The organism is Peribacillus sp. NPDC097197 (genome assembly GCF_050278025.1).
In the GTDB taxonomy this organism is placed as follows: Bacteria; Bacillota; Bacilli; order Bacillales; family DSM-1321; genus Peribacillus.
Map to the genome: position 1 here is coordinate 1 of NZ_JBNNST010000022.1, position 54,133 is coordinate 54,133.

Sequence of the window (54,133 nt, forward strand, 5' to 3'; positions counted from 1 at the left end):
AGTAAATTATTATAGAAATAGAAAAACAGGTGGAGAAAAACAACTCGTTTTTCTCCACCTGTTTTATTTTAGGGACTTATTAGACAGCCCCTTTTGCATGTGGAGTATTCTTATAGTGCACGTGACCAATGTCGATGTTGGGCAATCGCCTCAATGAAACTAGCAGTGGATTTACCCTCTGCATCTGCAGTAATCGTGACAACTCCTGTAATAGGATCACCTGCTGGTATTCCTGCCTGGATCAGAATATCGGCTGCTTCTGTCCCTGCCCCAATCGCTTTGAAATGGTTATAAGCTTCGTCAACAAAATAGATGGCATCTTTTACAGCTTTCAATTGCTCAATGCTTTTCTTGCCACCCGCCACATAAACGGCATCATATAAAACCGAGTCTGCAGTCAGGAAGCTTTGACTCACCTCTAGTTGTTGCCCTTCTTCACTCGTAATCATTCCGCGATTCGTACTGATGATTTCAGCCATGATTCCAGCTGTTTTAAATGCGTCCATGACTTGGTCCATTTCAGAGCCCTTAAATCCATCGGCAGCCAATACAGCCACTTTACGCGTTGCAGGCGTAATGATCTTATTTTGCTCCTGGCTTAAAGCCGGTGAAGCCAATTCTACTTCCGATTCATTTTTATTGGTAGGAGGGTTTACACCGACTCCTTCCGCAATTTTTTCAGCCAATTTCAAGTCCACATTGCTGAACATCTCAACAATTTGTTGTTGGAGATCTTTACTTTTCACTTTACCCACTTCAAAATGGAAAGCTTCGATTATATGTTCTTTTTCCACGTCCGTCATACTATTCCAGAATAGTTTCGCTTGGCTGTAATGATCTTTAAAGCTTTCACTACGCTGACGCACTTTTCGGCCATCTACCTTCTCTTGGTAGTGAGCATATCCACCTTCCGCTTCCGATGCAGGTTCGGGAGAGTTATTGGCTAGCCCATTTTTATGGTAGCTGACTTGTCCTTGGTTGATCGTCATGCGATGCATACCATCACGTTGATTATTGTTAACCGGTGCTACTGAGCGGTTAATCGGAATCTCATGGAAATTCGGTCCACCCAAACGTGAAAGCTGGGTATCTGTATACGAGAATAGTCGTCCTTGAAGCAACGGATCATTGGAGAAATCAATGCCCGGTACGACATGCCCAGGGTGAAAAGCGATTTGTTCCGTCTCGGCGAAGAAATTATCCGTATTTTGGTTCAATACCATTTTCCCGATAATTTTCACTGGAATCTGTTCTTCCGGCCATAGTTTCGTAGGATCTAGGATGTCGAAGTCGAAGTTGAATTCATCTTCCTCCTTAATCATTTGCACACCAAATTCGAACTCGGGGTAATTTCCTGCTTCAATCGCTTCCCACAAGTCTTGACGGTGGAAATCAGAATTTTTCCCGGCAATCTTCTGAGCCTCGTCCCATACAAGGGATTTCACACCAAGAACAGGCTTCCAATGGAACTTGACGAAATGGGAGACGCCTTCTGCATTCACAAAACGGAAAGTATGGACACCGAATCCTTCCATCATGCGAAAGCTTCTAGGAATGGCTCTATCCGACAAATGCCACATTACCATGTGGGCTGTTTCTTCATTGTTCGCAACAAAATCCCAAAATGTATCATGGGCGCTTGCAGCTTGAGGTATTTCATTATGGGGTTCTGGTTTAACAGCATGGATCAAATCGGGGAATTTAATCGCATCCTGTATGAAAAATACCGGGATATTATTCCCAACCAGGTCATAGTTCCCCTCTTCGGTGTAAAACTTCGTTGAAAATCCACGGACATCCCGGACGGAATCTGCTGAGCCGCGTGAACCCGCTACAGTCGAGTAACGTACGAATACTGGTGTCTTAACAGAAGGGTCTTGTAGAAATTTTGCCTTTGTAAATTCCTTCATTGACTCATACACCTGGAAATAACCATGTGCGCCTGATCCACGTGCATGTACAATTCGCTCAGGAATACGCTCATGGTCAAAATGAGTCATTTTTTCACGGAAATGAAAGTCCTCCATCAACGTCGGACCACGGTCACCCGCCTTCAAAGAATGCTCATCTTCGGAAACCCGCAAACCTTGATTGGTTGTCATCTTTTTCCCGTTATCATCCACTCTATATTGTTCCAACTGTTGGTTCTTGCTTTGTTCATTATCTTTTTTCATCCTTGTCTTTCCCTCCAGTACCTTGTCGATAAAAGTCGATGTATAGTCCATTTCATGATGTATGTATGCTAAATAAGTATCTTATTCTTTAATACCACCCTAATTTCATCGATAAACAGGAATCACAAAAGTTATAGGACAAGAGTTCTTTAAAAGCTTAAGACAAATGACGACCTAGAGATGTATCCGCTACTCCTTCCATGTTTTTTTATAAAAAAATGGCTACGGAGATGCTGTTCTCCATAGCCATTACTCATGATAATCTTTTTGCTTCTTACACTTCGCCTTCCGCAAGCCAAGGGAAAAATCCATCTAGGAATTTCTCGGTCGCAGGCATGAAGTATGAGCCGTAATGATAGTCGGGGTCAAGTGTCATGATTACCCAAGTACCTTTTGTACTAACCTTGTCGATGTATAGGACAGCTCCGCCATCTTCCGTTGAAACCAGGATATCTGTCCCTGCCGGAGGCCAATACACCCCGTGTTGGTGCCATGTCGCATCGGCAAGTGTAAGATAGCGACTGAATAAATCATGATCGGGACGTTGCAACACTAAACCACTTTTGGCATCCTTATCAAGCCACCACCAAAAGTTCGTTTCTCTGAATTCCCAATTATGGCCTGGTAGCCATTCATTTAACTGTGGTCCAAAGGAAACGATGATCCCTCCCTCATCAGCAAAATCCATAATTTTCTTCATGGATTTCATGAGTAGGCCCATATGCAACTGGGAAGGAAGAAGGATTACATCAAATTCATCTATAGACGTTTTTTCTAAATCGGGAAGATAAATAAGTTTCTCAATGTATTTTCTGTATTTCGGTTCGGTATATGTCCGATTATGTTGCGAACTGCCTCCATCGATGACTGCAATTTTTCTCATCCCATTTCACCTCTCTCCTGAAGCGTTGAATACTCATCCCGTACCCATTGTATGAGTTGTGGACCAATGCGCTTTTTCGTTCCACTCGCATTCATCGCACCAAATAGGTCACTACCTGCATGAACCAAAATAGTGCCCTTTGTACTATTCCTGTCAATATACGTGATAGGTTCTCCGCCAGGTAAGGTCAACAGAACTTCCGCTCCTTCGGGAATTGGATGGTGCCCCCTTGCGAAAAATCCCGAAACTCCTTTATTATAAGTCATATCATCTTCCTCTACCCCGTCAAAGATTGGATGGCGATGATCGATTGAAACCTCATAATCCTTGTAACTATGAATGGTTTTAGGGATGAAGGAAGAACCTCCAGGTAACCAGTCCAAAAACAAATTCCCACTGAAAACGACAATCTTCTTATCATCCAAAAACTCACGAATGACTTCTTTATGTCTAAATAAGAATTTCTGATCGATTAACCCTTGAACGACCAAGCATTTATAAGGTTTTAAGTCTATATTGGGCAGTTCATATGTATCAACAAAGGTAAAGTCATCCTGATATTGCGGGTCATTCACCCTTGCCTTTCCAAAGTAACTTCCTGTGTCAAGCATCAGAAAGTCCGTTCTATTCTTATTCACTTTTTTTCCTCCTTCGTGTTGCTCTAACTCTAACAATGCTGTTGTGAGACTTTGTGTGAATAGATCCTTAAGGGGTACAAGATTGGGATGTTCCCCTGTACTTTACTGGAAAACCCTATCCGCCAAAGAAGGGACTAAAAGGACTTCCCTATAAGCATGATACGGACTATACAGTAATCGTACTTTAAATTTATCATCGTTGATAATCATTATCAATGGAAGTATTTTTTCCTTTTATAAAAAACCTCCAATTATAAAGGTTTCATGTCGATTATTATATTCTAGAATCGATTTATTTATTTTTTGAATAATAAAATTTGTGACTTTAGCAAGAAAGGATCTTAATTCTATAAAGCCATTTCCTTTGGAACCAAAGAAAAAGGATTTCTCCCCATGGAAGAAACCCTTTTTCTTTATTCCCGCTTTGCACACTCTTACAAGCCCTTGCTACTGTCTTTGCGATTCCATTTGAGCAGTTTTGGATCTTTAATTTTCATTTCCTTTTTATTCTCCCAATCCTCTTCCGTTCCGTCAGCCTCATACTCCTTAATTTCTTCAATAATCCATTTCTTCTTATCGGCATTATAAATCATGGAAAAGTCACGCACCGCTTTATAAGAAAGGTCATCCATTTTCTTTTTGTTTTTGAGTTTCATTTTGCTGTGATAGGACACTACAGCTACCGCTTCCGCTCTCCACTGATTATCAAAGTAACTGATATCCAAATCATCCAGATTAATGACGGCCCCTAAATATTGTGAATGTACTTCATCGACATAATTTTTGACCTGTTCAAAGTTTTCCGCAACAATGGAGGTATCATCTTTAATGTCATCTGAAACATTGGTAAGCTTCTTGGTATCAAAACTGCTGGTTTCAAATACGGCCCAGTCATGATTGAAAACATCGACAGCGGACATGACCGATTTTTGTACATCTTTATCATTTCTAGCCAAGGAATCAGGATCCACTACAAGCGTGACTTCCTTAGATCCACCCCAGACATCTATCTTATCCTTTTTCATGAAAGTACCCAGTTTGTTCTTTACTGTAGTGACCGTGTTATACGTCCCAGGCAAAAATGGACCATACGTGCCCTTCTTACTCTCTTTTACGGATTCCTTCAAGTCATCTACAGAAAGGGATAGTTGATCTTCATCATTTTGTCCCGTCACTTTAATGAATCCGGTTTTGACTCTCATTTTGTATTCCTTGAAAATGCCCCATTTTTTCCCCGACTCCACCAAGCTGACTTGCTGGTTGGTTGCCGAAAAATCCTTATCTTCTACTTGTTCATCCAATCCGTCCTTGATGGCATCAAAACTCGAGTCATTTTTGTTTAAGTACGTAGCAAATGCCTTAATGGATGCATTATTTACCACCGTTCCCTTTTTATCAGGATCGAGTAACTCCTTAAGTTGGTCCGTATCTTTCTTTTCAACTGCTTCTGTAAAGGATGCCACTACTTTTTTGGGTTTATTGTTTTGTTGAACGAAAAGCATGGTGACCAAGACCACGGCAATTAAGGCAACAGCGGAGACCCCACTTATAATCCAAGCTTTTTTCGACATATCTCACTGCTCCTTTAATATTTTGATCCTGCAGCAAAAATATTCGTTAATCTTTCTTGACCATCTTGTGATGAATTAACGTTCCACTTTCCATCCTCTTCTATCATATGAATCTTTAAATCTTCGCCTTCTTCTACTTCTTGGTTATTTATGATTTTATCGAATTTAGATATTAAATACTTTTTGGTACCTTTTTCATCGTATTTTTTCGTTTTTTCTCTATATTCATATTGGTATTCTGAAAGGTCTTCATATATGTTTCGCAATGAAACCGTTGAGAATTCAATTAGCACCACGGCTTTTCCATTTGCCTTGGCAGATGTGACCGTTTTAAACTCGGCCTTTTGTGACTGAGCCGATTTATAAGCAGCATAAAGTTTATCTACTTCTTCATCAGTCAATTTCCCCACAAAGTACCTTTTAATTTTCTCTTTGAATACCTTTTTCGCTTCTTCCTGTATAACCGCTTTATCAGCAGATACTAGTTTTTCATAATCACTATTGTCTTTATCCAGGTATATCGAATCAATATAAGCAGCTAACGCTTTCGCCGGGTCTTGAAGGGCATCAAAACTTTCAGCATAATCTGCCGTGTTCACCTTAATGATCACTTCTTCAATTTTCTTTTCATAGTCTTCTGAAGCCGCTTTTATCCCTATTTCATACTCTTTATCTTTTTCTACTTCAAAAAAGCCTGTGGTCGTTTTCGTTTTGCCGGCACCCAAATCGCCACTAGACTCAAACTCAATCCCTACGTTGGTGTTATATGCATCTGAAATGGCATTTGTCTCTTCATCGCCATCGTATAACTTAAATCCATCTCTTGTTGAGAGTCGAATGCCATCCTTTGATTTATTACTCAACTTAAATTTAACAGCCAGGACTCCTTTTTCTGTACCTTCTTCAGCCACACCATCATCTTTTCCAAGTAGCACAAAAGATGCATCCTCAATGGATACCTCTAAATCCTTATTCTTACTCTTGCTATCGCTCTTTTTTTCCGAAGATCCACTAGAACTGCTGCATGCAGATAACAACAGCATACAAATAAACAATAGCGAAATACCCCTTAACTTAGACACCATCAAAATTCCCCCCTATAAATAAGTAAAAGACCGCACACTTTCCAGCGAGATCTTTGGATAGGGAAAAAGAATACCGAGAACCATTAGTTAATGCAGATCAATGATTTAGACTAGTATGTATTGGATTCTTTTTCCACTTATCTTTATTTACCTCTAATCGACCTACCACAAACCCAAAAACAACCTATTTTATGAATATTTTGGTATAATTTTTATAGTTGAACAGGCATAAAGTATATAGGTCATATCCACTTCTTTACTTTCATGAGCCATTTTAACCATTCCCCTATTAAACCAGAAAGCCCGCTACGATTTTTTCCCATAAATTAAAACTGCACACAAAAAAAGATCATCCCTTAGGACGACCTTTATATCAATTGCTAACACTATGTAACTCACGGTAATAAGGTTCTTTGTATCTTCGCACATGTTTTTCGCGGGAAAACCAAGGATAGGATGTCCAGTGAAGTCTCCGGGTAGCTTCTGATGTGCCACTCCGTAAGAAAGGTGAATGTTTCCGTTGTTTCACTAGTATTAGAGCGAACCTGGCCTTACAAGAATCAGAAAAGATATATGTACGTCTTTTCCGGTTCTTCCTGCCATTTATCGTTTATTTGCCTCGGAAACCTTCAAAACCTTGCCTTTGACTTTCGTATTCTTCATCACTTTCAAGACCAGCGGACCTTTTCCATTCAATATCTCTACATAGGAAACATTATCCTGAATGGTTATAATGCCGATGTCCTCTGCATTTACTCCATCTATTTTTGCAATGGTACCCACGAAATCTACGGCCCTGATTTTCTTTTTCTTGCCGCCATTAAAATACAGCTTCATAATTTGTCTGTTAAGCTGTTCACTTTTACTTTTTTTAATTTTTGGCCGTGTCTTTAGCTTCGCTTCAAAATCATTCTTCATGTCCAAGATATATTCTTTTGATGGAGCCGGCATGGTAGGGATCGTAAATCCGATATAGCTTTGAATCTCGGTGAGGAACTTACCTTCGAATGGAGTCACAAATGTGATTGCCTTCCCCTGTTTACCCGCACGTCCTGTTCTACCTGTACGATGGACATAGCTTTCCTTTTCAAGTGGTAGGTCATAATTGATGACATGGGTGATATTATCAATATCAATTCCACGTGCCGCTACATCGGTCGCGACTAGATAGCGGAATTCACCTCTTCTGAACTCGTCCATCACTGCCAGGCGGTCCTCCTGAAGCATCCCTCCATGAATCATATCGCATGGATACTCTAATTCCACTAACTGCTCACATACTTGGTCGACCTTGTCTTTTGTGCGACAGAAAATGATGCAGCTATCTGGATTTTCGACAATCGTAACATCTCTAAGCAGGGTAAACTTTTCATCTTCCTTGACTTCAATAACAGCATGTTCGATTTTTTCAGTCGTTAAGCCGGTTGCCTTTATTTCAATATCCAAAGGTTCCTTCATATATTTATGGCACAGTTTTTTAATGCTATCTGGTAAAGTAGCGGAAAACAGCATCGTCACACGATCCTGCGGCAGTACTTTAATGATGGCTTCCACTTGCTCGATGAATCCCATATTTAACATTTCATCGGCTTCATCGATTACCAAATGGGTTAATCGGTCTAAAGCGAATGTACCTCTTTCAATATGATCAAGGACACGTCCAGGCGTACCCACAACCACGTGGCTCTTTTGCTTCAACTCCGCTTTTTGCTGGGCAAAGGGAGACTTCCCATATACCGCAGTTGCTTTAATCCGTTTAAATCGACCAATATTCGTAATGTCCTCCTTAATCTGTACGGCAAGCTCTCGCGTTGGTGTTAAAATGAGCGCCTGTGGCTTATTCTCCTGCCAATCGACCATATCACAGAGCGGTATGCCGAATGCAGCCGTTTTTCCGCTTCCCGTTTGCGACTTCACGACCAGGTCCCTTTTTTGCAAAGCAACAGGAATCACTTCACGTTGCACTTCCGTTGGATGCTGATAGCCTAGGCTTTCCAACGCCCGAACGATTTCATCACTTAATTTATAATCAATAAACTTAATTTCCGTCATATAACAGCCTCTTTTATTGTTTAGTATCTTGCTTTATTGTTTCCGTAATTGTTATTTCCTTATACTAAATTCTATTATACGCGATATGCATCAATAAACCTTATAATTCCTAAACCAATTCCTGCTTCAAAGACTTCCCTTCATGCCATCCGGGTATAATACTTTTTGAAAGACAAATAATAAGATGGTTCGATATATACTCAAAACAGCAAATCCAGTATAGAATTCACTATCAACAGTTATTGATTAATCAAAATGGATTATAAGCTTAATAATGTGCTAAAATATGTATGTAATGAATCAGTTAAATAACCTTAAAAGGAGAGATTAATGATGATAATCGTAGCAAATAAAATCAAAGTAAAAAAAGGAATGGGAGCAGTAATGGCACCAGGCTTTACGGCACCAGGCCCTCTAGATACGACAGAAGGCTTCGTTAAAGTTGAAGTATTGTTAACACAAAACTTAACGGACTACGACGAACTAAACGTGAATATGTACTGGGAAAACATGGACAGCTTTACTGCATGGAGAAACAGTGACGCGTTTAAAGCTGCACATAAACGTCCAGAACCTTCTTCAGATGAAGCTAAAAAAGAATCACCAATTATTGGTAGCGAAATTGTCACATATGAAATCGCTTCTGTAAAAGAAATCGCTAAATAATCAACTTCTCATTTAAATGAGGCTGTATCCTTACAGCCCCATTTTTCTTGTTTTTAGAAGCATGGCCGTTCATCTTTCAGCATAAAAAAACAGTATGTGTGTAAAAACATACTGTTTTTTCTATACATGGGGCCTTTCTCAGTTGGCCTCTGCTTTTTTGATTTGTTTACTTCTTAACTGACCACAGGCAGCATCTATATCCGTACCATGTTCCTGACGGATTTTACAATTCACGCCTCTCTTTTTCAGCGTATCATAAAATGCGAGCACTGACTCCTTCTCGCTTCTTTGATATTGACTGTGTTCATCTACAGGGTTATATGGAATCAAGTTTACATATAAACGATGTTTCTTGTCATCAAGCAATTCGGCAAGTTGTTCGGCTTCTTCTCGATGATCGTTGACGTCCCTCAATAGGATATACTCAATCGTAATTCTACGATTCGTTTTTTCCAAGTAATAATCCAATGACTTCATTAATTTTTCGATTGGAATGCCACGATTTATTTTCATGATTCTCGTTCTTAGTTCATTATTCGGGGCATGTAAAGAAATGGCCAAATTAACCTGTAATTGAGTATCGGTGAATTCATAGATTTTATTAGCCAGCCCACTCGTGGAAACAGTAATGCGTCTTGCTGCAATAGCCAACCCTTTATGGTCCATGATGACCTTCAAAAAGTCGATCATATTATCGAAATTATCAAAAGGCTCGCCAATCCCCATTACGACTACATGACTGACGATATCCCCTTGTCCCAACTGATCAAGATGGAGTTGAACATTCATGATCTGTTCCACTATTTCTCCAGCAGTTAAGTCACGGCTCTTCGCTAATAAACCGCTTGCGCAAAAACTACAGCCTATATTACAGCCTACTTGGGTCGTGACACAAACGGATATCCCATACTTATGGCGCATCATGACCGTTTCAATCAGGTTACCATCCAGTAATTTGAATAGAAACTTGATTGTCCCATCCGCCGACTCCTGTTTAACATGTTCAGTCAAAGTCTGGATGACAAAGTTTTCTTCCAGCAGTTGAATGCACTCTTTATTAACATCTGTCATTTCAGAGAAATCGGTAACGCGCGTCCGATAAAGCCATTCCCAGACTTGGGTTGCCCGGAATTTTTTATGGCCATGCTCCAAAAGCCAAGCTGTCAATTGTTCAAATGTTAATCCATAAATGGACTCTTTATTCATATGGTTACCCTCTTTTCATAACGTTAAGATTAAATTCTTTACCTAGCTAACGCTACCACCCATCATCGATTGGGTGATTATTTATGGTATGGCTCATTTCTATTTATCCGAAACGCCCGATAGATCTGTTCCAACAAAACTAACTTCATGAGTTGATGCGGAAAGGTCATTTTAGAAAAAGAAAGGGCGTAATCGCTTCTAGAAATCACATCGGCACTAAGCCCCAGTGAACCACCAATAATAAAGGCAAGTTTGCTTTTTCCATAAGTGGCAAGTTGGTCAATATGGGTCGCAAGTTGCTCAGAAGTGAGCTGCTTCCCATTGATTTCAAGCGTAATCACATAAGTATCCTGGCTGATTTTCGCCAAGATCCGTTCACCTTCTCTTTGCTTGACGATATCCATATCCGCTGCACTCAAGTTTTCTGGTGCCTTTTCATCAGGCACTTCTATAAAATCTATATTAGCATAGGCTCCTAGCCGTTTTGTATATTCGGCCATTCCTTGCTTTAAGTATTTTTCTTTGAGCTTGCCAACCGTAACGATCGTTATCTTCATATATATCCTCTGACTTTCCATATGTTTTTAGTTCAATTGTTGGAAGTACCTCCTATTATCATACCTTAGAGAGACCCATAAACAAAACAAGCAAATCCTTTCCAAATCCAAAAGTGAAGATTTAAGAGACTTACCTATAAAGAATATTGGACTATATTTGCTTCCTAAATAACAAAAAACCAGCCCTTCTAAAAGAAAGTGCCGGTGGTTTTTCATTATGACTTTTTCCAGTATTTTAGTCTTTCAAAATAGGTTACGAACAGGTTATCCACAAAACTTATCCACATATCCACAATTTCTATCCACATCTTGTATGGGAATATTAGTTCCCTACTAGATATATTGCCACGTTTCGACAATATTCACAGGTTGTTGATAACTTATTTTCTTCTGAAACCAGCGTTAATAACGGATACGTTTCACACTCATATACAACTTCATCAAGCGCCATATCAACGTGTTCCTGACAACAATATAGGTTCATTCCTCATTCTCCTTTTCATTTTTTATTGGCCAATCTATTGATGCCACTTATCCACAATTCGTTTAGTATTCATCATATTCGGCAAAATATCCACAAGTAATGGTATCAAACGATAATAAAAACACAAGCAAAAAAACAGGGAAAGCAAAACTCCCCTGCTTTATTGCTTTTAGATTTCTCCACTTGAAAGCTTAATTTCTGCGGTTTCCTTTTTCCCATCTCGGTAATAAGTGATTTTTACAGTGTCACCAATTTTCTTTTCATTGTACAGGTACTTCCTTAATTCAACGATATCATGAATTTTTTCATTATCCATACCAACAATTACATCAAATTCCTCTAGGCCTGCTTTTGCCGCTGGTGAGTTACTTTGAACGCCAGTCACAGCCACACCAGAGGTTACTTTGTTTGGCAATTTTAATGTATTTTGCTGATGGTACTGTGAAATTTCTTCCACTGATGCCAGGTTGACGCCTAAGTAGGCACGTTTCACTTCACCATATTTCTCAATATCACTGATAATAGGAATCGCTGAATCAATCGGGATGGATAGACCAATGCCTTCTACGGCATTTTCCGCAATCTTCATGGAATTGATCCCAATGACCTGACCGGACATGTTTACGAGGGCCCCGCCACTATTTCCTGGGTTAATCGCCGCATCGGTTTGGATAACTTCTGCATTCCAGTCTACCTGTCCGTCCTCATCGATATCCACTTCAATGGTACGCTCTACTCCTGAGATGATTCCTTGTGTAACGGATCCAGAGAATTGAAGTCCTAATGGGTTACCAATCGCTATGACTGGTTCACCTGGCTTTAATTTTTCGGTTGTGCCAAACTCTGCTACCGTCTTAACTTTATCCGCTTCCACTACCACGACAGCTAAATCCGTCCAAGGGTCACTTCCTTGTAGCTCGGCAGGTAGCTTGGTTCCATCACTTAACGTGACCTCTAACTCATTAGCATTCTCGATAACATGATTGTTCGTGACAATATAGGCTTTGCCACCATCCTTTTTATATACGACTCCAGATCCAGTACCCGCTTCGGCTGAACTGCTTTCGTTGCCTTTTCCGCCCCAGAAGGAAGTTTCCTGAATATTGGAGATGCCAACAACTGCATCGCTTGCCTTATCAACCGCACCCGTGACAGCACTTGTGACCTCTACGGAAACTTTCTGCTGAATTGGCTTGGCCTCTTCACCATCCGTTGAATTTTCCGTCTGGTTTGGGTTTGTTTCATCATTTAATACCCCACCGCCCGGGAATGCTAATAAAATCAGCAGAGCCCCAATGATGGCGCCTCCTAAGCCTGATAGAAAATAACCTGTACGGCTTCCTTTTTTCTGTTTATTTTGGTTCTCTTCGTTCTCCAAGACCGCTCCATCCTCTCTTTTTAGGAATGAATTATAGCAATTACTAGTGTTTGATATCCACCCTTAATTATACTCAATTAACAAGAAATATCTAAAAAAATGTATGCCATATTTAGCTTACTGCCTCTTTTTTTATCATCATTTTTCTATTCATTCAGTACTAACCAACCAATACCCTTTTTAATCCCCTTACTAACTAACCCATTAAAAATAAAAAAGGAATGAAGCAGGTTTCCCCACTCATTCCTTTACTCATTATAGTGTAACAAGCTCTGTTGGTCTTTTGGGATCCGTATCGTAGAGCGAAAACTGCTCGCCAACAATAATCCCTTTCGTTTTTAAGGTTTGCTCCACTGACATTCTTGCAAGGTCTTTCATATTATTATCCATACTTAAATGGGCCAAGTATATCCGTTTCGTCTTGTCCCCTGCCACTTCACTCATGGCAAGGGCAGCATCTTCATTGCATACATGTCCAACATCGCTTAAAATCCGGCGCTTGATGCTCCATGGATATCGACCCATCCGAAGCATGGACACATCATGGTTGCTCTCAAACACATAGGCATCAGCATTCGTGATGATGCCTTTCATCCGATCGCTGACATAACCTGTGTCGGTTATGACCACAAGTTTTTTTCCTCCCTGATGGAATACATAAAACATCGGCTCGGCAGCATCATGAGATACACCAAACGATTCAATATCAAGGCTTCCAAAGGTTTTGACTTGTTCCATTTCAAAGGCGAATTTCTGTTCAGGAGAAATCTCCCCGATGGAATGCTCCATTGCTTGCCATGTCTTTGTATTCGCATATATGGGGAGCTTATGTTTTCTAGCGACGACTCCCAGACCTTTAATGTGGTCGCTATGTTCATGCGTAACCAGGATTCCAGAAAGCTTGGACATATCTCGGCCGATATCCTGAAATAATCCTTCCAAGGCTTTCCCACTCAATCCCGCATCGACAAGGAAAGATTGGTCCTCCGTCTCCACGAACAAGGCATTTCCCGTACTCCCACTTGCGAGTACACTAAAATGCATAGTCATCTATACTCACTCCAGTATTTTTTCTTCTGTATTTAACTCAATCACTTCGCCATCGAACGCATTTACGAATAAATCCGTTTCATCGTTCACGACTACCCACCATGTCGGTACAAGAAGATGTGAGAACGATGTGGTTTGCAACGAATTATAAAACCCAAGCTTTACGTCCGTAACTTCGTCTTTTGATACGATATCACCATGACTATATAAGGCATAAACAGCATCCAGGTCGGAATACAGCTCCTTCGGTTTATTGAACTTTTCAATTCCCACTAAATATGTCTGCTCATAGGAGGTCACTTCGGCTTCCTTATTCAGATACAAAGTGACCTTTCCTTTACTGTTGTTAAAAAACATCTTATTGTCGGAAACCTGATAGCAAATGATGGTTTGATTATCCTTATCATAGCTCCAAAACCCATATTCACTTCCGTATAAAATGTGATCCTTCAGGAATATGGTAACATCCGCGGGATGAATTTCTTTGCCTAAACTGATGGGCGTTTTTAATGAACCGACCAGCTTATTCCCATCTATAATATTTACTTTCTGGTTGTTTAGATTCTTTAGTTCTTTCTTATCAAATGTTTTACTTTTTGCAATTAAGAATTGATCCTTTACCTTTTGCTTCGAGAGCGGAATGGTTTTGATCTCGTCTTCTTTTAGAACTTCCTCATAGGAAGACTCTGCAATGAATTCATATTGGTTATCATTGATTTTCTCAAGAAACTGATACAGTAAAAATATATTCAATATGAAAAATACCATTATGAATATGGATTTTGTATTATTCCAATCCATCGTTATCGCCTCCTGCATTTTCGTCAACAGGCGCAATCAACCACTTTTCACCGGAACGGTAATACCAAGTTGGTTCCAGTGTAACGAGAGTAACGAGTTTAGAGTCCAACGATTTGTTTAACTTATAACCTATTGAAATATCTTGCACACTATCGAGATCGATGTTCCCGTTCTCTTCCAGCTGGTTCAACACTTCATTTCCTGTAGGCAAGGTCACTACAGATCCTTCTGATGGCAAGACGGAAGCCAATGAGAAGTAGGGACGTTGATAACTATAAATATCTTCCTTCCCCCAAATCTGCTCGATTTCAGTCATTCCATATTCGTTGAAAGCTGGATAACCATCTATAAATAAACGGAATACCACACGCTGCTCATTTTCCGACATATAATCAAATCGGTAATTACTACCTTCCCACCCGGCATGATCATTGATGAAATCAATGCTTTTTTCCAACAGCTCACTAGAACTGCTGAACACTTTACTCTTTTGGGCAGGGTTTATATACGAGAGAATATAATTTTCATTGTTGACTGACAACAGTCTTGTTCCGTCCGAGTATTCCTCGCCTCGGGTTACCGTTTCTTGACGAACATATTTAGGATTACTGAATAAGGCATCTTTCAGATTCTTAACGTCCAGATAATCTATATAATATTGATATCGGTTGACTTCCACGGGCTTTTCCGGAACAAAAATCGTCCTTTTATCATGTAACGTATGAGCTGTATAGGTAGGATAACTTTTATTATAGAACTTCTCACTGAACTTTCTAAGGTCCTTAGTAGGGACCATTCCTTGATAGATTTGTTCATGATCATAAGAAACGAAATAAACGGCTGATTGGTCACCGCTGATATCCTTTTGCTTGATCACAATCCGGTCAAAGGTAAAACTCGACATGTCTTCGTCCTTTACATCCAGAACCGTTTTATATAAAGACATCGGTATGTCATCTGAAAAGTTGATTTCGATTGATCTATCCTCATGGACAAAATCATCGAAGTCCCTTTGAATCATCTTCAATGATACCTGCTTTATATCACTAAACGTCCATTGGGAAAACTCTTTCTCCATTCCTTCGATTTTTTTGGGATCGATTGTCTGGAAATGCTGGCCGTTACGATGAAAAAGAACACTGACAGGTTTTATGACATCACTGACAATTTGTTCATCACTCTTGATTTTAATCAAATCGGATTCATCGATTTTTTTATATTCAGGCTCGTACGTCCAAATACTCCATGTCAAGAAAACGCTTGTCCCAACTAAAATAATCAGTATGATACTTTTCGCACGTTCAAAATTCATGCCCAATCATCCTCTTCTTCCTGCTCGTAAGGAAGTGTAAAGAACACCGTAGTTCCTTTTCCATCCACACTTTCCGCCCAAATTTTGCCTCCATGGGCAACGACCATTTCCTTTGCAATCGCCAGCCCAAGTCCGGTCCCTCCAAGATTCCTTGCCCGAGCTTTATCCACTCGGTAAAATCGGTCAAAAATCTTATCGATCACTTTTTTAGGGATACCGACACCTTGATCGGTTACGCTAATTACGATAAAGTTTTCCTTTGGCCTGATACGGAATGTCACTTGACCTCCTTCAGGAGAATACTTCAAGGAATTCGAGATGATATTATAAAGAACCTGGGTGATCTTGTCTTCATCAATGTCGACAAAATACGCGTCCTTTGGTATGTCTCTTTTAAAAGTAATATCGTCATTTTTCGTCATTTCAAAACGATCGATAATATGGTCATAGAACTTATTCAGATTCACCCATCCGGTTTTAAGCCGGTAATCTTTACTGTCCATTTTTGAAAGCTGTAACAGGTCATTTACAAGCCTGATCATCCGCTCCGTTTCATTTTGTGTGACACTTAAAAAGGCAGGGGCAATCTCTTCATCTTTCCAGGCACCTTCAGCCAATGCCTCGAGATAGCTTCTCATCGTCGTGAGTGGCGTACGCAACTCATGGGATACATTAGCGACAAACTCTCTTCGCTCCCCCTCTATCTTTTCCTGCTCCGTAATATCGTGGAGCACTGTAATCAAACCATTAACGAAGCCCGTTTCCTTTTGGATGACGGAAAAGTTCCCTCTTAAAATAAACGGCTGACCCTTTTTGCTGTAATCAAGGATGATGGACTCCCTTTCTTCCAGTAAATCTTCGAATTTATATTCTTCCTCAAGTCCCAACAATTCGATGATTGGTTGGTTCATGACGGCTTCACGTGAGACATTCAAAAGCTGTGCGGCAGGTTCATTTATCAAATTCACCCGGCCACGCCTATCCGTCGATATAACGCCATCCGTCATGTTGGTGAGAACAGATGAAAGCTTCCGTCTCTCCCCTTCCGTACTCGATTGCGACTCTTGAAGTTTCTTAGTCAAGTTATTGAAGGTAACGGCTAGCTGCCCTATTTCGTCATCGCCATATACTTTTACCTTTCGTGAGAAATTCCCTTTGGCCATCACCAACGCCTGTTTTCTCATATCAGACATTGGCCGTGTGATGGTCCGCGCAAGCAGAATCCCCAAAATGGCTGTTATGGCCAGAGCAATGGCCGTGCCAGTCATGAAAATGGCGTTGATTTCATCCATTTGTTCGAAGACATTCTCCATCTCCGCAATGACATAGACCGCTCCTATCACCGTACCATTCGCTTCAATGGGTGTTGAAAGGACCCAAACACGCCTGCCAGTATTCGGATCTCTATATATTTCATGATCCTCGCCACCATAAGTCAATGTGTTCTTGATGATGGGCAGTGTCGTTTTCTTTCCTACAATCTCTTGGTTACTGCGATCGGACGTCCCAATCACCCGCCTGCTGCGGGTATCGATAACGCGCACTTCCGAAATATCATTCGTTGAGTTGTCGCGATCTTTCAATACCGTATTAATGGCTTCTTCGAGGGTAGGGTCTTCCTCCCCCCTCGATTTCTCCATTTCTTCCCCAATGCTATAGGTAAGCAGGTTAACATGGCCCTTGATCGACTTTGTGAAATTCCCGACGAGATTTTCTTCCAATTCCCCGACAAAATACACCCCAATTATTTGCATGGCTACGAAAATAAGCAACACATAAATCAGGACGAATTTAAAATGAATTGAACGAAAAAAACCAACCTTTTTCATAGATATTACTCCTGTTCAGGGTTACGCAGGTAATAACCGACCCCTCGTCTAGTTACGATCCAACCTGGGTGACTTGGGTTATCCTCAATCTTTTCACGGAGGCGTCTAACGGTTACATCGACAGTTCGGACATCGCCAAAGTAATCATATCCCCACACAGTTTGCAATAAGTGCTCCCTTGTCATGACCTGGCCAATATGTTTAGCTAAATAATGAAGCAGCTCGAATTCTCGGTGCGTTAACTCGATCGTCTCTCCACGCTTAGACACGACATATGCATCAGGATGGATGGTAAGATTGCCTATTGTAATTTCCTTTGGCTCATTTTCTTGATCTGGCACCGGAACGGCTTGTTGACGTCTTAAGTTTGCCTTTACCCGAGCAATTATTTCCCGGGTACTAAACGGCTTCGTCACATAATCGTCCGCACCAAGCTCTAATCCTAAGACTTTATCGATTTCCGAATCTTTTGCTGTTAACATGATGATTGGCGTTTCATATTTCTTTCTTACTTCTCTGCAAACTTCCATCCCATCACGCTGTGGAAGCATGATATCAAGTAAAATCAAATCAGGTTGAAGCTCTTCCACCATTTTTAGAGCTTCATTGCCATCATATGCACAGGAAACATCGTACCCTTCCTTTTTTAAATTGAATTGTAAAATATCTGCAATCGGCTTTTCATCGTCCACTACTAGAATTTTCTTATCCATCTACCTATCTCCTTTTAAAGCATAACTTTACTCTATAAAAAACATGTCCTTATCCGGGACGTTTATTCGTATTGTCCTGATGTTCATACTGACCTTCGTACTAGTAATGCAAATCCTCACACTATATATTCCCTAAAAAACGGTCAAAACACCTAAAACGAGCACATTGTACCTCTTCTACTTTATCATTTTACAGGCATTAAATCATCTTTTACCTATTATTCTCATCTATGAAGATAGCAGAAGAAGTCTTCGAAAAATGTCTCGAAGACTTCTATTGGCTTATATAATCTAACGGGTTTGCGAGAACACCATTTTTATAGATTTCAAAATGAAGGTGAACGCCAGTGGAGTTGCCTGTCGAGCCCATTCTACCAATAGGCATTCCTTTTTCAATCTTCTGTCCTGCTTCGATGTCTATTGATTCTAAGTGAGCATAATCCGTCTTGTACCCATTGTTATGGTTGATGGTCACCTTATTACCATAACCCCCGGCGTTACCGGCAAACTCAACAGTGCCATGATCAGCCGCCGTAATAGTTCTGGTGGTTGGCCTAGCAATATCTATTCCCTTATGAAGCTTGCCCCAACGATGTCCTTGTTTGCTTGAAATATAGCCCCCATCTGCAGGCCATGCAAAGGTTCCGCTCCCTTCTGAAGGAATGATTTTCGTGCCTTTTCTAGTTATCTCATTTTGTGTTGCCGCGGTAATTTCCTTTTTCACGATCGTTTCACTTAAGAGCTCACCGTTTGTTTCAGTGAGTTTATACGTGAATGCCTGAACGCCTTCCTGTCCTTCTTGCTCAACGACAGATTCTTCCTTCAATAGGTTCTTATCCTTTATTACTTTTCTCTCGAAAGGAATTTCAGTTTCTTTCAATACTTCTCTTTCTACCAGCACATTCACAAAGGGAGCTACCTCCGTCACACGGACCTTTTGCCCTTTATGAAGCCTCTTGCCCTCTTCTAGTTCTAAATTAAGCTGTAAAAGCTGTCCTAGGGACATATCATACTGATCGGCAATCGCCTCAAGTTCTTCATCTCCAGTTGCCTCATAGATGACTTTTTCCTTCTTTCCTTTTTCTATCAAGGAAATGGCATCCTTCACAGTCATGAGCTTATCCGGTTCCATAATCGTTTCCTTCCAGGAGATCGGCTTTGAGTATTCAATGGACAGTATCCTGCTTCCTTGCTCGTTTAGAGCCATGGGCTGATTTAAAACTCCAACTTCCTGACTCTCTTCATATTCGGCCAATTCACCCTCATCTATATATAATAGGTGAATCTCTTTTAGAACCTCCTGTGCATCCTCCTTGGAGGGAACGTAAGCAACTACTTGATTATCAATGATGATTTCATAAGCCTCCGCTTTTACAGCAAACTCTTCCTCGAGTACCTTTAAGGTTTCTTCATCATCTATTTCTGCATTAAATACATTCTCTTGCACATATGTCATCTGTGCTTCCTTATCGAATGTGTATTCGGGATAATCCGCCTCTGCTTCGACTATTTTAGCTAGTACCATTTTTTCTATTTCGGATTCATCACTCACGCTGCCAATGAACTCGTCATCAACATATACATGCTGAATGGAGGAGATTTTTTGAATTTCCGCAGCCGTAGCACGATTCCCTGCAAGCAATAAGATGATGGAAACCATCAACAGGAAACTTCCTTTGCCTTTTGAGCTGAACATTTATTGTCCCCCTTAACGGCCCGTGGGCCCCTTAAGAAACTAATCAAAAAATTAAGATAAATTACCTTGTTTTCAAAATTCATATACACATGATTAATTTCTTTTTTTCCACTCATAACTTTACCATAATGAAAAAAAAATCAAGAAATAGACTTCGTATTGTAATACAAATGTATAAATAGTGACAACAAGTGCCAAATCGTTCTTTTTGCAAAAGAGCAGCGAAGGTATGGTTTCCACGAGGAAAGTAGGTCCTGGTTGGGGTGACGAGTCGATGGTTACTAAGGGTGGCATTAACATTGTTACAATCTGATAACAAACACTTAACAGAAGTACCATCAAAGAGATTTCCTTTAAAGGGCTAAGACAGTTTACTTTTAAAGCAAACAAAAAAAGCGCCCTAGGGCACTTTACAAAAGAATGGCTCAGGACGGAATCGAACCGCCGACACAAGGATTTTCAGTCCTTTGCTCTACCGACTGAGCTACTGAGCCAAATATTCCATTTTTCATTATGAAAGAATCATGTAAAAAATAAAATGGCGGTCCCGACGGGAATCGAACCCGCGATCTCCTGCGTGACAGGCAGGCATGTTAACCGCTACACCACGGGACCATCAAACATATAATTAAGAAGAAAAGTGACCCATACGGGATTCGAACCCGTGTTACCGCCGTGAAAGGGCGGTGTCTTAACCGCTTGACCAATGGGCCGAGAATAATGGTGAGCCATGAAGGATTCGAACCTTCGACCCTCTGATTAAAAGTCAGATGCTCTACCAACTGAGCTAATGGCTCGTACTAATGAATGTAATCCGTATGTCTTGCAATGTCACTTAACGTTGTTCTACTGTGACGACGCTTTTTATATTATCATAGTATTTATGGTTTGTGCAATAGTATTTTAAAATAAATTTAAATTCATATATTTTTTTATATATCTACCATGATTCTACTCCCATTAAACAGGTCTTTTTTTACCAACTAAGTAAAAAAAGAAGCCGCACTTAGTCGACTTCTTTTATACCTCTTATGCTAAACGCCAAGGGCTTCTTACGATGTTTGTTTGATTGCGGTCAGGACCGACGGAGAATGTAGTCAACGGAATGCCTACTAATTGAGATACGCGCTCCACATAGTGACGGGCGTTAGCAGGTAATTCATCCAATGATTTGCATCCTGTGATGTCTTCTGACCAACCTGGTAGCTCTTCATAAACGGGCTTACATTCTCCGATTGCTTTCAAAGTAGCCGGCACTTCATGAATGATTTCACCTTTATAATCATAAGCTACACAAATTTTCACCGTTTCAAGTCCTGAAAGCACGTCAATGGAATTTAACGATAAATCAGTGATTCCACTTACACGACGGGCATGGCGAACGACTACGGCATCAAACCAACCGACACGACGTGGTCTACCCGTAGTTGTTCCGTACTCACGTCCAACTTCACGGATTTGATTGCCAATTTCGTCTTGTAGTTCTGTCGGGAAAGGACCATCGCCAACACGGCTTGTATAAGCTTTACACACACCGACAACATGGTTGATTTTCGTTGGTCCAACACCTGAACCAATTGTTACGCCACCTGCGACTGGATTCGAGGAAGTAACGAAAGGATATGTTCCTTGATCGATATCAAGCATGACTCCTTGAGCCCCTTCAAACAAGACGCGTTTCCCTTCATCAAGTGCATCATTCAATACAACGGAAGTATCACAAACATACTTTTGCACTTGTTGTCCGTACTCATAATATTCTTCAAGAATATCCTCGATTTTAAAACCTTCCGTTTCGTAAAAACGTTCAAACATGCGGTTTTTCTCCACAAGATTTTGATTCAGTTTTTCCTCGAAAATTTCACGGTCCAAAAGATCTGCCATACGGATACCATTACGAGCGGCTTTATCCATGTAAGCAGGGCCGATTCCTTTTTTCGTCGTTCCAATTTTATTTGCACCCTTGCGATCTTCTTCCACTTCATCCAATTTAATATGGTAAGGAAGGATGACATGAGCACGGTTCGAGATGCGAAGATTATCCGTGCTTACACCATGACTATGTAAATAAGCAAGCTCTTCTACAAGTGCTTTCGGATCGACTACCATTCCGTTCCCGATGACACAAATCTTATCACTATAAAAAATTCCAGAAGGAATTAAATGCAGTTTATATGTTACTCCGTTAAATTTAATCGTATGTCCTGCATTATTACCACCTTGGTAACGAGCTATGGCTTCTGCATTCTGGGATAAAAAGTCCGTTATCTTACCTTTACCTTCGTCTCCCCATTGTGTACCAACTACTACAACTGATGACATCTGAAAAAAGCACCTCCAAAGGTTCACGTAATACCGATTCTTAACCGGTTCTTATCAAACAAACCTATTTTATCAATAATCCCAAAGGGAAGTCAATATAAAATACGAACATTACATAAATTAATAATAAATTTGTTCGTTATTAAGTAACTTTCATACTTTACTTATACACTTTTTCATCCCCAAATAAGGAATCCGTGCAACTTTAGCAAGGATTCACTTTCTCCCCTGGCGGTTCTCCTTATTCTTTGCCCAAACTCCTTTAAACTTTCACCTTATTGTAAAAAAAGCCCACCAGAGATAGTGGGCTTTGTTCCAAATATAGAAAGTCAATTAGGCTCCTGGAGACATCGAATCATCATCGAATCGCCGTTCGAGGTTCACGAATTTATTGTACTCTTTGACGAATGCCAGTGAAACCGTGCCAACTGGGCCATTCCTTTGTTTTGCAATGATAATCTCAATGATATTTTTATTCTCGGACTCTTTATCATAATAATCATCACGGTACAGGAATGCTACGATGTCGGCATCCTGCTCTATACTTCCTGATTCCCTAATATCCGACATCATCGGACGTTTATCCTGCCGTTGTTCCACTCCACGGGATAATTGGGAAAGGGCAATGACAGGCACTTGAAGTTCACGGGCCAGGGCCTTCAGTGAACGGGAAATTTCCGATACTTCCTGCTGTCGGTTATCGCCTGAACGACCATCTCCTTGAATCAATTGTAGATAGTCGATCAATATCATCCCAAGACCATGTTCCTGCTTCAAACGACGGCTTTTAGAGCGGATTTCCCCAATACGGACTCCTGGGGTGTCATCAATATAGATACCGGCATTCGACAAACTTCCCATTGCCATAGTCAGCTTGCGCCAGTCTTCATCTGTTAAGGCACCAGTCCTTAAATTTTGAGCATTGATATTTCCTTCGGCACAAAGCATACGCATGACGAGCTGTTCGGAACCCATCTCCAAACTGAAAATCGCGACGTTTTCATCCGTTTTGGTTGCGACATTTTGGGCAATGTTCAAAGCGAAAGCCGTTTTACCAACAGAAGGACGGGCTCCAACAATGATGAGATCATTCCGCTGGAATCCCGCCGTCATTCTGTCCAGTTCAGCAAAACCCGTCGGGATTCCAGTTACATCCCCTTTGCGGTTGGTCAGGATCTCGATGTTATCATAGGTTCGAACCAAAACGTCCTTAATATTTTGAAATGAACCGGCGTTTTTACGCTGTGCCACTTCCATGATCGTCTTTTCCGCTTCCCCGAGCAGCTCCTCGACTTCATCCTCACGGCTATAGCCTTCCTGGGCGATGTTCGTTGCTGTCCTGATCAAACGACGGAGCAATGACTTTTCTTCCACGATTCGGGCATAATATTCGATATTGGCTGCAGTAGGGACCGAACCAGCCAGTTCGCTTAAATAAGACACTCCGCCCACTTCTTCAAGATTCTTCGTGGCGGAAAGTTCTTCCGTTACCGTAATCAAGTCAACGGCTTTACCTTCGTCATTCAACTTGATCATGACGTTAAAGATTTTTTGATGCGAACTTCTATAAAAATCCTCTGGAATCAACAATTCCGAAGTAACGGTCAGCGAAGATGGCTCCAAGAAGATGGCCCCTAGCACCGCTTGTTCCGCTTCTATATTTTGAGGGGGAATTCTATCCTGAAATTGCTCTATCATATCTTAAAACCTCCCAATCTAAGAGGATATATTTTCATTAATTAATTCGTAGATTTAGTTGAAAAAGAAAAAAAGTGACAGGACAACATAGCCCAATCACATTTTTTTCGTCTCTCTCTATTCTATCAATTTTTTTCAGATATGAAACCACTAAAATTAGTTAATTTCTTTCACTAGCACAGTTAAAGTCGCTGTAACCTCTGGATGTAGCTTCACAGGAACCTTCGTATGCCCCAATGAGCGAATTCCTTCGGCAAGCTCCATTTTACGTTTATCGATTTTAATACCATGCTTTTTCTGAAGTTCTGAAGCTATTTGCTTCGTCGTGATAGAACCGAATAAACGCCCGCCTTCACCGGCTTTAGCGGATAATTCGACAGTCAATTTTTCAATTTCCACCTGCAAGTCTTTTGCATGCTGAAGTTCTTCGGCAGCCAGGGAATCTTCTTTGTTTTTCTGAGCTTCCAATGTTTTTACATTGGAGTTATTCGCCTCGATTGCCAATCCTTGCTTAATCAGGAAGTTATGGGCATACCCATCCGCAACGTTTTTGACTTCCCCTTTTTTCCCTTTACCTTTAACGTCTTTTAAAAATATAACTTTCATTCTTTTCGTCCTCCTTCTAAATATTCATCAATTGCTGCTTTCAACTGGCTCTCCGCTTCTTCAATGGAGCAGACCATCTGTGTGGCGGCATTCGTTAAGTGACCTCCGCCATTCAATGTTTCCATGATAACCTGTACGTTGACATCACCTAGGGAACGGGCACTTATGCCAACTGTATCCTCAGACCGTTTAGCCACAACGAAGGAAGCGGTAACACCATCCATCATCAGAAGCGTATCAGCGGCCTGGGCGATCAGGACCTGATTATGGGTCTGTTCGGATTTTGCGGAAGCAATCGCAAGACCCTTTTTATAAAACGCAACTTCTTTAATTAAATTGGATCGCTTGATATACGTGTCCACATCTTCCCTAAGGAATTTCTGCACCAGTACCGTGTCCGCTCCGTGGGCCCTTAAATAAGAAGCTGCATCGAAGGTACGTGAACCGGTTCTTAAAGTGAAACTTTTCGTATCGACAATGATCCCAGCAAGTAGCGCCGTCGACTCCAGCATATCAATTTTACTGCGTTTTGGCTGATATTCAAGTAGCTCCGTCACCAGCTCAGCTGTCGAAGATGCATAGGGCTCCATATAGACAAGCAGGGAGTTTTTGATGAATTCCTCACCACGACGATGGTGATCAATGACGACCACCTTATCAATCCGATTCAATAATCTTTCTTCTATCACCATTGTAGGCTTGTGGGTATCGACGACGACGAGTAGCGTCTCGTCCGTGACCATCTCGAGTGCATCGTCAGGGCTTATAAATCGCCCATATAAATCCTCTTTATTTTTGATTTCTTCCATCAAACGCAAGACGCTACTATCTAGCTCGTTTGTATTGATTACTATATACCCTTCACGTTCATTCATCTGTGCCACTTTCAAAATGCCTATAGCAGAACCTATGGCATCCATATCGGGATTTTTATGGCCCATGACAACGACTTTATCGCTATCTAGGACGATATCCTTTAAGGCATGAGAAATGACGCGTGCACGCACCCTCGTACGCTTTTCCATAGGGTTGGTTTTACCGCCATAGAATTTCACTTTCCCGCTTGCCTGTTTAATCGCTACTTGGTCCCCACCGCGGCCCAGGGCCAAATCGAGGCTCGATTGAGCAAGCGTCCCCAGCTCTGGAAGGGAGGAAACAGCAGATCCCACTCCAATGCTAAGCGTCAAAGGGACATTCTGTTTAGCGGTCGTTTCCCTGATTTCATCCAGGATTGAAAATTTATCATTTTCCAGCTGCTGCAGGATATGTTCATTAAAGACCGCAATAAACCGTTCAGAAGAAACCCTCTTGAAAAATACCCCATTATCCCTTGCCCACTTATCCAGCAACGAGGTAACCAAGCTATTTATACTACTTTTACGTTGGTCTTCCATTCCCTGCGTCAAATCATCGTAATTATCCAGCAAAATAATCGCAATGGCCGTTCTCTCTTCTTCATATTGTTTTTCGATTTCCACTTGCTCCGTTACATCGAAAAAGTAAAGAAGGCGTTCCTCGCGTTTATGGACCACTTTGAACTTCCGGTCATAAAGCGTAATGGTCTCTGTTTCAATCTCCTGCTTAATGAGCGGGACAAGTGAATCCGCCATATCATAAAGAGACCTTCCTGCCAGTGAGTCTTCACTAAAGCATGAGGCGAGGAATGGATTGGTCCACTCAATATAAAAATCATCATTAAAGAGCATGATCCCGATCGGCATTTCCAATAAGGCTTCCTCTCCCACCTTTTTTAACCGGTAGGATAACGTCGTGATGTATTCTTCGGTCTTAATTTGTTTTCTTTTTTCCATTTTCAATATTAAATAAAACAAACCGGCTTGAATCAACAATCCAATTAGTGCAATAACCCAATTATAGTAAGCCAGTACGCCCAAAAATATCAATCCTGCAACGAGCAACCCGTATAGCAGGGCCTTAACCGAATAATCCTTTAAATAAGATGGCATATTTTCAGCTCCTAAAAGCATCTGTTTAACAGACTATTCCTTTTTCTTGATTGTCTCCCGAAAAGGGAATCCTAAATCTATTATACCTAAAAAACGGATGAGGATTGCGAATATCGGCAGCAACAATGAGGCAACCACTATCAAAACGGGTATAGCCTTAGCCCAGTCCTTGACATCGCTGAAATAAAATATGAGTGAGTAGCCTTGAATCATGATGAAAAATTGAAGAATGAAAAATAGGTTCGTTATGGCCATATATACAAAATCTTTGTTGTCCATATTCACAAAAAGAGCCAAAAGCATTGTAATTAAATAATACCATAAAAGGCTTTTTGGAAGGCGAAGATCTTGGAAACGAGGCCAATTCAGGGATTTATCACTGAACCTTTTAAGTATGGGGTGGGCCGCTAAGAATATCAATAATACCATGATGATAGATGTAATCACGAGCAAGCTCGGAATCAGCGTAGTCAAGGTACTTATCGAGTCGTGCATGCCTTGGATTATCTTTTCAGTTGGGGCCTGACCAAATGATTCCATGATTTTCGCAGAAGAATCAATGGATTCCTCCATTACCGTCATGGTTTCTTCTATGTAATTAACTCCAAATAACACTACTGTGGCAGCATAGGTCACTAATATCCCACCTAGGAACGTAAGGACAGCACTGATGAACATAGGGGTCATCGGTTTATCCCTTTTCAGGAAGGAACCAATCACAATGCCCGTCGCCCCCATTAGCAAGGTCATTGGCAAGGATAAGACGCTACCGATTAAAATGGTTAATAACGATCCAACAAACAAGAATCCAACTGACCACGAAAGCTTTTGCTTACTGGTCACCAGAATGAAAGGAATCGGCAAAAAGAAAAAAGTTATAAATCCCAACAAAGGAATATATATTGTAATGAGTAATAATATACAATATAACGCTAAAAGAGCACCGCCCTCAGCGATTTTTCTACCACTATTCAACCGAATCCCCCCTATCATAAAATCATGAAGTATCTTTCTCTACATATTGTATCCGTTAAGCCCAGGATATTTCAAACTTCCCATTCTTTTTTCCAGATAAATCACCTTTAAAAATAGGAGTTCTCTTCATTGTTAGTTAAATTTTTTTTGCAAAACAGGCCGATCACGAATTTTAAATACAATAACTAGCTAAAATGAAGCAAATCACGTAGAAACTGTAGAACGAAGATGAAGGAAGTTGGGGCTCGCATCGTTTTTTCAAATGAAAAAGGACCATTTGGGCAAATATACAAAAAAGCACATCAAGGATTTCTCCTCAATGCGCTCCGTTGTTATTATTCACCTGATACGTATGGAAGTAATGCCATAGTACGTGAGCGTTTAATAGCAATCGTTAATTTACGTTGATATTTAGCGCTAGTGCCAGTCACACGACGTGGTAAGATTTTACCGCGTTCTGAGACGAATTTTTTAAGAAGGTCTGTATCTTTGTAATCAATTTTAGTGATACCGTTTGATGTGAAATAACAAACCTTTTTACGCTTACCGCGTCCTTTACGTCCACCCATTGCCATAATAATTTCCCTCCCTGCTTTAGGATTTTCGTTTTAAACAGCTGTTTAAAACGGAAGATCGTCATCTGAAATGTCGATGGTTTTACCGTCATTTGCAAATGGATCATCGTCTACACGAGTGTAGTTGTTGTTACTCCGTTGATTCTGATTAGGATTTTGTCCATACGAATTTTGATCATTGCCGCCATTATTGTTGTTATAGCTTTTTTGACCGCCACCGTAAGAACCGCCATCATTTCTTTCACCCGCTGAACTGCTTCGTGGTTCAAGGAACTGAACACTCTCAGCCAGAATCTCCGTCACATACACGCGTTTGCCGTCTTGTCCTTCATAATTACGCGTTTGGACACGTCCATCCACGCCAGCTAAACTACCTTTTTTCAAGAAGTTAGCCACATTTTCTGCCGGTTTACGCCAAACTACACAATTAATGAAGTCCGCTTCACGTTCACCTTGTGCATTCGTAAAAGTACGATTCACTGCTAAAGTAAAGGTAGCCACTGCAACTCCATTAGGTGTATATCGTAATTCAGGATCTTTAGTTAAGCGTCCTACCAAAACTACGCGATTCATCATCAGAATCAACCCCTAGTTTTCAACCCTGCTTACAAGAAGCTAGATTAGAATTTATATTAAATATTGAATTAAACGTCTTCTCTAGTAGCCATATGACGGATAATGTCTTCACTGATTTTAGCAAGACGATCGAATTCTTGGATCGCAGCACTTTCAGCGTTAACTTTAAGAAGCATGTAGTAACCATCACGGAAATCATTGATTTCGTATGCAAGACGGCGTTTACCCCATTCTTTTGCTTCTACTTCCGCACCATTATCAGTAAGGATTGTGTTGAAACGTTCAACTAAAGCTTTTTTAGCTTCTTCCTCAATGTTTGGACGGATGATATACATAATTTCGTATTTTCTCATCACTGTCACCTCCTTTTGGTCTAAGCGGCCCATTTGGGCAAGGAGCAATTTTTTATAATTACTCACAAGAATAAATTATAGCATAGTTAAACTAGGTTTGCAACGAGTGTCGAATGTATCTTCCTATAGTATAAAGAGACTCCGCAGAATGAATCTGCGGAGTCCTTTTATATTATACGTTAAAGCGGAAGTGGACAACGTCTCCGTCGTTCACTATATATTCTTTACCTTCTAGTCGTACTTTTCCTGCTTCTTTTGCTGCACTATGGCTACCTGCTTCTAGCAAATCATCATAAGCGACGACTTCGGCACGAATGAAGCCACGTTCGAAGTCTGTATGGATGACACCCGCACATTGAGGAGCCTTCATACCTTTACGGAACGTCCAGGCACGCACTTCCTGCACTCCAGCCGTAAAGTAAGTGGCCAGCCCTAATAGATTGTATGAAGCACGGATCAATTTATCAAGACCTGACTCTTCGATGCCTAGCTCAGATAAGAACATTTCCTTTTCTTCACCTTCAAGCTCGGCTATTTCCTCTTCGATTTTGGCGCAAATTACGATAACTTCTGCATTTTCCGTCGCGGCGTATTCCCGGACTTGTTGCACGAACTCATTATCAGTCGCATTTGCCACTTCATCCTCACTTACATTTGCCACGTAAAGCATTGGTTTCGCTGTTAGGAGGTGCATGCCTTTCACGATTTTCAACTGTTCCTCAGTGAATTCGACTGAGCGGGCAGGCTTTTCAGCTTCTAAAGCTTCTTTCAATGCAACAAGAATCTCATGTTCGGCCACGGCACCCTTATCTTTTTGTTTAGCCATCTTTCCAACACGATCGATGCGCTTGTCCACAGATTCAAGGTCAGCAAGAATCAATTCAAGATTGATGACTTCGATATCATCAATCGGATTTACTTTTCCTGAAACGTGAGTGATGTTATCATCAGCGAAGCAACGAACAACCTGACAAATCGCATCTACTTGGCGGATATGGGATAGGAATTTATTGCCTAGACCTTCCCCTTTACTCGCTCCCTTTACAATCCCAGCAATATCTGTAAACTCAAATGCTGTTGGCACGGTTTTTTTCGGTTGGACCAGTTCAGTCAATTTTTGCAGACGATAATCGGGTACTTCTACAATTCCGACGTTTGGGTCGATTGTACAGAAAGGGTAATTCGCCGATTCCGCACCTGCCTGAGTAATTGCATTAAACAAAGTGGATTTACCTACGTTAGGCAAACCGACTATACCAGCTGTTAAAGCCATTTATATTTCACTCCTTCAAGATAATTCGTTCATAGTGTTACTAGATAAATCATTACTAAAGATACACCCAATACCTAAACCTTTCCCAATTATAGATTTCACTTCCTGAAAAGACAAGTAAATCATTGAGAGACAGAAATGCCATCTATACATGGAAAAAGCATGATCACTCCTCATGCTTTAGTAAAACTTTTTTCATTTTCTTGGAAAACTCACGCCGGGGCAACATTACGCTGTGTCCACAACCTTCACATTTAATCCGGATATCCATGCCCAATCGGATGATTTTCCACTTATTGATTCCACATGGGTGTGGCTTTTTCATTTCGACAACATCATTCAATGCAAATTCTTTTTCTTCCATAAACATGTGGCCCCCCAGCTTTTATGACTCACTGCCTTTGTAAGTAGATTGGATTCCACTTTCTTCAAGGGCAGTACTGATTTCTTTCCTCAATATCCTACTCATTTCAGAATGGCGCATTGGCTTTGTTTCAGCCGTCACACGCAATACGATTTCTTCTGGAGTAATTGTCTCGATTCCCAGTAACTCAGGGTTTCTGACTAAATCATCATATTTTTTCGCTAAACCACCTAAGTGTCGGATTAATACCTTTTCAGCAAGTTCAACGGATCCGTCATGAGGGATGGTCACATCCACCACAGCCTTACTGTTCAATATGGAGTAGTTTGTTACTTGCGTGATGCTCCCATTCGGTATGAGATGCAATTCCCCTTTACTACTCTTAATCTTGGTTGTGCGTAGCCCAATTTCAAGGACTTCACCCTCAAAAGTATTGATTTTAATATAATCACCGACAGAGAAATGATCCTCGAAAATGACGAAGAATCCTGTAATAATATCCTTGACCAAACTTTGGGCTCCAAACCCTACTGCGAGTCCAATAATTCCAGCCCCAGCAAGTAAAGCCTTCACATCGAGTCCGCAAATTTCAAGGATCATAATCAAGGATATGAAATTCACAACATATGTAATGACGTTCTCGAGTAACTTAATGAGCGTCGTTTCTCTCCGCTCCGAGACACGGAGGGGGGTTCTGGTTCGGACCAGAAAAAATTTATTTAGTACCGTCTTTCCTATTCTTATAATAATACGCGATAAGAGGAGAACAAGGAAGATTTTAATAATCCCCTCACCTAACATCAGCCATACTTTTTCATCCAAAATTTCTTCTGTAATTTTACTATATGTAGCGTTTTCCATGCTTTCCTCCTACTCTATCTTTTGCAAATTACTAAAGGGCCCACCGTTTTTCCTGTTGAACTTATTCTTTCTACCCTACGGCCGAGGATGTAATCCAGTATAGGAGAAGTTTTGTTTGTAATATCATTAAATTAAAGGTTTCTGTATAAAAATAACATGGGTATATAGTAAAGAAATTAGAAATTTTTTTCCATTTCAAAACATGATCTTTTTACTATAAATCGCTATGCAACTAGCAACGAGGTAGAGGAAAGGACAGATTCACATTTGCCCTTCAGCCAATTAGCTGTTCTTAATAATTAATTCCCCCCTCAATTTAACCTATATCCCGTATATTTTTTCCTTTTCAACCGTATACTGTTAACACAAAACAAAGTAAAGGAGTGGAGCCGATGAATCTTAATTCTAATCTATTTAATAACAAAACTAGATTAAGTCGTATCCTGCATGAAGATGCGGACGCAACCAATCAAATTTCCCAGGAATTACTCAATCTCTTGCCTTCAGGAAAGCTTCAGCCTATCGTTTTTGTCTGCATTGGCACAGATCGTTCTACTGGTGATTCCCTCGGTCCACTTGTCGGTACCCTACTTCAAGAAAAATCCGAACTAGGTGCTTCTTCATTCCATGTATATGGGACACTCGATAACCCTATACATGCGATGAACCTGCAGGAAAAGTTAGATGAAATCAAAAAAGTCCATGTGAATGCATTTATCGTTGGCATAGATGCCTGCTTAGGTAAACTAAAGAGCGTGGGGATTGTCCAACTCGGTAAAGGACCAGTGAAACCTGGTGCTGGTGTCAATAAAGACCTACCAGCCGTTGGGCATGCCCATATTACAGGCATCGTGAATGTCAGTGGGTTCATGGAATTCATGGTCCTACAGAACACACGGCTTAACCTGGTTTTAAAAATGGCCAAAACTATAGCCGAGGGCATTCATGAAGCACAACGACATTATCCTGCCAAGCCATCCATCACCCCATTTACCTGGTCATTCAAAAAGGAAAAAACACTTTAATAATGATACTTATAAAAAATAAAGGAAGGGACATCCCTTCCTTTATTTTTTATGCATACATAGTGGGACAAGAAACATTAGAGTCCATGGTTCCTATGAGGAGATGTTTTCTTGGTCGATTAAGTCTAGTATTCTATCTAAGTCTTCTTTTGAAAAGAATTCTATTTCTATCTTCCCTTTTTTCTTGCTTTGTTTTATGGTCACGCTGGTCCCAAGTTTCTCCCGTAGTATGGACTCTCTTTGTTTGATGAATATATCTTTTTTTGGTTGTTTGGCATTCTTCGTTTCACGTGAAACAGTATCATTCAACTGATGGATATAATTCTCCAGCTGCCGAACGTTCATCGTTTCTTTGAGGATTTTATCTATGACAGACTTAAGCAGCTCTTTTTTCTTTAATCCTAGCAATGCACGCCCATGCCCCATGGAGATCGTGCCCTCTGATATATAGTTCCTGATCTCTTCAGGCAAAGAGAGCAAGCGGACATAGTTAGCTATGTGAGGCCGGCTTTTTCCAAGACGGTGTGCTAATTGCTCTTGAGTGAAATTTAACTTTTCGAGCAACGTTTGATAAGCTGCCGCTTCCTCAATCGGATTCAAATCTTCCCTCTGTAGGTTTTCCAATATCGCCAGTTCCATCATCTGCTGTTCATTTAACTCCCTGACAACGACAGGAACCGTTTTTAAACCGGCTTCCTTAGCCGCACGGCATCGTCTTTCTCCAGCTACAATTTCAAATCCTCTAATACTTTTCCGGGCAATAATCGGTTGAAGGATCCCATGCTCCAAAATTGACTGCTTAAGTTCTTCAATCGCTTCGGGGCGGAAGTTTTTTCGCGGCTGATGGGGATTGGGCCTTAATTCCCTCAATTTTATTTCCTGAACAGTTTCATCCTTGCTGACTTCCACATTAGGAAAGAGTGCGTCGAGTCCCTTTCCAAGTCCTTTAGCCATTTGAGACCACTTCCTTTGCCAATTGTAGATAGACCTCCGCACCGCGTGATTTCGGATCGTAAATGATAATCGGTTCCCCATGACTCGGTGCTTCACTCAGACGAACATTTCGGGGAATGATAGTTTGATATACCTTATCCTGAAAGTATTTTTTCACTTCCTCAATCACTTGAAGACCTAGATTCGTTCTGGCGTCCAACATCGTCAGCAAAACACCTTCGATCTTTAAATCATGATTTAAATGCTTCTGCACGAGACGGACCGTATTCAACAGCTGGCTCAATCCCTCCAATGCGTAATATTCACATTGTACGGGAATCAAAACGGCATCGGCTGCCGTCAAGGCATTCAGTGTGAGCAAGCCCAGTGAAGGTGGACAATCGATGACGATATAATCGAACTGACTTTGCACCTCTTCTAATGCACGCTTCAATCGAATTTCCCTGGAGATGGTAGGTACCAACTCAATTTCCGCACCCGCTAATTGGATTGTGGCAGGTATGGCATATAAGTTTTCAACCTTTGTTTCCAAGATTACGGTACTGGCTTCGACATCATCTACCAATACATCATAAATACACTGTTCCACATCTGCTTTATCAATACCAGTGCCGCTAGTCGCATTACCCTGAGGGTCTATATCGACCAACAAGACTTTCTTTCCTATATATGCAAGGCAAGCACTGAGGCTGACCGAAGTTGTCGTTTTTCCAACACCGCCCTTTTGATTGGCAATGGCAAGAATCTTCCCCACGAATTCACCTGCTTTCAACAATCTCATCTATCTTAAACGTACTATATTTCTTCTATTTTATCATGAATAATGATGAAGGAACTCGAATTCTTAAATTCGACGAAAAATTCGGTATTCTTTTAAATTAGTCAAAAAATGCAGTTTTTGGAGATAAATATTTCGTTTTTTTCACTGCGAATCACAAGAAAAAAGCTTGGTAATCGATGACTACCAAGCGGGGGATGATACCAGATTAAGACTTTTTCTTTGGGATTTTTATCGTAAACTGATAATATTCCTCGAATTCCTCTTCTTCTGCATCAAGGTTTATGCCATTATCCGTTACCATGGTCAGCGATTGGCGAATCGTGTTAACCGCAATCCTCATGTCCCTACTAAATGCCTTGCGTTTCGGCTTTGGCTTTGAATGATCCTTTGTACCAGTAAGAAGCTTGACAACCAGCTCTTCCGTCTGCTTGACGTTTAAACCTCTTTCAATGACTTCTTGAAGCAGCTTGACTTGATTTTCCGGGTTTTTCAACGGAATCAGCGAACGGGCATGACGTTCCGTAATCTGTTTTTGAAGCAGTGCTTCTTGGACTTCCTGTGGCAATTTTAACAACCGAAGTTTATTGGCAACCGTCGATTGGCCAATTCCCAATCTTTGAGCGAGTGCTTCCTGCGTTAAGTTATGGAGCTCAATTAATTTCCCATATGCTAACGCTTCTTCAATCGGTGTCAATTCTTCACGCTGAAGATTCTCTATCAACGCTACTGAAGCCGTTTCTGTATCCGTGAAATCTTTAATTATGGCTGGTGCCAACTCCCAACCAAGCTTTTGCATAGCACGAAAACGACGCTCACCTGCAATGATTTCATACTTCCCTTGACCATATGCCCTAACTACAATCGGTTGAATGATACCATGTGTATGAATCGTCTGAGCTAGTTCCGAGATTTTATCGTCGTTAAATACAGTCCTTGGTTGAAATCGATTTGGCACAATATCAGAAATGGAAATTTTCCTTATTTCTTCATTATTATTGCTTGGTGCCTCCATCTCAAGTTGCTGTTCTTCTTTTTCGCCAAACCTTAAGAAACGCGAAAAAGGATGCTTCATCTTCCTACACCACCTTTTAAAACTCCCAAATAACATATTCTCTATGGAAAGAACAAGTCCTCCATACATTTCCCGACATGAAAATACATATCGACCATTGCTGTATAACCATGTCGACTGGCGTCACCAATGCATTTCCATAGCCTAAATGTCTTGCTATTATTAATAGTAGACGCCTGTCTAAGATTATTTCCCCGCCGATTTAAGAGTCCCCAACTTTTTCCCACCAAACTGGTTCACTGGGACAGCTTACATTAAATAAAATGGAAATTATATTATTTATAGTAAAGGAAAGGATCGTAAAGTGCTAGTCGTGTATGAATCGTGATAAACAGACTATTCACGTACCGGTCATTCTATAGGTTGTTTATTCGGTGTACCTGGTTTTCTTGGATATTTTTTTGGAGTCTTCTTCACTTTTTTCACCGTAATGATATTTCGCTCACTATTCTCTTCTGGCAATATGAACGGGTGTATTTCCTCAATTTTCCCACCTAATGTGAAGATTGCCTTTTTTCCTGTATCCATCTCATCATGGGCACTGGCCGCTTTCATCGCAATGAATGTCCCATCCGTTTTAACAAGGGGTAAACATAGCTCGCTCAAAACAGACATTCTTGCCACCGCTCTTGCCATAACAACATCATAGGTTTCACGATGTTCCGGTTTCTGAGCAAATGTTTCGGCACGGTCATGATAAAACGATACGCCTGACAATTGTAAAGAGTCAGCAAGATGGTTTAAAAAAGAGATGCGCTTATTCAAAGAATCAACGATTGATACATGAATATCCGGGAAACAGATCTTCAAAGGGATACTCGGGAAACCAGCTCCGGCACCCACATCGCAAATACGATGAGGCTTGTTGAAATCGAAGTAAAAAGCTGCGCTGATCGAATCATAAAAATGCTTTAAATAGACTTCTTCTTTATCGGTTATGGCCGTTAGGTTCATCTTTTCGTTCCATTCCACCAATAAATGATAGTACATATCAAATTGCTCAAGCTGGCGTGGAGAAAGTTCAATGCCTTTCTCCTGCAGCGCTTGTTGGAATTGCTCAATATTCATGATTACTTCAATCCTTTTCGGGTATTTCCGTTTACTTAGAAATTTTAGCGATCTTTCCTTGTTCTAAATAAACTAGCAAAATAGAGACATCAGCAGGGTTCACACCTGAAATCCGTGAAGCTTGGGCAACGGATAGAGGGTGTACCTGTTTTAATTTTTGGCGAGCTTCCGTAGCCAATCCATTGATTGCATCGTAATCGATGTTTTCTGGGATTTTTTTATTCTCCATTTTCTTGAGGCGGTCAACCTGCTGTAAGGATTTTTCAATATATCCTTCATACTTGACCTGGATTTCGACTTGTTCCTTCACTTCATCACTTAGGTCGACATCACTTGGAGCAAGCTTTTGAATGTGGGAATAATCCATTTCTGTCCGCTTCAATAAATCCGAAGCGCGAATCCCATCTTTTAGTTCGCTCCCACCACTTGCGATGATAATCTCCTGCACCTCTTGAGTAGGTTTAATGAAGGTGGATTTCAACCGTTCTCGTTCTGTCTCCACGGCCTCTCTCTTTATAAGGAAACGATTATATCGCTCTTCTTTGATCATTCCAATTTTAAAACCGATTTCGGTCAGGCGTAAGTCTGCATTATCATGACGTAACAGTAAGCGGTATTCTGCACGAGAAGTCAGCAGGCGATAAGGCTCATTCGTACCTTTTGTCACAAGATCATCGATTAAAACGCCAATATATGCATCTGACCGGCTTAGAATCAGTTCTTCTTTTCCCAATGCTTTCAAGCCCGCATTAATACCAGCCATTAATCCTTGGCCCGCCGCTTCTTCATAACCTGATGTCCCATTGATTTGACCTGCTGTATACAGGTTTTTCACTTTTTTCGTTTCCAATGTTGGCCAAAGTTGTGTCGGCACGATAGCATCATATTCAATCGCATATCCTGCACGCATCATCTCAGCCTTTTCAAGACCTGGTATGGTCTGAAGGATCCTAATTTGGACATCCTCGGGAAGGCTCGTAGACAATCCTTGTACATATACTTCTTTGGTATTGCGTCCTTCCGGTTCCAAGAATATCTGATGGCGTGGCTTGTCATTAAAGCGTACAACTTTGTCTTCTATCGATGGACAGTAACGAGGGCCAGTCCCTTTAATCATCCCAGAATACATTGGGGAACGGTGTAGATTCGCATCAATGAGCTGGTGAGTTCCTTCATTTGTATACGTTAACCAACATGGCAATTGGTCGGTGATGTATTTTGTCGTTTCAAAGGAAAAAGCACGTGGAACTTCATCACCCGGCTGTATTTCCGTTTTACTGTAATCAATAGAAGAACTATTGACGCGCGGAGGCGTTCCCGTTTTGAACCGGACCAAATCAAAGCCCAACTCTTCCAAATGCTCGGAAAGCCTGATGGATGGTTGCTGATTATTAGGACCACTTGAATATTTTAGTTCCCCTAAAATGATTTCGCCCCGTAAATAGGTCCCAGTCGTAATAACGACAGTTTTCGCACGGTAAATGGCACCCGTTTTTGTGATGACACCTTTACAAACGCCATCTTCAACAATCAATTCCTCAACCATTCCTTGAATTAACGTTAAATTCGGCTCATCTTCTATCGTCTTTTTCATTTCTTGCTGATAAAGAAACTTATCTGCTTGTGCACGTAAAGCACGAACGGCCGGACCTTTCGCTGTATTTAACATTCTCATCTGAATGTGCGTTTTATCGATATTTTTACCCATTTCGCCGCCTAAGGCATCAATTTCCCGGACCACAATCCCTTTTGCCGGTCCTCCAACAGAAGGGTTGCATGGCATAAAGGCAACCATATCTAAGTTGATGGTGATCATCAATGTTTTGGCACCGACTCTAGCAGATGCAAGACCCGCTTCACTACCTGCATGGCCTGCCCCAACTACGATGGCATCATAGTTTCCTGCTTCATATTGCATATCATTTTCCTCCCTCTACTCTTACTTTCCTAGACAAAATTGTGAAAACAATTGATTGATTAAATTATCCTGGACACTTTCACCAATAACTTCCCCGAGTAATTCCCATGCCTTTGTGAAATCGATCTGAACTAAGTCAATCGGCGTTCCCATCTCGATTGCTTCCATGGAATCCTCGATCGATTGCAAGGCCTGTCCGAGCAGCGCAATATGACGGGCGTTGGAAACATAGGTAATGTCCCCCGCTTCCAAAGAGCCCTCGAAGAATAAAGAAGCAATCGCTTCTTCCAATTCATCGACACCTTCATCTTCCAGTAAAGATGTAGTGACTATTTTGTGTGCGGCTGCCTTTTCCTTAACCTGCTCCATATTGATTTTCTGTGGCAGGTCCGTTTTATTGATAATGACGATGACATCCATTCCTTCGACTGCTTGGAACAGTTTTTCATCTTCCGGCGTAAAGTCATCGGAGTAATTTAAAACGAGTAAAATCAGGTCCGCATCTTTTAATACCGCCCGGGAGCGTTCCACACCAATCCGCTCAACGATATCTTCCGTTTCACGAATACCAGCTGTGTCGACAAGTTTTAGCGGCACCCCACGCACATTGACATACTCCTCAATAACGTCTCGAGTTGTCCCTGGGACATCGGTAACGATTGCCTTATTTTCATGCACTAAGCTGTTTAGCAAAGACGATTTTCCGACATTCGGACGCCCGATGATAACCGTCGCCAAGCCATCCCGCAAAATTTTTCCTTGCTGGGCCGTCCTGAGAAGTTTTTCAATCTCTGCCTTGACATAACTGCCCTTTTCCAAAAACAATCGATGTGTCATTTCTTCAACATCATCATATTCTGGGTAATCTATATTCACCTCGACCTGTGCGAGAGTCTGTAATATTTCGTGTCGCAGCTTTTGAATTAATTTCGAAAGCCGCCCTTCCATTTGACCCAACGCAACATTCATCGCTTTATCCGTTTTAGCTCGGATTAAATCCATGACGGCTTCTGCTTGAGAGAGATCGATTCTCCCATTCAAAAAAGCTCGTTTCGTGAATTCACCAGGCTCTGCCAAGCGTGCTCTCTGTGAGAGGATAAGCTGTAAAACCCGATTAACCGAAACGATTCCACCATGACAATTTATTTCAACGACATCTTCTCTCGTAAACGTTTTAGGACCTTTCATGACAGAAACCATAACCTCTTCTATGACTTCTCCAGTTTTAGGTACAACCAAGTGCCCGTAATGAATGGTATGTGAATCCACTTTCCGTAAACTTTTACCGCTTGGTCCTTTAAATATTCTATCGGCTATTTCTATGGCCTCATCACCGCTGATTCTTACGATGGCAATTGCCCCTTCCCCTAAAGGAGTTGAAATGGCGGTGATTGTATCGAATTCCATGCTTTCACCTCTTGTATATTAATGTTTCTCTAATTTATTTGATAAACAAAAATCTTGAATCCCTAAATTACAACAATAACACAGTATAATCATGAAAAAAAGTAGATACTCCTTCCTTTCAAGAGTTATCCACATGCCTTAAACCTTATATTTCTGTACCCTTCATTTTAACTTATCCACATGTGAATAACAAATAAAGCCTGACTTTCTTTCCATGTCCCTTTTTTAAGAGTCAGCCTTAGAAATTGAAGGGGAGGAATGAAAGGATAATATGTGATCAGGATTTAGTTAAAGGAGCATTTGATAATGTCGACATTCCTTTCGGTTCGCCTCTATATAAAGCAAAAAAAAAACCTCCGCTTAATTAGCAGAAGGTTTATTTAACCGGAGTGATGACCAAATGGCGATATGGTTCTGTACCATTGGAAGTCGTCTTGATTTTCGGATAATGAAGCAGAGCCTTATGTATTACCTTCCGTTCATATGACGGCATCGGCTCCAATGCAACAGTTTTACCAGTTTTCAGGGATTTATTGGCCATTCTTTCAGCTAATTGGATTAAAGTATCCGTTCGACGGTTGCGATAATCCTCTGCATCTACAATCACATTCAAAAACTGCTTCGAATAGCGACTGGCTACCAATTGTGTTAAATACTGAAGGGAATTTAACGTTTGACCCCGTTTACCAATTAATAAGGCAATTTTTTCACCTGACAAATGGAACGTTACGTTCTTCCCCTGGCGTTGAACCCTGATTTCCGACTTAACTCCCATTTTTTGAGTGATATCCTGCAGGAACTTTAGGGATTCTTCAACGGGATCAGCAGGCAATGTCACGTGGACGATTGCTTGCCTGGCCCCAAACAAACCCAAAAATCCTTTTTTTCCTTCATCCTCAATTTCAATTTCCACGCGATCTCTTGTGCTGTTAAGTTGAGCTAAAGCTGAATTGACTGCTTCTTCGACAGATTGTCCTGTAGCAGTTATCTTTTTCACTTTTTCTTTGCTCCCTCCGCGTTTTCCGCAGCTGCTTTTCTAAGATCTGGACCTTTAATGAAATATGTTTGAACGATGCCGAAAAGGTTACCCACTACCCAGTAAAGTGAAAGAGCAGCTGGAAAATTAATTGCAAAAATAACAATCATGACTGGCATGATGTAAAGCATCATTGTCATTTGTGCCGCCATTTGCGGATTTGAGTTCATTCCCGCCATTGACAACTTTTGCTGAATGAAAGTTGTAATACCCGCTATGATCGGCAAGATATAATAAGGATCCGGAGAACCTAAATCGAACCAGAGAAAACTATGCAGGGAAATCTCATGCGTACGGCTGATTGCATGATAAAAACCAATCAAAATTGGCATTTGAACCACTATCGGTAAACATCCTGCCAATGGATTCACATTATATTTTGAAAATAACGCCATTGTTTCTTTTTGTAGTTTTTGTTGTGTGGCAGCGTCTTTTGAGCTGTATTTTGCTTGAAGTTCTTTCATTTCTGGTTGAATGGCTTGCATTGCTTTTGAACTTTTCACCTGTTTAATCATAAGTGGAAGTAATATCAAGCGTATGATTAAGGTAACCGCAATGATTCCCAAACCGTAGCTTCCGCCAAATAATTCAGAAATATAAATAATGAGGGATGATAACGGATAGACAATATATGAATTCCAGAACCCTTCACTATCTGCCGTTATCGGTTCTTTGATCTCCGTACATCCTGATAGCAACATCATTATCGAAGCTAATCCAATGATGAGTAATATTCGTTTCTTCAACCGTTTTTTCCTCCTAACTTCAATCAATCTTTTTGAATAAATGTAACCCGTTCACAAGTGAACTACAAGGAAAAGTCACCCACTTATCAACTTTTAACGATGAAATTCTATTTTTTCAAAGCATAATTAATAACTATGTCGAAAAAGGAGTTTTTAAGGGTTTATTTTATTTTTTTGAAATTTAGCGATTTAGAACGCTTCAGGACATGGATCAAACTGCTTTTCACTTGAGAAAAGTCCATTTCTGCCGCTGGTTTTCTAGCAATCACAATATAGTCTTTTCCCTCTTCTATATCCTCTTTCAATTCTAAAAATGCTTGCCGTATGTATCTTTTAATTTGATTCCGAACAACGGCATTCCCAATCTTCTTACTGACAGAGAGGCCTATGCGGAAATATTCCTGCTCGGGCTTTTGAAGGACATAGATAACGAATTGTCGATTGGCAGAGGATTCTCCCTTTTTAAAAACGAGTTGGAATTCGTCCTCTTTCTTTATCCTTAACTTTTTTTTCATCTTTACACCTTCATTAGAATGAATTGAGTCTCAGTAAATCCTTTATTTAGCGAAAAAAAACCACTGAGACTTTTCAGTGGTCTATGCAGATAGTACTTTTCTTCCTTTACGGCGACGTGCAGCGATTACGTTACGTCCGTTTTTCGTGCTCATACGTGCACGGAAACCGTGAACTTTACTATGTTTGCGATTATTCGGTTGATAAGTTCTTTTCATTATATGACACCTCCCTGAGGAATAACAGTTAAAGACAGTCCTTACAATTATATAGATGTTGCTTTCTACTTGTCAACTACATCTAGAAAAATATTTACTTTTTGCTTAATGTCCAGTGGGTTTTTTACTACCTAGCCTATTGTAAATGATTTTGCCTATAACTGATATAGAAATTTTTGGTCAGAGGGTACATTTCATGAATTTTAACCTAATTGATCCCTCTTCATACTACTTTACCATGCATATAACGAATCGACAAAAACATTTGTGAACTTCCGCTTTCGTTTTATAGAGGAACTAGGGACACCTGAATGGCATAAATGCAGTGATGGGGAATCAGTATACAACCTGTTTTAGTTCCATCCATCAATAAAATAATTTAGAGGAATTCGACGCCATCACTCCATCTGTGGATAAAATTCGACATGTTTTTTTCTATCCACAGCCCATTTCGTATAGTTTTACACAAAAAAGAAGCCTGTGGAAAAGTTTTTCCCACAGGCCCTTTGAGTTGTGGATAAAGTTCACTAAGCCATTGCAAGACGTCCAAATTTCTGATATTATATTTGTGTTTTCACTCTGAATAACTTTATCAACAGATAACGGTTATCCACAGACTGTGCATAACTTGTGGATAGTTTATTCGACCTGTGAATATTAATCTGTCCACAAACAGTGGATATTGTCGAAAAACCTATTATCTTCTTATTATATATTTCAAGACATGCCTGTTGATGAATAAACATACGGACCTGCATCTTATTACAAGATGTTATTTATACAAAGGTTGTACAATGCGCGATATCGTTCCAGGGACCTCACCTTTTAGTGACATCCAACATCCCTTATACAGCTCACCGAACTTTTGCTGTCCAAATTTTTTTAAGACAGCGATCGATGAGTTTATTTGTGCCTAGACCTTTTAATACTTTTAGAAAAATATTTTGCAAAGGAGGGATAAGTTTGGATAACATCGATAGCCTCTGGAATCAGGCACTCGGAAAAATTGAGAAAAAGATCAGTAAACCAAGCTTTGAAACTTGGCTTAAATCAACTAAAGCTTATTTACTTCAAGGTGACATCTTAACAGTCACCGCTCCCAATGAATTTGCTAGGGATTGGCTTGAGGAACGTTATTCTCACCTTATTTCTGATGTTTTATTCGAACTGACCGGCGAAGAATTGGAAGCGAAGTTCATTATTCCGCCCAATCAGGAAGATGATGACTTTTCCGCTCCCGTTCAGCCTAAAAAGATAAAAAAACAGGATAAGGAAAACAATCCATTTCCACAGCATATGCTTAACTCGAAAAATACCTTCGATACGTTTGTCATTGGCTCCGGCAATCGTTTTGCCCATGCTGCGTCTCTCGCTGTCGCAGAAGCACCCGCCAAAGCCTATAACCCGTTGTTTATATATGGAGGAGTAGGGCTTGGTAAGACTCATTTAATGCATGCCATTGGTCATTACGTACTTGAGCATAATCCAAAGGCAAAAGTCGTTTATCTATCCTCTGAAAAATTCACGAATGAATTCATCAATTCGATCCGGGATAATAAGGCCGGGGAATTTCGTGATAGATATCGTACGGTAGATGTTTTATTAATTGATGATATTCAATTCCTAGCAGGAAAAGAACAAACTCAAGAAGAGTTTTTCCATACATTCAATGCCTTGCATGAAGAAAGTAAACAGATCGTCATCTCGAGTGATCGTCCACCCAAAGAGATTCCAACACTTGAAGATCGTCTCCGTTCCCGCTTTGAATGGGGCTTGATTACGGATATTACGCCACCTGACTTAGAAACGAGGATTGCCATTTTACGTAAAAAGGCCAAGGCGGAAGGACTCGATATTCCGAATGAAGTAATGCTTTATATAGCCAACCAAATCGATTCGAACATCAGGGAGCTTGAAGGTGCACTTATTCGTGTTGTCGCCTATTCTTCGCTGATCAATAAAGATATTAATGCTGATTTAGCTGCTGAGGCTTTGAAAGACATCATTCCAAGCTCAAAACCTAAAATAATCACGATCTTGGAAATTCAAAAAACGGTCGGTGAGCATTACAGCGTAAAACTTGAGGACTTCAAAGCGAAAAAGAGGACTAAATCCGTAGCTTTTCCAAGACAGATTGCTATGTACCTCTCCCGGGAAATGACCGACTTTTCGCTGCCTAAAATAGGCGATGAATTCGGAGGGCGAGACCATACGACCGTCATCCATGCCCATGAAAAAATCTCGAAACTTATGCAAACGGATACCCAGCTGCAACGTCAGGTCAAGGAAATCCAGGATCAATTGAAGGTATAATAGATTCTGGATAATGTGTATAACTGATGACTACTTACACACAGTCTGTCCACATGTGGATAGACTGTTTTATCTTAGCTTCAACCGGGTTATCCACATATCCACAAGCCCTACTACTATTACTACTATCTTTTTTAAATAAAATTATTAATAAATATGCCATTTAGGCAATTAAAATTGGAGGATGGAACATGAGATTCGTAATTCAAAGAGATCGATTAGTTCATAGTGTCCAAGAAGTAATGAAAGCTATCACATCGAGAACGACGATTCCTATTTTAACGGGGATAAAAATAAGTGTGACAACAGAAGGAGTTACCTTAACAGGAAGTGACTCGGATATTTCCATACAGTCATTTATTCCAGCTGAAGTAGATGGTGATGAAATCGTCGAAGTTAAAAGCAGCGGTGGAATTGTCCTTAATGCACGCTTTTTCAGTGAAATCGTCAAAAAACTACCGATGGATACAGTAGAAATCGAGGTCCAAAATAATTTTCAAACGATCATCCGGTCTGGTAAAGCTGAATTTAACTTAAATGGATTAGATCCTGAAGAATATCCTCATTTACCGATCATTGAAGAAGAAAATATCTTCAAACTTCCAACGGATCTTTTAAAAACACTGATTCGTCAAACCGGGTTTGCAGTGTCCACCTCAGAAACACGACCTATCTTAACAGGTGTAAACTTGAAGGTTCAGGATGACGAATTAACCTGTATTGCAACAGATAGTCATAGATTGGCCATGAGGACAGCTAAAATTGAGAACAAGATTAACGGAGCTTATAGTGTCGTCATTCCAGGGAAAAGCCTAAGCGAGTTAAGTAAGATTCTGGATGATACGAATGAACTTATAGAAATCGTCATCACGGATAACCAAGTCTTATTCAAAGCAGAAAACCTATTGTTCTTCTCACGTCTACTTGAAGGAAACTACCCGGACACTTCCCGATTGATTCCAACCGATAGCAAAACGGATGTGACAGTCCATACAAAAGACTTCCTGCAAGCGATTGATCGGGCATCTTTATTAGCTCGAGAGGGAAGAAATAATGTGGTTAAACTAACAACCATAGAGGGTCGCATCATCGAAGTGTCTTCCAATACACCAGAAATAGGTAAAGTGAGCGAGGAAGTACAAGCTGAAGCCATCGAAGGGGAAGACTTGAAAATATCCTTCAGTGCAAAATTTGTCATGGATGCATTAAAGGCATTAGAAGGATCCGATATCAAAATAAACTTTACTGGTGCTATGCGTCCATTTGTCATCCGACCGTTACATGATGAATCAATGCTCCAATTAATCCTGCCAGTAAGAACTTACTAAAATAATATTTCACAAAATTAAAGACCTGCTACCGGGTCTTTAATTTTTTAGCTCAAATGTATGGGGAGACAAGGATTAGCCAAGACTGCAACCTATGCAAAGAAGGTACAATCTGTTAAATAAAGGATAAGCAAAAGCTATACTTTGTCTTAATCCAATTTATTTAGTAAAATAAAGTATTAAAGACTACTTAGAAATGAGTGAGGCACCTAATGGACTCAATAAAAATAAGCACGGAATATATTACGCTAGGACAATTCTTGAAGTTGGCCGATTTAATTCAAAGCGGCGGCATGTCAAAATGGTTTTTAAGCGAATATGAGGTTTTCATCAACGGCGAATTAGATGTGAGACGAGGCAGAAAGTTACGGTCAGGTGATAAAATCGAAATCCCTGAATTCGGCACCTTCACAATAACAAGCTAAAACATAAGGGAAGAGCGGATTATGTACATTGAAAAAATAAGTTTGAAAAACTACCGCAACTATACCGAATTAGACCTTACCTTTGAAAATAAGGTCAATGTAATCCTTGGGGAAAATGCCCAAGGAAAAACAAATGTAATGGAATCCATTTTCGTATTAGCAATGGCAAAATCCCACCGTACATCAAATGACAAAGAACTTATTCGCTGGGATGAAGAGTATGCTAAAATAGAAGGCAGAGTAAGAAAGAGAAATACATCAATCCCACTTGAGCTGACCATTTCGAAAAAGGGTAAAAAGGCGAAGTGCAACCATATTGAACAGAGAAAATTAAGTCAGTATGTCGGCAATATGAATGTGGTCATGTTTGCTCCTGAGGACTTGAATCTCGTAAAGGGAAGTCCTCAAGTCAGACGCCGTTTTATAGATATGGAAATTGGCCAGGTTTCTCCTGTATACCTTCATGATATGAGCCAATATCATAAAATACTTCAACAAAGAAATCATTACTTAAAGCTTCTGCAGACCCGTAAACAAAAGGACGAGGCGATGCTTGATGTATTAACTGACCAGATTATTCAGTATGCAGCGAAAATTGTCGAAAGAAGGTTTCACTTTCTTTCTAAGCTTCAGCAATGGGCAGAGCCGATTCATTCAGGGATCTCCAGGAATCTAGAAGTATTGAAAATCCAATATAAGCCGTCGCTTGATGTATCAGAATCCATGAATTTGACGAAAATAATAGAAGTATACACAGAAAAATTTGATAAAATAAAGGCAAGAGAAATTGAGCGGGGCGTAACCTTGATAGGACCTCACCGGGATGATTTGACTTTTTATGTAAATGACCGTGATGTCCAGACCTATGGTTCCCAGGGACAGCAGCGTACGACTGCGTTATCTTTGAAACTTGCTGAAATTGAATTGATTCATGAGGAAATCGGTGAGTATCCGATTTTACTATTGGATGATGTGTTATCGGAACTTGACGATTATCGTCAAACTCATTTACTAAATACGATACAAGGAAAAGTGCAGACGTTTGTGACGACACCTTCTATCGATGGAATCGATCATCAAACCCTCAGAGAAGCGTCCACCTTTTATGTGAGTCAAGGCAGTATAAAAAAGCTTAAATAACGAGGTGAAAGCATGTATCTCCATATTGGTGAGGATATTCTTGTGAAAACGGATGATATCATAGCTATTTTAGATAAAAAGATGCTTCACTCCTCTCCCATAATCGATGAATTCTTGGAGAAAAGGGTAGATGTGATCTCTCATTTAACAAAAAACTCGATTAAATCGATTGTAGTGACAGAAAAGCAGGTCTATTATTCACCGCTTGCCTCGGTCACCCTGAAAAAACGCTCGCTGCAGTCACCTTCCTTAATCGATGAATAAATGCTCTATAGATTATTGTTATCCTTTAAAGTGATAAATGCCAAAAGAAAAGTGTAGGTGGATACGTATGACAATGGAACAAAAAGAAGTACAAGCTCAGGCATACGATGAGAATCAGATACAGGTTTTAGAAGGCTTAGAAGCAGTACGTAAGCGTCCCGGCATGTATATCGGTACCACATCTGCAAAAGGACTTCACCATCTTGTTTGGGAAATTGTCGATAATAGTATTGATGAAGCGCTAGCAGGTTTTTGTGATGAAATAAAAGTGACAATTGAAAAGGACAACAGTATTACTGTTGTCGATAATGGTCGTGGTATACCAGTGGGTATACATGAAAAAATGGGTCGTCCTGCAGTAGAAGTAATCATGACTGTACTTCATGCTGGTGGGAAGTTCGGCGGCGGAGGCTATAAGGTTTCCGGAGGTCTGCATGGTGTAGGTGCCTCAGTCGTAAATGCCCTATCGACAGTGTTAGAAGTATTTGTTCATCGTGACGGAAAAATACACTATCAACAATTTAATCGTGGTGTACCTAAAGAGGACCTAAAGGTTATCGGAGAAACTGACCATACGGGTACAACGGTCCACTTTGTTCCGGATAAGGAAATATTCACGGAATCCATAGAATATGATTTTGATACGCTGGCAACTCGTATCCGAGAGCTCGCTTTCCTAAATAAAGGATTGAAGCTGATCATTGAAGATAAGCGTGAAGAAGAGGAAAAAATCAAGGAATTCCACTATGAAGGTGGAATTAAGTCATATGTAGAGCATTTGAACCGTTCTAAAGAAGTACTCCATGAAGAACCCATTTTCATGGAAGGCGAAAAAGATGGCATTTCTATCGAGTTAGCTCTTCAATACAATGATAGCTATATTAGTAACCTTTTTTCTTTTGCCAATAATATTCATACCTATGAAGGCGGTACGCATGAATCAGGTTTCAAGACTGCGTTGACCCGCGTAATCAATGATTACGCTAGGAAAAACGGACTTTTGAAGGAAGCGGATAATAATTTCTCTGGTGAAGATGTGCGTGAAGGATTAACCGCAATCATATCGATTAAGCACCCTGAGCCCCAATTCGAAGGGCAAACGAAAACAAAACTGGGGAACTCTGAAGTCAGGACTGTAACGGATTCCATTCTTTCCGAAAGGTTGGATTCCTTCTTATACGAAAACCCTGCAGTCGCCAGAAAAATCATAGATAAAGGGCTTATGGCTGCAAGGGCAAGAATGGCTGCCAAGAAAGCACGTGAGTTAACAAGAAGAAAAAGTGCATTGGAAGTCTCCAATCTACCGGGTAAACTGGCGGATTGTTCGTCCAAGGATCCTAGTATCAGCGAATTGTACATCGTGGAAGGAAACTCTGCCGGAGGATCTGCCAAACAAGGCCGTGACCGCCACTTCCAAGCTATTTTGCCACTACGGGGTAAAATTTTAAACGTTGAAAAAGCGCGATTGGATCGAATTCTTCATAATGAGGAGATTGGTACGATTATTACTGCACTTGGAACGGGTATTGGCGATGAATTCAATATTGAAAAGGCAAGATATCATAAAATTGTCATCATGACCGATGCGGATGTAGATGGTGCCCATATTAGAACGTTGATGCTGACATTCTTCTACCGCTATATGAGAAAAATCATCGAATATGGTTATATCTATATCGCCCAGCCACCTCTTTTCAAGATTCAACAGGGGAAAAAGGTGGATTATGCCTATAATGACCGGGAGCTTGAAACAATAATGGCAAGCCTTCCAAGCACACCGAAGCCTAACCTACAGCGCTATAAAGGGCTGGGGGAAATGAATCCAGAACAACTATGGGATACGACCATGAGCCCTGACACGAGAACATTGCTTCAGGTTAGTTTAAAAGATGCCGTTGAAGCGGATGAAACGTTCGAGATGCTCATGGGGGATAAGGTTGAACCACGTCGAAATTTCATTGAAGAAAACGCGATTTATGTAAAAAATCTAGATATTTAATTTGTTTAACAGGATGATCTTATATCCTGTTCTTTACATAGTTCACGACCCGATCCAAAAATGAAAGTATAAGCTTTATAAAGGAGGTTGGCTCCATGTCAGAAATAGAAAGATCAGGTGTGCAAGAGATAAATATAAGCAAGGAAATGCGGACGTCCTTTTTAGATTATGCCATGAGTGTTATTGTAGCTCGGGCTTTGCCTGATGTAAGGGATGGCTTGAAACCGGTGCACCGGAGAATTCTTTATGCAATGAATGATCTTGGGATGACGTCGGATAAACCATTTAAAAAATCAGCCCGTATTGTAGGTGAAGTAATCGGTAAGTATCATCCTCATGGTGATTCTGCTGTGTATGAAACGATGGTCCGGATGGCGCAGCCCTTTAACTATCGTTATATGCTTGTCGACGGTCATGGGAACTTCGGATCTGTCGATGGTGACCAAGCGGCTGCAATGAGGTATACGGAAGCAAGGATGTCGAAAATATCGATGGAATTGCTTCGTGATTTAAACAAAGATACAGTTAGCTTCCAAGATAACTATGATGGTTCGGAAAGAGAGCCTGCTGTTATGCCGGCTCGTTTCCCAAACTTATTAGTGAATGGTTCTTCAGGGATAGCTGTCGGAATGGCAACCAATATCCCTCCTCACCAATTAGGTGAGGTAATTGATGGCGTATTGGCATTAAGTAAAAATCCAGAAATTACGATTCCAGAGTTGATGGAACACATTCCTGGACCCGATTTCCCGACTGCAGGGCTTATATTAGGCCGGAGTGGTATCAGGAAAGCCTATGAAACAGGAAAAGGTTCAATCATTCAACGTGCTAGAGTTGAAATCGAAGAGAAAGCCAATGGTAAACAAGTCATTATCGTTAAGGAAATCCCTTATCAAGTGAACAAGGCAAGATTGATAGAAAAAATTGCCGAGCTTGCTCGGGATAAGAGGATTGAAGGCATAACCGATCTACGGGATGAGTCGGATCGTAACGGTATGAGAATTGTCATGGAGCTTAGGAAAGACGTAAATGCGAATGTCCTCCTAAATAATTTATACAAACATACTGCCATGCAAACGACTTTTGGAATTAACCTGCTTGCTTTGGTAAACGGGCAGCCTAAGGTCTTGAACTTGAAGGAATGCCTGTATCATTACTTGGAACATCAAAAGATTGTCATTCGTCGTAGAACGGAATTTGAACTGCGTAAAGCGGAAGCTCGGGCCCATATACTAGAGGGATTACGAGTAGCACTTGATAATTTGGATGCAGTCATTGCATTAATACGTGGTTCACAGACTACTGAAATAGCTAGAGAAGGGTTAATGACTCAATTCTCGCTTTCAGAAAAGCAAGCCCAAGCTATTTTGGATATGCGTTTACAACGCTTAACTGGTTTGGAACGAGAAAAAATTGAAGAAGAGTATCAAGCCTTGATGGCATTGATCGCAGAATTCAAAGCGGTCTTGGCCAATGAAGAGAAGGTTCTTGAAATCATTCGTGAAGAGCTTCTAGAAATAAAAGAGCGTTTCAATGATAAGAGGAGAACTGAAATTACATTAGTAGGTTTTGAAAGTCTGGAAGATGAGGATTTAATCCCTGAAGAAAATATTATCGTGACCCTAACGCATAATGGATATATCAAACGGTTACCTGCCACTACGTATCGTAGTCAAAAACGTGGAGGGCGAGGCATACAAGGTATGGGTACAAATGCTGACGACTTTGTCGATCATCTGTTAACGACATCGACTCACGATACATTATTATTCTTCACCAATAAAGGGAAAGTCTATCGTTCTAAAGGATATGAAATACCTGAATATGGACGGACAGCAAAAGGGCTCCCTCTTATCAATCTGTTAGAAGTTGATAAAGGAGAATGGGTCAATGCAATCATTCCAGTGAGGGAATTCACTAATGATTGGTACTTGTTCTTCACAACAAGACACGGTATATCTAAGCGTACACCGTTGTCATCCTTCGCTAATATCCGAAATAATGGATTGATAGCTGTAGGTCTCCGTGAAGATGATGAACTGATTTCGGTTCGACTCACGAATGGCGAAAAGCAAATTATCATCGGTACTAAAGCGGGAATGATGATTCGTTTCCCAGAAACCGATGTCCGTACAATGGGACGTACAGCTGCTGGGGTAAAAGGAATTTCCTTAAGAGCCTCCGATGAAGTAATCGGCATGGAGATTTTGGAAGAAGATGAAGAAGTACTGATTGTTACGAAAAATGGTTATGGAAAGCGGACAAACGCTGAGGAATACCGTATCCAAAGCCGTGGTGGTAAAGGTATCAAAACTTGTAATGTCACAGAGAAAAACGGTGAGCTTGTTGCCGTGAAAACCGTTACAGGGGAAGAAGAAGACTTGATGCTGATTACAGCTGCCGGTGTATTGATCCGAATGGAAGTTGAAGGAATTTCTAAGACAGGTCGTAATACACAGGGTGTTAAGCTCATCCGTCTTGAGTCTTCGGAAAATGAATATGTTTCGACTGTGGCTATCGTTGGACGTGAAGAGGAAGAAGAAGAACTTCTTGAACCAGTAGAAGGCATCGATGAAGATGCTCCTGTTGAGGAGTCAGTTCAAGACGCTGGTGAAACTGCAGTGAACGATGAAACTGAAATAGATGTAGATACAGATACAGATACGGAAGAATAAAAAGGTGTAGCAAAGGGGACCCAGGCTAATTTAGCTGGGCCTTTTTTTGTTGTACATACACCAATGTGGTTATAAATACCTAACTTATTTTTTGAATCATTGAATGATTAATAGGTAATTTATCATAAAAAAGATGGATATCTCCATAATTTTCTAGTAAAATAGTCTGTGTTAAATAACTGTTACAGAGGTGAACAGTTTTGCTGGTGAAAACCGACTTTTTAGTAGAAGGTTGCATACTTTCAAAAGATATTAAGGGATACATGGGCCACCCTATCATGAATAAGAAAACGATATTGACTTCTGAATTGATAGAAGTCTTGAAAGTCTTCTTAATACAAGAAGTTAGTGTTGAAAAGATGTTGATTGACGGAGAAAGATTTATCCCGAAGGAAATCATTGATAAGGAACTAGACGATACAGAAGATTCCTCCGACTTCATCACCCACTATTTAAAAACTGTCCAAACCTATAAGCAGCTTTTTAAAAATTGGCAGGCAGGTAGTAAAGTCGAAGTGTCCATCATTCGGTCGCCTCTTATCCCTCTAGTGGTTAAAGCATTGGAAGAACCGAGTGCTATCCTGAAGCTTCATCATTACAGCAATAAAGAAGATTATATCTATCACCATGCTATATCAACTGGCTTAATAGGAGCACTCATCGCGTTTAAAATGAAATGTGAGTTAGCTGATATCTACCAAGTAGCTCTTGGTGGGTGCTTGGCTGACTGTGGGATGGCCAAACTCCCCCCCAGCATTTTCAATAAAGCCACAAGCTTGTCTTTGGAAGAGAATGAAGAGGTCCAGAATCACCCCATTTTCAGTTATCAAATGATTAAAGATAGTTCAATCATTACGGATAGCGTGAAGCTAGCAGTACTAGAGCATCACGGGAGGGTGGATGGGAGCGGGTATCCTCACAAGATGAGAGCGAAAACCATGCATCTATTCTCGAAAATAATAGCAGTGGCGGATGTTTTTCATGCAATGACATCCGAAAGAGTCTATAGAAAGAAAAAGCCGCCGTTCAAAGTAGTGGAAATGATTCTCCATGATAGTTTTGGCCAATTTGACATTACGGTCGTTCAAGCGCTTTTAGCTTGCTTCTCCAGTTTTGCGGTTGGGACCAAAGTCAAATTAAATGATGGTTCCATAGCTGAGATCATGTTCATAAATGCTAATTCACAAACTAGGCCACTGGTTCGTTTATATGATAATGGTGATATAATTGATTTGGGATCCAATAGGGAAATATATATAGAGGAAATCCTATAATTTATGGGTAGCTTACTAGATTAATTAGTAAGCCTCCTTATAAAAGGGTGACGATTCAAGGTGAACCTATTGGTCATTTTATTTTATTTTAAAATAACACTTGCAATTAGTAGCGATAATAGATATACTAATTAAGTCGACAGCGAGTTAATAAAAAGTTGTTGACAACAAACAATATATTTGATATATTGTTAAAGTCGCTTCAGGGCGATTGAATAATTGCTCTTTGAAAACTGAACAAAACAAAGCGCCAACGTAAATTTTGAGTGAGCACACACTATAAAAAAGCAAAATGAGCAAGTCAAACATTTC

Annotated in this window: 47 protein-coding genes and 4 tRNA genes; 10 read left to right on the top strand and 41 right to left on the bottom strand. The window is 40.5% G+C overall.

Translation table 11 applies throughout. The annotated features are described in order from the left end of the window. Positions 1–110: 110 nt before the first annotated feature. The 6 genes from ACQKL6_RS19185 to ACQKL6_RS19210 form a co-directional block, all read right to left on the bottom strand. Positions 111–2,174 carry a catalase gene (locus ACQKL6_RS19185; protein ID WP_402955050.1) on the bottom strand — a complete coding sequence of 688 codons (2,064 nt, stop codon included), beginning with the start codon at positions 2,172–2,174 and terminating at the stop codon, positions 111–113. Between the two features lie 274 nt (positions 2,175–2,448). Continuing rightward, positions 2,449–3,057: a hypothetical protein gene (locus ACQKL6_RS19190; RefSeq protein ID WP_402991141.1), complete on the bottom strand. Its 609-nt coding sequence runs from the start codon at positions 3,055–3,057 to the stop codon at positions 2,449–2,451. Beyond that, positions 3,054–3,695: a phosphate starvation-inducible protein PhoH gene (locus ACQKL6_RS19195; RefSeq protein ID WP_402991138.1), complete on the bottom strand. Its 642-nt coding sequence runs from the start codon at positions 3,693–3,695 to the stop codon at positions 3,054–3,056. The genes ACQKL6_RS19190 and ACQKL6_RS19195 overlap by 4 nt, the downstream gene beginning before the upstream one ends. Before the next feature lie 434 nt (positions 3,696–4,129). After that, complete coding sequence (locus ACQKL6_RS19200; RefSeq protein WP_402870006.1) at positions 4,130–5,266, bottom strand: TcaA second domain-containing protein; 1,137 nt, start codon at positions 5,264–5,266, stop codon at positions 4,130–4,132. Positions 5,267–5,280: 14 nt separating this feature from the next. Further along, a complete protein-coding gene (locus tag ACQKL6_RS19205) occupies positions 5,281–6,351 on the bottom strand; it encodes a DUF5105 domain-containing protein (protein ID WP_402955062.1) in 1,071 nt (356 codons plus the stop codon). 603 nt (positions 6,352–6,954) lie between these two features. Continuing rightward, positions 6,955–8,403: a DEAD/DEAH box helicase gene (locus ACQKL6_RS19210; protein ID WP_427651749.1), complete on the bottom strand. Its 1,449-nt coding sequence runs from the start codon at positions 8,401–8,403 to the stop codon at positions 6,955–6,957. Positions 8,404–8,736: 333 nt separating this feature from the next. On the opposite strand from ACQKL6_RS19210, the gene ACQKL6_RS19215 reads away from it, so the two are divergent. Next, the gene (locus ACQKL6_RS19215; RefSeq protein ID WP_402869999.1) at positions 8,737–9,069 is read left to right on the top strand and encodes a heme oxygenase; all 333 of its coding nucleotides are present in this window, start codon (positions 8,737–8,739) and stop codon (positions 9,067–9,069) included. A 138-nt stretch (positions 9,070–9,207) separates the two neighbouring features. Here the strand turns inward: ACQKL6_RS19215 and rlmN are convergent, their stop codons facing one another. From rlmN to ACQKL6_RS19340, 25 genes are all read right to left on the bottom strand, one after another. Next, positions 9,208–10,275: a 23S rRNA (adenine(2503)-C(2))-methyltransferase RlmN gene (rlmN, locus tag ACQKL6_RS19220; RefSeq protein ID WP_402955070.1), complete on the bottom strand. Its 1,068-nt coding sequence runs from the start codon at positions 10,273–10,275 to the stop codon at positions 9,208–9,210. A 77-nt stretch (positions 10,276–10,352) separates the two neighbouring features. Beyond that, a complete protein-coding gene (rlmH, locus tag ACQKL6_RS19225) occupies positions 10,353–10,832 on the bottom strand; it encodes a 23S rRNA (pseudouridine(1915)-N(3))-methyltransferase RlmH (RefSeq protein WP_427651750.1) in 480 nt (159 codons plus the stop codon). A gap of 322 nt (positions 10,833–11,154) precedes the next feature. Continuing rightward, positions 11,155–11,316, bottom strand: a complete 162-nt coding sequence (locus ACQKL6_RS19230) for a CxxH/CxxC protein (RefSeq protein ID WP_402869992.1) — start codon at positions 11,314–11,316, stop codon at positions 11,155–11,157. Positions 11,317–11,485: 169 nt separating this feature from the next. After that, complete coding sequence (locus ACQKL6_RS19235) at positions 11,486–12,694, bottom strand: S1C family serine protease (protein WP_402869987.1); 1,209 nt, start codon at positions 12,692–12,694, stop codon at positions 11,486–11,488. A gap of 255 nt (positions 12,695–12,949) precedes the next feature. Then, entirely contained in the window at positions 12,950–13,744 is a 795-nt protein-coding gene (locus ACQKL6_RS19240) for an MBL fold metallo-hydrolase (RefSeq protein ID WP_427651751.1), read from the bottom strand. Between the two features lie 6 nt (positions 13,745–13,750). Then, positions 13,751–14,545 carry a two-component system regulatory protein YycI gene (locus ACQKL6_RS19245; RefSeq protein WP_402869982.1) on the bottom strand — a complete coding sequence of 265 codons (795 nt, stop codon included), beginning with the start codon at positions 14,543–14,545 and terminating at the stop codon, positions 13,751–13,753. Beyond that, on the bottom strand, positions 14,532–15,857 hold the full coding sequence (locus tag ACQKL6_RS19250; protein ID WP_427651752.1) for a YycH family regulatory protein: 1,326 nt from the start codon (positions 15,855–15,857) through the stop codon (positions 14,532–14,534). Before ACQKL6_RS19250 ends, ACQKL6_RS19245 begins: the two co-directional genes overlap by 14 nt. Next, positions 15,854–17,686, bottom strand: coding sequence for a cell wall metabolism sensor histidine kinase WalK (gene walK, locus ACQKL6_RS19255; RefSeq protein WP_427651753.1), 1,833 nt, complete (start codon positions 17,684–17,686; stop codon positions 15,854–15,856). The genes ACQKL6_RS19250 and walK overlap by 4 nt, the downstream gene beginning before the upstream one ends. A gap of 5 nt (positions 17,687–17,691) precedes the next feature. After that, positions 17,692–18,399, bottom strand: coding sequence for a response regulator YycF (gene yycF / locus ACQKL6_RS19260; protein ID WP_402869975.1), 708 nt, complete (start codon positions 18,397–18,399; stop codon positions 17,692–17,694). A 274-nt stretch (positions 18,400–18,673) separates the two neighbouring features. Continuing rightward, positions 18,674–20,095, bottom strand: a complete 1,422-nt coding sequence (locus ACQKL6_RS19265; protein ID WP_427651755.1) for a peptidoglycan DD-metalloendopeptidase family protein — start codon at positions 20,093–20,095, stop codon at positions 18,674–18,676. A gap of 421 nt (positions 20,096–20,516) precedes the next feature. Then, positions 20,517–20,589: transfer RNA gene (locus ACQKL6_RS19270), tRNA-Phe, on the bottom strand. 45 nt (positions 20,590–20,634) lie between these two features. After that, positions 20,635–20,710 (bottom strand) — tRNA-Asp (locus tag ACQKL6_RS19275). A gap of 26 nt (positions 20,711–20,736) precedes the next feature. Next, positions 20,737–20,808: transfer RNA gene (locus tag ACQKL6_RS19280), tRNA-Glu, on the bottom strand. Between the two features lie 8 nt (positions 20,809–20,816). Continuing rightward, positions 20,817–20,892: transfer RNA gene (locus ACQKL6_RS19285), tRNA-Lys, on the bottom strand. Positions 20,893–21,124: 232 nt separating this feature from the next. Then, positions 21,125–22,417, bottom strand: a complete 1,293-nt coding sequence (locus tag ACQKL6_RS19290; RefSeq protein ID WP_402869971.1) for an adenylosuccinate synthase — start codon at positions 22,415–22,417, stop codon at positions 21,125–21,127. A 333-nt stretch (positions 22,418–22,750) separates the two neighbouring features. Beyond that, positions 22,751–24,115, bottom strand: coding sequence for a replicative DNA helicase (gene dnaB, locus ACQKL6_RS19295; RefSeq protein WP_402869969.1), 1,365 nt, complete (start codon positions 24,113–24,115; stop codon positions 22,751–22,753). Between the two features lie 156 nt (positions 24,116–24,271). Then, positions 24,272–24,721 (bottom strand): 50S ribosomal protein L9, encoded by a 450-nt coding sequence (rplI, locus tag ACQKL6_RS19300; RefSeq protein ID WP_427651757.1) that lies wholly within the window; start codon positions 24,719–24,721, stop codon positions 24,272–24,274. Further along, positions 24,718–26,688, bottom strand: a complete 1,971-nt coding sequence (locus ACQKL6_RS19305) for a DHH family phosphoesterase (RefSeq protein WP_427651759.1) — start codon at positions 26,686–26,688, stop codon at positions 24,718–24,720. Before ACQKL6_RS19305 ends, rplI begins: the two co-directional genes overlap by 4 nt. A 33-nt stretch (positions 26,689–26,721) precedes the next feature. Continuing rightward, the gene (locus tag ACQKL6_RS19310) at positions 26,722–27,663 is read right to left on the bottom strand and encodes a YybS family protein (RefSeq protein WP_427651761.1); all 942 of its coding nucleotides are present in this window, start codon (positions 27,661–27,663) and stop codon (positions 26,722–26,724) included. Positions 27,664–27,998: 335 nt separating this feature from the next. After that, a complete protein-coding gene (gene rpsR / locus ACQKL6_RS19315) occupies positions 27,999–28,238 on the bottom strand; it encodes a 30S ribosomal protein S18 (RefSeq protein WP_053348323.1) in 240 nt (79 codons plus the stop codon). A gap of 45 nt (positions 28,239–28,283) precedes the next feature. Beyond that, on the bottom strand, positions 28,284–28,814 hold the full coding sequence (gene ssb / locus ACQKL6_RS19320) for a single-stranded DNA-binding protein (RefSeq protein WP_402869961.1): 531 nt from the start codon (positions 28,812–28,814) through the stop codon (positions 28,284–28,286). 68 nt (positions 28,815–28,882) lie between these two features. Then, positions 28,883–29,167 carry a 30S ribosomal protein S6 gene (rpsF, locus tag ACQKL6_RS19325; RefSeq protein ID WP_402869958.1) on the bottom strand — a complete coding sequence of 95 codons (285 nt, stop codon included), beginning with the start codon at positions 29,165–29,167 and terminating at the stop codon, positions 28,883–28,885. Between the two features lie 172 nt (positions 29,168–29,339). Further along, entirely contained in the window at positions 29,340–30,440 is a 1,101-nt protein-coding gene (gene ychF, locus ACQKL6_RS19330; protein WP_402869955.1) for a redox-regulated ATPase YchF, read from the bottom strand. A 166-nt stretch (positions 30,441–30,606) separates the two neighbouring features. Further along, positions 30,607–30,804 (bottom strand): DUF951 domain-containing protein, encoded by a 198-nt coding sequence (locus ACQKL6_RS19335; protein WP_402869952.1) that lies wholly within the window; start codon positions 30,802–30,804, stop codon positions 30,607–30,609. 21 nt (positions 30,805–30,825) lie between these two features. Beyond that, positions 30,826–31,665 (bottom strand): mechanosensitive ion channel family protein, encoded by an 840-nt coding sequence (locus ACQKL6_RS19340; protein WP_402869949.1) that lies wholly within the window; start codon positions 31,663–31,665, stop codon positions 30,826–30,828. A 392-nt stretch (positions 31,666–32,057) separates the two neighbouring features. On the opposite strand from ACQKL6_RS19340, the gene yyaC reads away from it, so the two are divergent. Then, a complete protein-coding gene (yyaC, locus tag ACQKL6_RS19345) occupies positions 32,058–32,690 on the top strand; it encodes a spore protease YyaC (protein ID WP_402869946.1) in 633 nt (210 codons plus the stop codon). Between the two features lie 93 nt (positions 32,691–32,783). Here the strand turns inward: yyaC and ACQKL6_RS19350 are convergent, their stop codons facing one another. From ACQKL6_RS19350 to rpmH, 10 genes are all read right to left on the bottom strand, one after another. Then, positions 32,784–33,644 (bottom strand): ParB/RepB/Spo0J family partition protein, encoded by an 861-nt coding sequence (locus ACQKL6_RS19350; protein ID WP_402869943.1) that lies wholly within the window; start codon positions 33,642–33,644, stop codon positions 32,784–32,786. Further along, entirely contained in the window at positions 33,637–34,398 is a 762-nt protein-coding gene (locus tag ACQKL6_RS19355; protein WP_402871289.1) for a ParA family protein, read from the bottom strand. The genes ACQKL6_RS19350 and ACQKL6_RS19355 overlap by 8 nt, the downstream gene beginning before the upstream one ends. A gap of 232 nt (positions 34,399–34,630) precedes the next feature. Beyond that, positions 34,631–35,497, bottom strand: coding sequence for a nucleoid occlusion protein (gene noc, locus ACQKL6_RS19360; RefSeq protein ID WP_402869940.1), 867 nt, complete (start codon positions 35,495–35,497; stop codon positions 34,631–34,633). A 351-nt stretch (positions 35,498–35,848) separates the two neighbouring features. Then, positions 35,849–36,565: a 16S rRNA (guanine(527)-N(7))-methyltransferase RsmG gene (gene rsmG, locus ACQKL6_RS19365; RefSeq protein WP_402869937.1), complete on the bottom strand. Its 717-nt coding sequence runs from the start codon at positions 36,563–36,565 to the stop codon at positions 35,849–35,851. Between the two features lie 31 nt (positions 36,566–36,596). Further along, entirely contained in the window at positions 36,597–38,483 is a 1,887-nt protein-coding gene (gene mnmG, locus ACQKL6_RS19370; RefSeq protein WP_427651764.1) for a tRNA uridine-5-carboxymethylaminomethyl(34) synthesis enzyme MnmG, read from the bottom strand. 21 nt (positions 38,484–38,504) lie between these two features. Next, positions 38,505–39,890, bottom strand: a complete 1,386-nt coding sequence (gene mnmE, locus ACQKL6_RS19375; RefSeq protein WP_427651766.1) for a tRNA uridine-5-carboxymethylaminomethyl(34) synthesis GTPase MnmE — start codon at positions 39,888–39,890, stop codon at positions 38,505–38,507. A 376-nt stretch (positions 39,891–40,266) separates the two neighbouring features. Then, positions 40,267–40,887 (bottom strand): RNA-binding cell elongation regulator Jag/EloR, encoded by a 621-nt coding sequence (gene jag / locus ACQKL6_RS19380; RefSeq protein ID WP_427651768.1) that lies wholly within the window; start codon positions 40,885–40,887, stop codon positions 40,267–40,269. Continuing rightward, the gene (gene spoIIIJ / locus ACQKL6_RS19385) at positions 40,884–41,672 is read right to left on the bottom strand and encodes a YidC family membrane integrase SpoIIIJ (protein ID WP_402869925.1); all 789 of its coding nucleotides are present in this window, start codon (positions 41,670–41,672) and stop codon (positions 40,884–40,886) included. Before spoIIIJ ends, jag begins: the two co-directional genes overlap by 4 nt. Before the next feature lie 161 nt (positions 41,673–41,833). Further along, positions 41,834–42,187 carry a ribonuclease P protein component gene (gene rnpA, locus ACQKL6_RS19390; protein WP_402955098.1) on the bottom strand — a complete coding sequence of 118 codons (354 nt, stop codon included), beginning with the start codon at positions 42,185–42,187 and terminating at the stop codon, positions 41,834–41,836. An 81-nt stretch (positions 42,188–42,268) separates the two neighbouring features. Beyond that, a complete protein-coding gene (gene rpmH / locus ACQKL6_RS19395) occupies positions 42,269–42,403 on the bottom strand; it encodes a 50S ribosomal protein L34 (protein WP_402869919.1) in 135 nt (44 codons plus the stop codon). A 963-nt stretch (positions 42,404–43,366) separates the two neighbouring features. Between rpmH and dnaA the strand changes: the two genes are divergently transcribed. The 8 genes from dnaA (at position 43,367) to ACQKL6_RS19435 (ending at position 53,821) form a co-directional block, all read left to right on the top strand. After that, positions 43,367–44,716 (top strand): chromosomal replication initiator protein DnaA, encoded by a 1,350-nt coding sequence (gene dnaA / locus ACQKL6_RS19400; RefSeq protein WP_402869917.1) that lies wholly within the window; start codon positions 43,367–43,369, stop codon positions 44,714–44,716. Between the two features lie 191 nt (positions 44,717–44,907). Further along, the gene (dnaN, locus tag ACQKL6_RS19405) at positions 44,908–46,044 is read left to right on the top strand and encodes a DNA polymerase III subunit beta (RefSeq protein WP_402869915.1); all 1,137 of its coding nucleotides are present in this window, start codon (positions 44,908–44,910) and stop codon (positions 46,042–46,044) included. A 212-nt stretch (positions 46,045–46,256) separates the two neighbouring features. Next, complete coding sequence (gene yaaA, locus ACQKL6_RS19410; protein ID WP_402869913.1) at positions 46,257–46,469, top strand: S4 domain-containing protein YaaA; 213 nt, start codon at positions 46,257–46,259, stop codon at positions 46,467–46,469. A gap of 21 nt (positions 46,470–46,490) precedes the next feature. Beyond that, complete coding sequence (recF, locus tag ACQKL6_RS19415) at positions 46,491–47,609, top strand: DNA replication/repair protein RecF (protein WP_402869912.1); 1,119 nt, start codon at positions 46,491–46,493, stop codon at positions 47,607–47,609. A gap of 12 nt (positions 47,610–47,621) precedes the next feature. Continuing rightward, complete coding sequence (remB, locus tag ACQKL6_RS19420) at positions 47,622–47,873, top strand: extracellular matrix regulator RemB (RefSeq protein ID WP_402869910.1); 252 nt, start codon at positions 47,622–47,624, stop codon at positions 47,871–47,873. Positions 47,874–47,946: 73 nt separating this feature from the next. Continuing rightward, positions 47,947–49,872: a DNA topoisomerase (ATP-hydrolyzing) subunit B gene (gene gyrB, locus ACQKL6_RS19425; RefSeq protein WP_402871286.1), complete on the top strand. Its 1,926-nt coding sequence runs from the start codon at positions 47,947–47,949 to the stop codon at positions 49,870–49,872. A gap of 95 nt (positions 49,873–49,967) precedes the next feature. After that, positions 49,968–52,547: a DNA gyrase subunit A gene (gene gyrA / locus ACQKL6_RS19430; RefSeq protein ID WP_402991096.1), complete on the top strand. Its 2,580-nt coding sequence runs from the start codon at positions 49,968–49,970 to the stop codon at positions 52,545–52,547. A 278-nt stretch (positions 52,548–52,825) separates the two neighbouring features. Next, entirely contained in the window at positions 52,826–53,821 is a 996-nt protein-coding gene (locus ACQKL6_RS19435; protein WP_427651770.1) for an HD-GYP domain-containing protein, read from the top strand. Positions 53,822–54,133: the final 312 nt, after the last annotated feature.

What these genes read in the sequence shown, in the direction of transcription:
- yyaC (WP_402869946.1), top strand. Translation starts at nt 32,058, where the DNA reads ATGAATCTTAATTCTAATCTATTTAATAACAAAACTAGATTAAGTCGT.
- ACQKL6_RS19245 (WP_402869982.1), bottom strand. Translation starts at nt 14,545, where the DNA reads ATGGATTGGAATAATACAAAATCCATATTCATAATGGTATTTTTCATA.
- ssb (WP_402869961.1), bottom strand. Translation starts at nt 28,814, where the DNA reads ATGATGAATCGCGTAGTTTTGGTAGGACGCTTAACTAAAGATCCTGAA.
- mnmE (WP_427651766.1), bottom strand. Translation starts at nt 39,890, where the DNA reads ATGGAATTCGATACAATCACCGCCATTTCAACTCCTTTAGGGGAAGGG.
- yaaA (WP_402869913.1), top strand. Translation starts at nt 46,257, where the DNA reads ATGGACTCAATAAAAATAAGCACGGAATATATTACGCTAGGACAATTC.
- ACQKL6_RS19265 (WP_427651755.1), bottom strand. Translation starts at nt 20,095, where the DNA reads ATGTTCAGCTCAAAAGGCAAAGGAAGTTTCCTGTTGATGGTTTCCATC.
- ACQKL6_RS19230 (WP_402869992.1), bottom strand. Translation starts at nt 11,316, where the DNA reads ATGAACCTATATTGTTGTCAGGAACACGTTGATATGGCGCTTGATGAA.
- rlmH (WP_427651750.1), bottom strand. Translation starts at nt 10,832, where the DNA reads ATGAAGATAACGATCGTTACGGTTGGCAAGCTCAAAGAAAAATACTTA.
- ACQKL6_RS19305 (WP_427651759.1), bottom strand. Translation starts at nt 26,688, where the DNA reads ATGCCATCTTATTTAAAGGATTATTCGGTTAAGGCCCTGCTATACGGG.
- ACQKL6_RS19340 (WP_402869949.1), bottom strand. Translation starts at nt 31,665, where the DNA reads ATGGAAAACGCTACATATAGTAAAATTACAGAAGAAATTTTGGATGAA.
- ACQKL6_RS19200 (WP_402870006.1), bottom strand. Translation starts at nt 5,266, where the DNA reads ATGTCGAAAAAAGCTTGGATTATAAGTGGGGTCTCCGCTGTTGCCTTA.
- yycF (WP_402869975.1), bottom strand. Translation starts at nt 18,399, where the DNA reads ATGGATAAGAAAATTCTAGTAGTGGACGATGAAAAGCCGATTGCAGAT.
- remB (WP_402869910.1), top strand. Translation starts at nt 47,622, where the DNA reads ATGTATCTCCATATTGGTGAGGATATTCTTGTGAAAACGGATGATATC.
- ACQKL6_RS19290 (WP_402869971.1), bottom strand. Translation starts at nt 22,417, where the DNA reads ATGTCATCAGTTGTAGTAGTTGGTACACAATGGGGAGACGAAGGTAAA.
- ACQKL6_RS19205 (WP_402955062.1), bottom strand. Translation starts at nt 6,351, where the DNA reads ATGGTGTCTAAGTTAAGGGGTATTTCGCTATTGTTTATTTGTATGCTG.
- rsmG (WP_402869937.1), bottom strand. Translation starts at nt 36,565, where the DNA reads ATGAATATTGAGCAATTCCAACAAGCGCTGCAGGAGAAAGGCATTGAA.
- mnmG (WP_427651764.1), bottom strand. Translation starts at nt 38,483, where the DNA reads ATGCAATATGAAGCAGGAAACTATGATGCCATCGTAGTTGGGGCAGGC.
- rlmN (WP_402955070.1), bottom strand. Translation starts at nt 10,275, where the DNA reads ATGAATAAAGAGTCCATTTATGGATTAACATTTGAACAATTGACAGCT.
- ACQKL6_RS19240 (WP_427651751.1), bottom strand. Translation starts at nt 13,744, where the DNA reads ATGACTATGCATTTTAGTGTACTCGCAAGTGGGAGTACGGGAAATGCC.
- gyrB (WP_402871286.1), top strand. Translation starts at nt 47,947, where the DNA reads ATGGAACAAAAAGAAGTACAAGCTCAGGCATACGATGAGAATCAGATA.
- walK (WP_427651753.1), bottom strand. Translation starts at nt 17,686, where the DNA reads ATGAAAAAGGTTGGTTTTTTTCGTTCAATTCATTTTAAATTCGTCCTG.
- rpmH (WP_402869919.1), bottom strand. Translation starts at nt 42,403, where the DNA reads ATGAAAAGAACTTATCAACCGAATAATCGCAAACATAGTAAAGTTCAC.
- ACQKL6_RS19435 (WP_427651770.1), top strand. Translation starts at nt 52,826, where the DNA reads ATGAATAAGAAAACGATATTGACTTCTGAATTGATAGAAGTCTTGAAA.
- rnpA (WP_402955098.1), bottom strand. Translation starts at nt 42,187, where the DNA reads ATGAAAAAAAAGTTAAGGATAAAGAAAGAGGACGAATTCCAACTCGTT.
- dnaB (WP_402869969.1), bottom strand. Translation starts at nt 24,115, where the DNA reads ATGATAGAGCAATTTCAGGATAGAATTCCCCCTCAAAATATAGAAGCG.
- recF (WP_402869912.1), top strand. Translation starts at nt 46,491, where the DNA reads ATGTACATTGAAAAAATAAGTTTGAAAAACTACCGCAACTATACCGAA.
- dnaN (WP_402869915.1), top strand. Translation starts at nt 44,908, where the DNA reads ATGAGATTCGTAATTCAAAGAGATCGATTAGTTCATAGTGTCCAAGAA.
- gyrA (WP_402991096.1), top strand. Translation starts at nt 49,968, where the DNA reads ATGTCAGAAATAGAAAGATCAGGTGTGCAAGAGATAAATATAAGCAAG.
- ychF (WP_402869955.1), bottom strand. Translation starts at nt 30,440, where the DNA reads ATGGCTTTAACAGCTGGTATAGTCGGTTTGCCTAACGTAGGTAAATCC.
- ACQKL6_RS19250 (WP_427651752.1), bottom strand. Translation starts at nt 15,857, where the DNA reads ATGAATTTTGAACGTGCGAAAAGTATCATACTGATTATTTTAGTTGGG.
- ACQKL6_RS19190 (WP_402991141.1), bottom strand. Translation starts at nt 3,057, where the DNA reads ATGAGAAAAATTGCAGTCATCGATGGAGGCAGTTCGCAACATAATCGG.
- rpsF (WP_402869958.1), bottom strand. Translation starts at nt 29,167, where the DNA reads ATGAGAAAATACGAAATTATGTATATCATCCGTCCAAACATTGAGGAA.
- ACQKL6_RS19215 (WP_402869999.1), top strand. Translation starts at nt 8,737, where the DNA reads ATGATAATCGTAGCAAATAAAATCAAAGTAAAAAAAGGAATGGGAGCA.
- rplI (WP_427651757.1), bottom strand. Translation starts at nt 24,721, where the DNA reads ATGAAAGTTATATTTTTAAAAGACGTTAAAGGTAAAGGGAAAAAAGGG.
- rpsR (WP_053348323.1), bottom strand. Translation starts at nt 28,238, where the DNA reads ATGGCAATGGGTGGACGTAAAGGACGCGGTAAGCGTAAAAAGGTTTGT.
- ACQKL6_RS19335 (WP_402869952.1), bottom strand. Translation starts at nt 30,804, where the DNA reads ATGGAAGAAAAAGAATTTGCATTGAATGATGTTGTCGAAATGAAAAAG.
- ACQKL6_RS19185 (WP_402955050.1), bottom strand. Translation starts at nt 2,174, where the DNA reads ATGAAAAAAGATAATGAACAAAGCAAGAACCAACAGTTGGAACAATAT.
- ACQKL6_RS19350 (WP_402869943.1), bottom strand. Translation starts at nt 33,644, where the DNA reads ATGGCTAAAGGACTTGGAAAGGGACTCGACGCACTCTTTCCTAATGTG.
- noc (WP_402869940.1), bottom strand. Translation starts at nt 35,497, where the DNA reads ATGAAGCATCCTTTTTCGCGTTTCTTAAGGTTTGGCGAAAAAGAAGAA.
- ACQKL6_RS19210 (WP_427651749.1), bottom strand. Translation starts at nt 8,403, where the DNA reads ATGACGGAAATTAAGTTTATTGATTATAAATTAAGTGATGAAATCGTT.